Genomic DNA, 56,544 nt, shown 5'->3' with positions numbered 1-56,544 from the left:
AGGCCGTCAGATGCAGCTGGTGGAAACCGCTACCCAGCGCCGGGTGGAGCCAGTCATGGTGGATAAAGCGACCGGGGAAGAGATTATTCCGGGTAAATACGCCATGGTGCCGGGCCCCGCCGCCTCGCCGCTGATGAAATATCGTCATGAATATCTGCTGCGCAAACGCGAAGGCGATAGCGGGCAAAAATTCCAGCCTGAACCTTACAGAGATGCCGGCAATGAATCCGGCCAGTAAGAAAGCGTCCTCGTTCTGGCGGCCATCTGAATAACGCCAGGATGTTGCGCGGCAAACTTCGCCACGCGGGGATCTCGCCGGATGCCGCGCTGGCGCGGCGGGAGGCGCGAACCCAGGCATTTTCCGATGCGTTCTACCTCATCATGATTGGTTTTTTGCCTGCCGCGCAGCTGGTTCCCTTGATGAAAAAGCCGCCGGCACACTGATACTACAGGAGAGTTAACTATGGGCGTTTCCGTTAAACGCATTGTCGTCACCGGGATGGGGATTGTCAGCCCGCTGGGCTGCGGCGTACAGCATGTCTGGCAGTCGCTGCTGGCAGGAAAGTCAGGGATCACCCGACTCAGCGAGCAGCTGGTCGCGGATATTCCCTGCAAAGTGGCCGGCCAGGTGCCGTCCATTGAAAGCGATCCGCTGCACGGCTTCGACCCGCAGGCGACCATCCCGGCGAAAGAGCGCAAAAAGATGGATCGCTTTATCGAGTTTGCGCTGGTCGCCGCCCGTGAAGCGCTGACCCAGGCCGGCTGGTCGCCAGCATCTGCGGCCGAACAGGAACGTACCGCCACGGTGATCGCCACCGGGATCGGCGGCTTCAGCGAGATCGCCAATGCGGTACATACCACCGATGAACGCGGGCCGCGTCGCCTCTCGCCGTTCACTATCCCCTCTTTTCTGGCCAACCTGGCCGCCGGGCATGTGTCCATCGCCCACGGCTTCCGGGGCCCCATCGGCGCGCCGGTCACCGCCTGCGCGGCGGGCGCCCAGGCCATTGGCGATGCGGCGCGGATGATCCGCAGCGGCGAGGCGGATATTGCCCTCTGCGGCGGCACGGAAGCGGCAATTCATCGCGTTAGCCTGGCCGGGTTTGCCGCGGCAAGGGCGCTCTCCAGCGCCTCCAACGACCAGCCGGAAGCCGCTTCCCGCCCCTTTGACCGCGACCGCGATGGATTTGTGATGGGAGAAGGCGCCGGGCTTATCGTGATCGAGTCGCTGGAGCACGCGCTGGCGCGCGGCGCCACGCCGCTGGCCGAGCTGGTGGGCTACGGCACCAGCGCAGATGCTTATCACCTGACCGCGGGCCCGGAAGACGGTAACGGCGCGCGTCGGGCCATGGAAACCGCCCTTCGCCAGGCCGGAGTGACCGCTGAAGAGGTTGACCATATTAACGCCCACGCCACCTCGACCCAGGTCGGCGATAAAGGCGAGCTGGCGGCGATTAAAACGCTGTTTGGCGCCCATCCCGTCGCCATTACCTCGACGAAATCCGCCACCGGCCATCTGTTAGGCGCGGCAGGCGGGATTGAGGCCATCTTCACCATTCAGGCGCTGCGTGACCAGGTGGTGCCGCCGACGCTGAACCTGCATCACCCCGATGAAGAGGCGGCAGGTCTTAACCTGGTGGCGCTGGAGGCCCGCCCGCAGAAGATGCGCTATGCGCTGTCGAACGGTTTTGGCTTTGGCGGGGTTAACGCCAGCCTGCTGCTGAAACGCTGGGAATAATCGTCAACTCCCCCGCCGGCGCGGGCTGGCGGGGGAGCCATACGCTGTCGCTGGCATCACTTGTCCACCCTGCTCCTGTGTTCTCTGCTGAAGCTGAAAAATTCGCTACCACCGCTGAAGCCGGGTGAGCGGCCCCTTTCTCTTAAGGTCAAAAAATGGGAGCCACTGACGCGTTGCTGCGAAAACGGGTGCGTTAGGGTTTTGGCGTCCTGTAGACCAAAACCGATGTTAATGACGAAGACCTGAGCTTATGTGTTAGCGTTTTCCTGCTGCCTAGGGGGTGTCGCCGTTGCGGCTTTTGACCTGCTGCTGGCGTAAATGAAGAACAGCGCGATACCCAGGCAGACAATGGCGCCGATTCGGCTCAGCGAGAATGGAATCGACGCATTGCCCAGCCAGCCGAAGTTATCGATCAGCATGCTCATGGTTAACTGGCCAAAAATGACGGCGACCGTAGCCACTGCAGCGCCAATACGCTGGACGGCCAGTACCATAATGACGATATACGGTACGCCAAACATTGCGCCCAGCAGTTGCCATTTAGGCACATCCATCAGCGTCAGGGTGTGTTTGGGTTCGAAGAAGAAGATCAGCAATCCCGTCACCAGCGCGCCGACAGAAAATGTCAGGAACGCGCTTTTGAATACGCCGACCTTGCTGCCCAGCTGGCTATTGATAGCCGCCTGGATACTCAGCATGGCGCCACCGGCGACGGCGAGAAGAATCATGATAGTTGTCATAACGTTCCTTTACCCCTGGGCAACCATAACCAGCGCTGCAATGATAAAAATCAGCGCAATGATACGTTTACTGTCAATTTTCCTGTGCGACGTACCGAGCAGGCCGAAGTGATCAATCATCAGGCTCTTGAACACCTGGCCTGCCAGAATGCCGATCATCGTCATGGCGATGCCGATTGCCGGCGTTACCACGGTCAGGATGATGACGTAGATCGGCCCAAGCACGCCGCCAAGCAGCTGCCACGCTGGTTGCGCAAAGAATGACGGGCTGTTGCGCGGGCTGAAAAAAAGCATCAGCAAAAAGGTCAGTGCCGCACCGACGCCGAATATGCTAAAGGTAGCCCAGAGGTCACCGACCTCCCCACCCAGTGGCCCGAGCAATCCTGCCTCTATGGACAGTCCCATGCCTCCGGCAATGACGATAAAAATCAATATGAGTTGCATAGCAATCAGTCTCCCAAAGTCCAGGCGGAGAAGATTACGACTTAACATGGATGAGAAAAATGCCATAATGAGATAAACACTTGTGCAGGATATGCATTAATGAATGAGCTCGGGAACATCAGTATTCGCGCCCTGCTGATTTTTATAGAGGTTTATGAGACGCAGAATTTCTCTGTGGTAGCCCGGCGGGAAGGGATATCTGCCTCTCAGGTTTCGCGCGTCATCCATCAGATGGAGGATGTGCTCGGGCAGCAGCTTTTTTACCGCAATACCCGGGCGATAATCCCGACGGAAAGCGGCCATCTTTTTATCCGCTATGCGCGAGCGATGACTGGCAGCATGGAGGAGGCGCGGCGGGAACTCAACGAGAGAACGCTTGAGCCTTCCGGAATGGTGCGCATAAACGCACCGGTGTTCTTCGGACAGCGCCATGTCGCCCCCGCGTTACCCGGCCTGACGGCGCGATATCCGAAGCTCAGCATTGAGCTTACCCTGACTGATGATTACATCGATCCGCACCGCGAGCCGGCTGACGTAATTTTCCGCATTGGCGTGCTGACGGATTCCGCATTTCATGCGCGCGTGTTTGGCCAGCAGTTCTATCATCTTGCCGCGTCACCGGATTACATCCGCCGGCACGGCATGTTGGGATCACCCGAAGAGCTGGCGCGGCATAAATGCCTGGTCTATCGCGGTTCGTCAGGACCAAACCAATGGCTGCTGCGCAGGCACGGAGAGGAATGGGTGCACTACCCCGTCTCGCCCCTGATGTCATCGAATAATGCTGAAACTCTGCTGATTGCCGCACTCGGGGGGATGGGGATTGTGCTGTTTCCTGACTGGCTGATTGGAGACCGGCTGAAGCGCGGCGAGCTTGTCGAACTGCTGCCGGAGCTGGATACGTCCATAAAAACGGAGCCACAGCATATCGCAGCAATCTATCCGAATGCCCGCCACCCTCCTCTGAACGTTCGGGCGATTATCGATTACTACCTGGACGCGTTTGGTTCACCGCTTTACTGGCAGTCTGAATAAGACAGGCGATGTTATTGCCCGTCCTGAAGTTAATTTCCGTTTCTGGCACAGAGCCAACGAGTTAAATGCCCTTGAGGTCCGTTTTGAGCGAAGACCGGACGACGCTATCTAAAGAAGGGTATCGCTGATAATGTCAGGACCGCTCAGGTTAAAAAAGGTATAACTTTCTTTTCATTGACGATAACGAAGGAATTTTCATGGTTGAGGTTGAGGAAATAAAAAGGAAATATCCGGGCGCAGGGGCCTGGCAAATGGGTGACAGTCCGGAACTGGCAAGCGAGCTTGCGGAGCTGATTAAAAAAGGGATCAAAACGGCTTCTTGCGGATCTTTTGCCTCTTATCAGCAGGAAGAGTCTGCCCCGAGGATTGGGGATTATAACATTATTCTTGATGGCCAGAATGTTCCAGTTTGCGTGATCAGACTGGTTTCGATGCAGCTGGTGCGTTTTTGTGATGTGACTGAAGCGTTCGCCCGCAAAGAGGGTGAAGGCGATTTAAGCCTTGAATACTGGCAGCAAGAGCATCAGCGTTTTTTCATTCGTGAAGGTCATTTTTCTGAGGATATGGAGTTGATCGCAGAAGAGTTTGAAGTGGTTGAGGTGCTGTGAGACAAGGTTAACGGGCTGACGTTTTATCAATCGCCTTTGATAACAATATTCGATGCTGGCGCGAAGCGGAAAAGCTATCGAGCAAAAGGTCTGCAGTGCGCGAAATGCGAAGTTGGCAATCGCTCTCATTGCTGATGACAGTCGCATCCGTGGCAGGAAAGTAGGCATTGTCACTCAATCTATCCCCAGGCTACAGGTTCACCAATATAAGTGTGCGTGCAGCAACGGCAAGTCACCTTAACGTCATTTATCGTAATTGAAGGGTTTACCTGCTGCAGAATTCCCTTCTCATCAACATACAGGCCCGGGTAAAAACTGCTTTCGCCTATGCAGACTAGGTCAATACGCATAGCGCAATCTCGTGCATCCTTTCTTTTGTGGGTCAGTAGCCCTTTTCGGACCTGGATTCAATAATGTGTGGCTCTATAAAAAACGGCCATGCTTAAAGGCTGTCTCATTCTGCTCATATAATGGCAGCCTAGTTGAACCGCCCTCCCACAACCATCACTAAATACTGGGATAAATATCATTCTCTTCCCCAGGGATTTTACGGTGATTCTGTTCCTCGCAGATGGCTCCCCGTGCAACATATCCGAACGGCTGCGATGAGCAAAAAACGGATATGGTTTCCCGGTTTAAGGCACAAAATCGCGCGGCGTTGAATCAAGAATGGAACGAAAAGCAGCGGTAAATGCCGCCGGGCATGAGAAACCAAGCTGGTAAGCGACCTGTTTGATTGGAACGCCGTTCGCGAGAAGATCCAACGACGCATAAATTCTGGCTCTCTGCTTCCATGTTCGAAAACTAAAGCCTGTATCCTTCATAAACAATCGGGAAAAGGTCCGTTCCGACATGGCCGACATAAAAGCCAGCTCGCTCAACGATGCTTCCCAGCGCTGATTGACCAGTAGCGATCTGGCCGCGCTGAATAATCGCTCATCATTCGGCATGGGAAGCGCCATCGTTAACGGTGGCGCCTCGCTGAGAATTTCCAGAAGCAACAACGCTATCTTCCGTTGAATCGGTCTGGCGTAGTCCTCACTGAACAGCCCTGCGATAAGTTCTTTGACTAACGGCGTAGCCGTGATCACATGCACCTGTTGACTCTTCGTAAAGCTCATACATTCTGCGATAAGGCTACTGCTGAAATAGATCGCCCTGAGATCGGTTTGTGAAAGCAGATGGTAACTATGGATATGCAGAGGCGGTAGCCATAATGCCCGCTGAGGAGGGATCACCCAACGGTCACTCTCTGTTTGCACCAGCATCACCCCTCTGGTGGCGAAGAGTAGCTGCCCCTCAACATGATGATGGGGAGGATCTACCTCACCACGTTGATAGCTTATCGCAGTACTGGACCAGCCTGTGGCTTCATCATGTCTTGGCGCTTTATCTATACTACCTGGCATTTCAGATTTAGCCCCTGCATTTATCATATCGAAACTGGAACCACCCGGAGTAGAGCCTTAGGCAATGGGTGCGTGACTTATCATTCTGATCGTCAAAGATATTACAGGAGCTTAACCTCATGCGTGTACACTTTATCGTACATGAAAGTTTTGAAGCCCCGGGCGCATATGAAACCTGGGCAATAAACCAAGGTCATGATGTAACTTACTCACGCGTCTATGCAGGTGATCGGCTACCTGCTGACGCCGAAGGCATCGATTTTCTTATCGTGATGGGCGGTCCGCAAGATCCGGACACAACGCTTGAAGCGTGCCCGCACTTTAATGCTAAAGCGGAACAGGCGCTGATTGCTTCCGCGGTTAAAACCGGTAAGGCGGTGATCGGTATCTGCCTCGGTTCACAGCTCATTGGTGAAGCGCTGGGCGCGCCGTTCTCTCATAGCCCGGAAAAAGAGATTGGTAAATTCCCGATCACATTGACCGAAGACGGCAGAAAGGATGAGATGTTCTCTCACTTTGGGAAAACACTGGCAGTGGGTCACTGGCATAACGACATGCCAGGCTTGACGCCGGCGGCCAAAATTATCGCTTACAGCGAAGGCTGTCCCCGGCAGATCGTTGCCTATTCAGACTGCGTCTTTGGTTTCCAGTGCCATATGGAGCTCACATTGGACGTTGTAGAACGGCTGATCGCCCATTCTGAGAAAGACCTGAGCCGTGCAGCAGACTACCGTTTCGTTGACACGCCTGAAGCGCTCCGGGCCCACGATTACAGTGAAATGAATCAAGCGCTTTTTGGCTTTCTGGATAAGCTGGAAGCACGTTACAACGCCGCTGAAGCATAATGTCATGCCCGGTGAGCTTGCCATCGGGTTGAGATTGACATGTCCGCTCCTTGCACAGAGCGGACGAACCAACTGAGGTTACGTTTCAGTCTGAACGAGAAGCGGACAGCGGGTTTACCGGTTGTGTATACCTTAACGGGCGGATGTCGATACTATGCCGGCCCCGCTAAACATCATGCGGATGACAACGCCTGTACACCGCTCCTGCCATTGGATAACGCCCGGGTGTTTAGGACCGTTTACAAACATTCCTGATGCCATCGCGACTGAACCCAGGGAAACCATTCCAGCCCGCTTTTGAATACTCCCCAGAACAGGCAATTGCAACCAGACCGGACCCGCGACGGGAACGACAAACTGAGGAAGAACAGCAAACATGAATAGCAGGAATTTGGGGTAAGTCAGACTGTTCAATCCAGGTGACGTAAATGTGTCGCGATCCCCCATCTAAGGGCGGAACACCTTCCATTAACCAGCTCGAAAACGGAGTAACTCGCGTTGGGTTGCGCATACCTGTGAAAATCATCCACAGCTCCGCTTGTTAGCATCGCAAGCACGCCCTGAATGACCTGCCCGTGAGACACAAGACATATTGTTCGATGATGATGTTTTTTTTCCAGATTGGATAAAAAATGCATAATTCGCTGCGAAGCATGTGAGAGAGACTCCCCCCCTGGCGGACAATACTCTGCATCAAGGTTGAATAACGCTTCTGCGGCGTCTGGATTATTCTGCAGGAGCTCTACGCTTGTCATGCCCTCAAACTGACCAAAAGCCTGTTCTTTCAGAGCTGGTTCAGCTATCAGTGAACAATAAAAACTCTCCGCCAGGCGCTGTCCCATTTGCCAGGCCCGGCCAAGCGGAGAAGCGTAAACACATTCTACCCGGTAATCACTCGCTACAAACGCTGCCAGCAAGGCTGCTGTTTGACGCTCCCCACGAAGCGTCAAGGCGCTATCACTGTGTCCCTGAATAATACCTTTTACATTCCACTCTGTTTCCGCGTGTCGAACCAGTATTACTTGCATCATTGAAGGGTCACATATGCTGTTGTTTAAAATGTTACAAACTAAAAACACCCCGTTTATATGCTGGCAAGTTCTCAGCTCTCAACGAAAAACAGGAACACGTGTCGCTGACACGGATTATGTTCAGTCGCCCCTGCCGGCGGCCTCTATCTCAGTAAAACCTGAATCAGCTGTACGAAGATATACACTCCCGCTACCACTTGTATGATCCGAAAACCCCATCTGAAATAACGCCATTGATAACGTTCTCTGGCATCAGCCGCTTCAATGGCAGGATCATAACGTTTTCTTTTCCTGGTTCTGAATGTATCGAATACCCACAGGACGAGAATGAAGATGATGATGACTTTTTCAAAGATTAGATGGTTCACAAAGAGAGATTCCGGTCTTCTCATGGTTACAGGCAGAATAGATAAACCGCATCGAGGTAGCCACCACTAAATGTTGGGGTACCTGAAGACGCAAGCCAGGCATACCAGGATTGTCTATCTTATGACTGCGTTAACGCATAGCAACGCCATATAAAGTGACATTCATTTCCGACCCATGCTGCCGGGAGCCCCCTTCCCCGACGCATCAGGCTGGGTGATAAAACGATGGCGGCTGCCCGGTCACGCGGCGGAACATGGTGGCGAAAGAGGACGCATTGTCGTATCCAAGAGATAATGCCACTTCGTTCACCGGTTTCCCTGCTATCAACCATGCCATGGCACTCACCACACAGGCTCGCTGTCGCCAGGCGGAAAATGACAGGCCCAGCTGCTTCAGGAAATGGCGGCGAAAGGTACTAGGACTCATAAACAGCGCCCTGGCCCAGCGCGCCGCAGGATCATGGATAGAGGGGTTAAGCAAAAAAGCCTGACAAAGCGCCAGCAGCGCCGGATGCTGCGGCAACGGAATGTCAAATTCGCGGACCGGCATGGCAGCCAGTTCCAGCAACATCAACTGTATCAGCATACGATCGCGTGGGCTGTCGTACAACGGTGGCAAATCCACAGCCTCAAGCAGTAGCTGGCGCAACAGCGGCGAGACGCTGATCACTTCGCAACGACGGTGTTTAATGAAAGCGGTCACATAATCTGGCTCAATATATAAGCTACGCGTGGTCACCCCCACAAATCTGACGGCGTGCACAGTTTCAGGAGGGATCCAGACAGCATGTTGCGGAGGAACCACCCATTCTCCGTCCTGAGTGGTGACATACATCAGTCCGGTCGCGCCATACAGTAGCTGTGCGCGACGATGCTGGTGCGGTGGCAGGATAAACCCTTGCGCATAGTCATTACCTAACGCCACCACTTCGCGATCGAGCCGATCGACTTCGTCAATTTTTACGTTGCGCACACCTGCCTCCCTTTGACCGATTTACAAAGGTAATTGAGCGCTACGCAAATGGGAAGCCGTACGCGACCGGTATAAGCTGCTCGCTCATTTTCAGGTCGGGGATACTCTCTTGAATGAGATCGTTATTATTGCGCTGGCTGGCTTTACGACCGGCATTACCACAGTCCTGTTCGGCTTCGGGGGCGGCTTTGTGGTGGTGCCATTTGTCTATCAACTGATGCTTCGGCAGCCGGAACTCACGGGAAACGCCATGCATGTCGCGGTGGCTACCTCAACGGCGGTGATGATATTTAACGCCGGCTGGGTCAGCTATCGAAACTGGCGGGCTGGCAAGCTTGCCGCGCAGACGCTGTTCCCGTTGTTATGGTTTATTGCCATTGGGGCGGTGGTCGGCTCATGTCTGGCAGGGATATTGAGCGAGAAGATCGTTCGCGCGCTGTTTATTCTCTATATGCTGGCAACCATCAGCGATTGTTTGTTGCGCAAAGGTTTTTTCACGGGCAGCGCTCGGCGTCGCCTGTCCCTGCCAGTGGTCACTGGCGGCGGTATGGTTATCGGCATGATTGCCGCATTGCTGGGCGTGGGTGGCAGCGTCATGACGGTGCCCCTGCTACGGCGACACGGGTATGCGATGCAGGAGTGCGTTAGCGCATCCAACCCGCTTTCTTTGCCCGTGGCGCTATGCGGGGCTGTGACCTATGCCGTCATTGGCTGGCACAGCATTCCGCTGAACGGATTTCTTGGGTTTATCAGCCTGAAAATTTTGGTCCTGCTCGTCCTGACCGGCTGGGCCGGGATAATGTTTAGCCGCCGGGCTATCCCTGCAGTACCAGATGTATGGTATGCACGCATCTATGTGCTGCTGTTGTGCCTGGTACTCCTCGCCATGCTTATTCAATAATCAAAATACATCCTGGTGAACCGGTTCAACAGACGCGTTCGGGCGATGCCCTCTCCCTGGGGAGAGGGCCTGGTGAGTGGCAGCAAGCTACCCGCGATACGGATGGACCTCGCGCCAGTGGTCGGCGATCTGCTGCCGGGTGCAGACCCATACCTTGTCGTGCTGCTGGATATAGTCAAGGAAACGCTGCAGCGCGCGGAAACGGCCAGGACGTCCCAGCAACCGGCAGTGCATCCCCACGGACATCATCTTCGGCGCGGTTTCCCCCTCGGCGTACAGCACGTCAAAGCTGTCTTTCAGGTAGGTATAAAACTGCTCCGCGGTGTTGAACCCCTGGGCGGTGGCAAAGCGCATGTCGTTGGCGTCGAGGGTGTAAGGCACGATCAGGTGCGGTCGGCGGCTGCCGTCGCTGCAGGCCACTTCGCTCCAGAAAGGTAAATCATCGCCGTAATAATCGCTGTCGTAGTCAAAGCCGCCGTGCTCCACCACCAGCTGGCGGGTGTTGGGGCTATCGCGGCCGGTATACCAGCCGGTGGGCGGCTTGCCGAACAGATCGGTCAGCACCTGCACCGCTTTGTGCAGATGCTCGCGCTCCTCGGCGATATCCATGTGCTGATAGTGGATCCAGCGCCAGCCGTGGCTGACCACATCGTAATCCGCGGCCTTGATTGCCGCCACAATCTCCGGATGCCGCGCCAGCGCCATCGCCACGCCGAAGACCGTCAGCGGCAGCCCGCGCTGGCTAAACTCGCGATGGATGCGCCAGAACCCGGCCCGACTGCCGTATTCATAGAGCGAGTCCATCGACATATGGCGCGCCGGGTAGCTGGCGGCGCCGATAATATCGGACAGGAACTGTTCCGAACCCGCATCGCCATGCAGGACGTGGTTCTCAGCGCCTTCCTCATAGTTAAGGACGAACTGCACCGCGATCCGCGCCCCGCCCGGCCAGCGCGCGTGCGGCGGCTGCCCTGCATAACCTCGCAGATCGCGAGGATAGTGTTCCTGGTTCTCAACCATCACCTGCCCCTTTTAAAATGGATTTAACGACTGAAACTGTCCGCTTAACGCTTTTTTCTCCGGGAACGCTAAGTCCCCGTGCTTGCTGGTCGCCAGCCCCAGCGCGACCAGCGACTCGACCATCTTCACCGCCGCGCTGACGCCGTCGATCACCGGCACCCGCAGCTCGCGGGTCAGCTCCTGCGCCAGCGTCGCCATCCCGCCGCAGCCAAGGACAATCGCCCCGCTGCCGTCCTCGTTCAGCGCGCGGATGCAGCGCTCACGCACTTTCTCCTGCGCCAGGCCGCTGCCGTCTTCCAGCGCCAGCACCGGTAAATCAATGGCGTGCAGCGCCGCGCAATGTTGATGAAATCCGTACTGGTGCAGCAAATGGCGGGCGATGATCAGCGTGCGCGGCAGCGTGGTCACAATGGAGAACCGGGTGGCGACCATCGTCGCCATATGCATCGCCGCTTCCGCAATGCCGATCACCGGCCCCTGAGCCAGCTCGCGCGCCGCCAGCAGCCCCGGGTCGCCGAAGCAGGCGATCACATGCCCATCCACCCCCTGCTCGCGTCCGGCCCTGATCTGCTCCAGCACGCCGACCGCCGCGATGGCTTCGTCAAAGTGGCCCTCTATTGACGGCACGCCGGCGCGGGGACAGACCGCAAGGATCTCGGTGCCCGGCGCGGCGACCGCACGCGCGGCGGCGCCTATCGTTTCGGTCATCGCCAGGCTGGTGTTGGGGTTGATCACTTGTATACAAACGGAAGACATCACGACTCCTTGTGGCCGGCGAACAGCCGGGAAAAATCGGGCAGACTGACGCCATCGCGCTCGAAGCACAGGCTGGCGACAATATGATCAAAATGGTGCATCAACGCCTCGCTAAGCGGCTGCAGGGCTTTATCCCGCAGCAAACCGACCAGCTGCTGGTGATCGTCGCAACGGCAGCCCTGGCGCCAGGGTGCGCCCCAGGCGGCAATCACTAACGAGGAGCGCTGGCTGAGGCGGGTCACCATCTCGGTGAGTACCGGGTTGCCGGAGATAGCCTGCAGCTGAATATGAAAGTCAGCGGAGTGGCGGATCGCCGCCGGGCCGTCGTGCGCCTCATGGGCCTGCTGTTCACGCTGGATAATGTTCTCCAGCGCCGCCAGATGCGGCGGCTGACAGCGCGCGATCACATCGGGCAGATTAGCGACCTCAAGCAGCGCCCGGGTGCGAAAGATCGCCTGGGACTCTTCCACGCTCGGGCTGGTGACGTGTGCACCACGTTTGGGCGTTAACGTGACCAGTTGCACAGCGGCGAGTCGTTGCAGCACCTTTCTGATGCCGGTGCGGCTCACGGCGAACACTTCCGCCAGCGCCTCTTCCGGCAGTTTACTGCCCGGCGGCAGCTGATGTTCGACGATAGCCGTCATCAGCGCCTGGTAAATGCTTTCGTCCTTATCCTGCAGCGCTGGCGCGGCCTGGAGACGATGTTCATTATTCATTAACCCACTCCGGTTTCACTTATCGATAGCAGATCGTATACATAAAATTTATTTTTTGTATACAAGATTCATCATTCTGGCCTGGATCCTGCAATAGCCTCAGCAATCCATATCAAAAGGGTTTTCATTCAGAGGAGCAGGTTTCATGCCACATTCATCCCACACGCAGCAGACGAAGACTCACGAGGCGGCCGCCGGCTACAGTCCGCGGCTATGTAATGACGATCTGGCGCCCACCCGCGACCAGAACTGGAGCTGGTACAATATCTTTTCATTCTGGATGTCGGACGTGCACAGCATGGGCGGCTACGTGGTGGCGGCAAGCTTCTTTACGCTTGGGCTGGCCAGCTGGCAGGTTCTGCTCTGCCTGCTGGTGGGCATCTGTATTGTACAGCTGTGCGCTAACCTGGTGGCGAAGCCCAGCCAGATGGCCGGAGTGCCTTACGCGGTGATCTGTCGCCAGGCGTTCGGCGTCTTCGGCGCCAATATCCCGGCGGTGATCCGCGGGCTGATCGCCTTCGCCTGGTACGGTATTCAGACCTATCTGGCGGCAAACGCCCTGATGCTGGTCCTGCTCAAGTTCTGGCCCTCCCTTGCCTCGCTGACCGGCAGCAGTTTCCTCGGGCTGTCGACGCTCGGCTGGCTGTGCTTCGCCACCATGTGGCTGCTGCAGGCGATGGTTTTCTGGCACGGCATGAACGCCATCAAGCGTTTTATCGACATCGCCGGTCCGGCGGTCTATGTGGTGATGCTGGCCCTGGCGGGCTGGATTGTATACAAGACCGGTCTCGACGGGATCTCCTTTACCCTCGCCAGCAAATCCCTGAGCGCCGGAGAGCAGACCTGGCAGATGATCACCGCCACGGCCCTGGTCGTCTCCTACTTCTCCGGGCCGCTGCTTAACTTCGGCGACTTTTCCCGCTACGGCAAAAGCATGGGCGAGATCCGCCGCGGCAACCGCTGGGGTCTGCCGTTTAACTTCCTGCTGTTCTCGGTGGTCACCGTGGTGATTGTCTCCGGCACCCAGTCGCTGTTCGGCAAAATGATCACCGACCCGATTGAAACCGTCAGCCGCGTGGGCAACGATCTGGCGGTGGCCATCGGCCTGCTGACCATGATCACCGCCACCATCGGCATCAATATCGTGGCTAACTTTGTCTCGCCGGCCTTCGATTTTTCCAACTGCGCGCCGCAGAAAATCAGCTTCCGCGCCGGCGGGATGATCGCCGCGGTGGGGTCGATACTTCTGACGCCGTGGAACCTGTTTAACTCACCGGAACTGATCCACTATACCCTCGACGTGCTGGGCGCCTTTATTGGCCCGCTGTTTGGCATCCTGATCGCCGACTTCTATTTGATCAAACGCGGCCGGGTGTCGGTAGACGACCTGTTTGACGATACGCCGAAGGGTAAATACTGGTACCGCAACGGCTTTAACCCGAAAGCCATTGCCGCCCTGCTGCCGTCGGTGGGCCTGGGGCTGATTATCAGCTTTATTCCGGCCCTGCACGAAGTGGCGAACTTCAGCTGGTTTATCGGCGTCTTCCTCGGCGCGACCACCTACCGCTGGCTGGCTCGCGACGAGCGTGAAGTGGAGGCGAAAGCCGCCTTCCGCTCCGGCGCGGTGGCGCAAAAAGAGTAACCTTCCCCTTCTGCCGCGGCGACTGGCCGCGGCAGGCTGCAAACTGGCACCAATCTTGCTGTTTATCACTATTCCCTGAGCGTTAAAAGAAGGCAGGTTCGATGATGGATTACCAGACCGCGGTGCGCGGTGCATTTTTTGATATCGCCGGCGTGGCGGAGACGCCGGATGAGGTAGCCGCCCAGGCCCGCTATCTCAATGATGGCCTGTTGTTCTTGCAGGACGGGAAAATTGTTACGCTGCTGCCATGGCAGGAGGGTGAAGCCTTTCTGCATCCGCTGAAGGGCTATGTTGACCTGCGGGGTAAGCTGCTGTTGCCGGGGTTCGTCGATGCCCATGTCCACTATCCGCAGACCGAAATGATCGGCGCCTTTGGCGAACAGCTGCTGGAGTGGCTTACCACTTACACCTTCCCGGTGGAGAGCCAGTTTGCCGACGCGGAGTATGCCCAGGAGATAGCGCAGTTTTTTGTCAATCAGCTGATTAGCCATGGCACCACCACCGCGCTGGTGTTTTGTACCCTGCATCCGGCCTCGGTGGAGGCGTTGTTCAGCGAAGCGCTGCGCCTCAATATGCGCCTGATCGCCGGAAAAGTGATGATGGATCGCCATGTGCCCGACTATCTGTGCGAAACCGCCGGGGAAAGCTACGAGCAGACCCGGGCGCTGATCCGCCGCTGGCATCAGCGCGGCAGGCTGGGGTATGCCATCACCCCGCGCTTTGCCCCCACCTCGACGCCGGCGTTGCTGGAGGCGGTGCAGCGTCTGCGGGCCGAGTTTCCCGATACCTGGCTGCAGACGCATCTCAGTGAAAACCGGGAGGAGATCGCCTGGGTTAAACAGCTGTGGCCGGAGCATGCACGTTATCTGGATGTCTATCATCATTACCAGCTCACCGGCGAACGCAGCGTATTTGCGCACGGGATCCATCTTGATGATGCCGAGTGGCAGTGCCTGTATGACACCGGGTCCGCCGTTGCCTTCTGTCCGACCTCGAATCTGTTCCTCGGCAGCGGGCTGTTCCGCCTGCCCGCCTGCTGGCAGCACCGGGTGCGGATGGGCATCGGCAGCGACGTCGGGGCCGGGACCACCTTCAGCATGCTGCGAACGCTGGGTGAGGCCTACAAGGTAGGACAACTACAGAGCTATCGCCTGCGCGCCAGCGAGGCCTTCTATCACGCCACTCTCGGCGGGGCGCGCGCCCTGCGGCTGGAAGAGAAGATTGGCAATTTTCAGCCGGGCAAAGAGGCCGACTTTGTGGTCATTGACCCGGCGGTCACTCCGCTGCAGCGTCTGCGGATGGGCCGCTGCCATGATATTTATGAGCAGCTGTTCGTACTGATGACCCTGGGCGATGAGCGCAATATCAGCGAGACGTGGGTGAACGGCGAGCGGGTGTGGTGTCAGGATTGACCCTCGCCCTGGTCCTCTCCAAAAGGGAGAAGGCGCTGGCCGGCGGCGGCTGGGTTAATGGCATTCAAAAACTCATCGCCAGGCCGACGCCATAGCCCGTGGTGTTATTGCCGAACATATAGCGCGCCACCAGCCGGGTACGGGTGATAAAGACCGGGTATTTACTGCTGTCCAGTTCGAGACCAACCCCCAGGGAGGTCAAACCGGTAAAACCCAGCGCCCCTCGCTGGTCGCCGATAAATTCAGTATGCGCGCCCTCCAGCACGTAGCGCAACGGGTTGCCCAGCAGCGTCCAGTCAGCGATTGGCGCGCGGCGGCGCAGATACAGGCCGAGATTCTCCGCGCTGGCTTCGCCCTGCACCACCTCGCCGCTGCTGCCGAAACTTTGCAGACGCATATAGGAGTAACGCAGTTCGGCATCAATATCCTGGGTGGCGGAGAAGCGTTCATAATCCAGCATCAGCGCCCCGCCCAGCCCCCAGGCGTTGAAGCGTCCGCCGTCAAGAAACTGCAGATCGGCGTTGGTTTTTCGCTCTATGACCCAGCGGCCAAGGCGTACATCGCTGGCCAGGGTGCCGAGCATCACATTGACGATCGGCCGCAGCACCAGGTTACCTCCGAGGCTGTCCCGGTGCAGCGAAAAATCCCAGCCGACGCCGCCGGTGGTGGTCAGACTGTTCCATTTGGTCGGCACATTCCGCGTCTGTTGGCCATTGCTGACGACGAATCGCGGGTCGTAACGGCTGTAGCCCATTGTGCCTTCGAGGTAAAGAGGAAACGACTCGCTCAGGGTGGCCCCGCCGCCAAACTGGGTGATGGTCAGGTTGTGTTTATCGTTGCTCCCGGAACCGATGTTGAGATCGCTGGCGGTCACGTCGGGAACCACGGTATAACTCATCAAGGTCAATACCGCATCGGCACGTTGTTTAATCGCGTGCCCGTCCGCCGCCAGCGTCGTCGGCGCAGAAAGAGAGACTACCGACAGCAGAACGAGAAGACGCACCATACGTTGTTTGCCACCTCAAACACAGGCTAATCTTATTACCACCCGTTACAGCAGGCTGGCTCATCCTCAGTATAGTCGGCGAGCGCGAATCAGGCTGCGCCACCGCTATTGCGCAACAGTTCCGCACTGTCAAAAGGCATGCGCGTTACCCGGTTGCGCCCGTCATTTTTCGCCGCGTACAGCGCTTTATCGACGCGGTAAAACAGCTGATCAATCGCTTCGCCATCATGATGCTCGGCGACGCCAATGCTGACGGTGACCGACAGCGTCTGATATTCGCTGACCGCCTGGCGGATCGCCTCCGCCACCATCAGCGCGCGGGCGATCGGCGAATGGGGCAAAAAGAGCAGAAACTCCTCGCCTCCCCAGCGATATATCTTATCTTCACGGTCCACCGAGGTTTCCAGAATGCGGGAGATCACCAGCAGAACTTCATCGCCTTTTTGATGACCGTGAATATCATTAATACTCTTGAAATGATCGATATCGATTAACAACAGACAAAAACCATGGGCGATAAACGACGGCGCGTCGACGAGCCGGTAAAATTCGCGACGATTTAACAGTCCGGTTAAGGGATCGTGGGCGGCGGAAAATTCCAGCTCTTTTTTCAGATGCACTTCTTCAGTGATATCGTGAATGATGCATAACATCAGCCGGATATTATACAGCACCACCGGCCCGGCATAGGTTTGAACATGGCGCAGCGAACCGTCAGCCAGAATATGAGTAAAATTAAGCGGCTTATGCCCGCCGGGCATATTGGCAATATTATTCATAATGGGGATCACATCCCGGCCCAGGGTATTAATTTGCCAGGTATGTTTGGTGCGCATTTCCTCATCGGAATAATGATAAAAGCGCAGCGCGGCAATATTGGCATCGACAATCCGGCCCTCTTTCTGAGGATCGATCAACAGCATCGGTGCGGTATTGGTCATAAAAAAGCGGGCAAAAAAGCCATTGTTCCGCCGCTGGTAGCGGCGGGAGCCGGTATGAATCGACTGATTTTGCGCGAGCAGCTTCACCGCTTCGAATAACAGTAAGGTGCCGCTGTCCTCGGTCTCCACCAGGGTGGTTTTACAATATACCGACTGCAACCCTTTGGCGGTCTGCAGCGTCCAGACTTCAAATATCTCAGTCATGGCGTCGAGATAGCGCAAATAATGCTGCAGCTGCGTTTCCGGGCAGGTGGAATAGATACCGTTGCGCATCTCATTCAGCGACATATCGCCGCTCAGCGTCCGGGAAGCCTGATTGGCATAGACCACACACTCTGTAAAAGGATGGACTACCCAGATCGGGGTGCTTAATACATCAAAAACAGCCAGTTCTTTTAATAACATACAGGCCCCAAACCGACCCACTCCCGGCGCGGAACGGCACATCATTCAGTGCAGCCCTGACGCTGGCATAAAGTGATAGCAAAAATAATCGAGTAACCGTCATTACGCGCGTGCGCGGCAAGTATAGTCGGTTCCTGGCCCAGCGACGCCCACCCGGAGCGACTTTGCGCACGGTTTAACCGACAGAGGAGACACTGCCTTTATTATTAATTTTATTTCAATAGCATAGCAGCAATGCCAGAACGGGTAGTCGCTTTTGATCACAGACTGTGTATACCCGTCACACTTTACGCTGCAGGGGTGCAGGCTTGTGCCGTGGCACGCAGATGGCCGTTGTTCTGCTCAGCGTTACCATGATAGTTTCTATCATAACGCTCATTTTCAATGGTCATCACAGTGAAAAAATCCGCCAGCAAAATCACGCTTACCGACATTGCGCGCGAAGCCAACGTCGGCGTGGCCACCGTCGACCGGGTACTCAACAAACGCGCGGCGGTGAAAGAATCTACCGCGTACCGCGTGCTGGAGGCCGCCCGGCGGCTGGGGTTTACCCTCGAACAGCCGCACTATCGCCTGGCCGCCGGCAAAGCGCCGGTTACCGTCAGGATGGGCTTTATTCTGCTGCAGGAGACCCACTCCTTCTACCTGCCGCTGGCGAGGGCGCTCGCAAGAGAGGCCGCGCCGTGGCTGCCGGCGGGCGAGACGCCGACGATCCTGCATTTTGCCATTGATGCGGTGGAAGCGATGGCCCAGGCCATTCACCGGCTCAGCGATGAGGTGGAGGTGCTCGGCCTGGTGGCGCTGGATCACCCGCTGATTCGCCATGCGGTGGGCCGGGCCGCCGCCCGCGGTGTTCGCGTATTCACCCTGCTTTCGGATCTGTCGGTTCCCCAGCGCAGCGGCTATATCGGCCTCGATAACCAAAAAGCCGGGCGCACCGCCGCATGGTTTATCGACCGTTTATGCCGTGGCGAAGGCGAAATAGCCATTATCATTGGCGATAATCGTTTTACCTGTCAGGAAAGCTGTGAGATCAGCTTCCGCTCCTGTCTGCGCGAGCAGGGTAAAGGGCAGCAGATCCTTGAGCCGGTTCGCAGCCATGAACGGGCGGATGTCGCCAGAAGCGTAACGGAACAGCTGCTCAGCCAGTACCCGGCCCTGCAGGCGATCTATGCTCCCTGCGGCGGCATTGAAGGGATTGTCGGGGCGCTGCGCGACAGCGGCCGCCAGCAGGCCGTCACCCTGGTCTGCCATGGCCCGCTAAGCGACAGTGAACTGGCCCTGATCGATGGCACCATCGATGTCATTCTCAACCACCGGCTGGATGACTTTGCCGCCGCCACCCTTCGCGCCATGACGGAAGCCGTTTCGCGGCCGCCCAGCGAAGTGATTTCGCACCCTCAGCCTTTCGATATCATCACCAAAGAAAATATGTAAACGCCCGCCCCGTCGCCGACGGGGCGGCCTCACGCCTGGACCACGCCTGGACTCATTTTGATAAATAACTATCAAAAACAACCTCAATACAAATCATGATGGCCATCATAAAATTATCATTCCAATATTGTTGACCATGAAATTTTCATTCAATACTCAGCGGCATCCCCTGTGATAAAAGGAAGCCGACATGACCTATCCTATCGCCAACGCCCCCTGCAGCTGGGGCGTGGATGACCCGAAAAACCCTGACCTTCCCGCCTGGACTACCGTGCTGAAGGAGGCGGCGCAGGCCGGCTATCGCAGCATCGAGCTCGGCCCGTGGGGCTACCTGCCCACCGACCCGAGCAGCCTGCGCGCGGCGCTGGAACAGCATCAGCTGTCGCTGGTCGCCGGGACGATCTTTGACGATCTGGTGAGCGAAGACCATTATCCCACTCTGGAGGCGCTGACCCATCAAATCTGCCGCAATCTGTCGCAGGTTCCGACCGCCGCCCCCATCCCGGGGCACCCTTTCCAGCCGCCCTATCTGGTGATTATCGACTTCGGCAACCCCGAGCGGGCGCGCTTTGCCGGACGCAGCGCGCTGGCTCCGCGCCTCAATGACGCAGACTGGCAGCGGATGATGGCGCACATTACCGCCCTCAGCACCCTCGCCTGGCGGGAGTACGGCGTGCGGGCGGTTATCCATCCCCACGCCGGGGGCTGCATCGAATTTGCCGATGAAATCGAGCGGCTGGCCAACGCTATCCCGCACGACGTGGCAGGGTTGTGTCTGGATACCGGGCATCTCTACTACGCCGGAATGGATCCGCTCACCTGGCTGGATCGCTATTACGCGCGGCTCGACTACCTGCACTTCAAGGATGTGGATCCGCAGGTTTACCAGCGCGCCGTCGCCGAAGGCATCGACTTTTTCACCGCCTGCGCCGAAGGGGTGATGTGCCCGCTCGGCAGCGGCGCCATTGACTACCCGGCCATTAACGATTTTCTTGCCCGCCGCGGCTATCAGGGCTGGATAACCATTGAACAAGAGCGTGATCCGCGCCATGCCGCAGGCAGCCTGCAGGCGGTCACGGAGAGCCTGCGCTACCTGCGCGGCGTCGGATTCTGACAGGAGAACCCCATGATTAACGGTTTAAGACCGCTCGACCGCACCCTGCGCTGGGGCATGGTCGGCGGCGGCGGCAGCAGCCAGATCGGCTATATTCACCGCTCTGCCGCCCTGCGCGATAACACCTTTGCGCTGCTGGCCGGCGCCTTTGATATTGATGCCGATCGCGGGCGCCAGTTCGGTCAACAGCTGGGGGTCGATCCCGCACGCTGTTACGCCGATTACCAGAGTCTGTTTCGCGGCGAGGCTGCCCGCCCGGACGGTATTCAGGCCGTGTCGATTGCCACGCCGAATAACACTCACTATGCCATCTGTCGGGCGGCGCTGGAGGCCGGGCTGCACGTGGTGTGTGAAAAGCCGCTGTGCTTCAGCAGCGAAGAGGCGGACGAACTGGTGGCCCTCAGCCAGCGGCAGCGTAAGATCATCGACGTGACCTACGGTTATGCCGGCCATCAGATGATCCTGCAGGCCCGGCAGATGATCGCCGACGGACTGCTGGGCGACATTCGTATCGTCAATATGCAGTTTGCTCATGGCTTCCACGCCCAGCCGGTGGAGCAGGAAAACGCCAGTACCCGCTGGCGGGTCGATCCCCGCTTCGTCGGCCCCAGCTATGTGCTGGGGGATCTTGCCACTCACCCGCTGTTTCTGGTCGAAACCATGGCCCCGCAGTTGAAGATCGCCCGGCTGATGTGCGCCAGACAAAGCTTCGTCAAAAGCCGCGCCCCGCTGGAAGATAACGCGCATGTGCTGATGGAGTATGACAACGGCGCCGTCGGCTCGCTGTGGAGCTCCGCCGTTAACTGCGGCTCCATGCACGGGCAAAAGGTGCGCATCGTGGGGGAAAAAGCCAGTCTTGAATGGTGGGATGAACAGCCCAACCAGCTGCGCTACGAGGTGCAGGGCGAACCGGCGCGCGTTCTGGAGCGCGGCATGGGCTATCTTGATCCGCTGGCGCGCCAGGACGATCGCATCGGCGGTGGCCACCCGGAGGGGCTGTTCGACGCCTGGTCGAATCTCTATCGCCGCTTCGCCATCGCCATGGACGCCGCTGACCGGCGTGACGAGGCGCTGTTGGCGGACTTCTGGTATCCGGACGCCCGCGCCGGGGCGTTCGGCGTCCGCTGGGTGGAAAACTGCGTACGCTCTGCCGACAACGGCGCCTGTTGGGTCAACTTCCGCTAATTCGCCGGCTCAGGGCCTCGCCCTGAGCCTTTCTCGCTACTTCTCAATGCGCGCCAGCTGGGTTTTATCGGCCTCGCGGGCGCGATCGGCCAGCCCCTGAAACGCGGCAGCGCCATAGTATTGCTCAGGAACCGGCAGCGCCTGCATATCGTGCCCCGGATAGATCTGCAGCTCGCCGAGGTCGCGCAAGCGGAATCCCCCCACCTGCGCCGGCATGGTCAGGCGATATGGCGGCATGGTTTCGAAAGGGACCGGCGTCGGCAGCCGGTTTTCCTGTAGATCGTAATTACGCTTCAGCACCAGAAACTTATCCGGCACCCGGCGGCGACTGTTCCACCAGTCGCCATCGATCCGCTGGAACATCGCTTCCGTCTCCCCTCGCGTGGCCACCATCAGCCGGGTCAGCGCCTTTTTCAGCGCCGCCTCCATGGCCCGGTTATACGCTTCCACCGACCCGCCGTGGCCGCTAAGGATGACATTAATCGCCAGCCTGGCGCCCAGTAAGTTGGAGTAGAGATCCTCCGGCGAAAACGCGGAGATCTCCTCTGAAAACCCGGGCACTGACTGGAAGCCATACCACTGAGCGATCTCATGCCACTGGGCGATTTCGAAGGCCAGGTGCCCGGCGAGCCAGGCCGCCAGCTGATAGCGTTGCCTGACGCCCGGCGGCGGCGTAAAGGCATTGAGCTGAACGCGGCGCACCCCCAGCTCTTCGCTGTAGAATATGCGCCCCGCCTGGCCCAGCGTCGGCGAAATGCGATTGAACAGATAAAAGGTGTAATCCGCCGTGTCGCGCACATGGGCAATATCGATAAACCCGCCGCGACGGGTATAGATAAGCCCGTTTTGCTCCTCGCTCAGTCCCAGCAGATTTTTCACCGCCCCGAGCGCGCTGTCGTTGTAATGGTGCTTGCCCAGGGTATCCAGGGTCAGCACGTTACCAATCTGATACACCGGGATCGGAATGCCCACCGCCCGCACGTGCAGGTCGTAACCAAAGGCGCAGCATGGCCGCAGCGATTCCGGCGGCGACAGCTCGCCCAGGGTGGGCGCAGGATGGATCTCCGTCACCGCGGGCAACACCGGGTCCTGCGCCAGCGCCGGCAGCGCCAGCGCGAATAACAGCCATAAGGCTTTACGCATCAACAGCCTCTCCACAGCAACAAAAGAGCGCGCATCTTACCGGCAGACGGCGCCTGCAGTTTTAGTTAAAAACGGTATTCACCGGAGACAAAGAAGCTGTTGCGGTCGTTAAAACCGAATTCAGTCAGCACGTTAAAGTTTTTGGTGACCTCATACTGGGCGCCAATCAGCATATTCCACGGCGAGGTCAGCTTCTGCTTAACGTCGAATTTGCCCTCGCCGTCTTTATTCACCGCGGCAATAAGGGGCTGCAGCTCTGGCGGCATGTGCAGGTCGGCGAGATCGCCCTTAAACTCCTGCTGCACGTCCTGATACATGCTCCCGACCCACAGGCTGAGATGGGACGGCCCGTCGATCCCCTGAAAACTGAAACGGTAGCCGACGCGCGGCGAGACGGTGACCGCCGAAATGCTGCCGTCGAGGATATCGAAGTCGGTGCGGGTGTAGTTAGTATCCACTAACCCAAACCAGTTGCCGTAGCCGCCGGCGAGCGTAAAGCCGGCCCCCCAGGTGGTGCCTTTAAAATCAAGCTTAAAATCAATATCCTGCAACTTCCCGCTCTGATAAAGCTGGTGAACCGCGCCGGCGATGGCCCGATCCAGGCCGCGAAACTGCGATGGGTCTGAATCCACTGAAACCTGGGAGACGGACGACCCGCGGGTATGCCCCACCAGTCCGTATACGTTAAGGAACGGAAAGACCCACATATCCAGGCGCAGGTTTTCGGTTTTGCTCTTCTCGCGGGTGTGTCCGGCATCGATGGCGAACATATCGCTGGGAATGGGATGATTGCCGAGCTTAAGCCCGGAAAAGGTAATACTGTCGACCATGATATCCTGGCGGATATTCATATAGCTCAGGTTGACGCCGTAGGGTAACGGAATGGAATATCCTCTGGCGCGAGCCTCATCGCCCCAGATCGGAAAATAGCTGTCGTTCTCGTCCGGCTCCGCAGCCGACGTGCCCCAGGCCGCTAACAGCAGCGTTAACACCGCGCCGGATGTTCTCATTTTTGTTCTCATGTGTAGTTATAAACCCGAACCGACATTGAAATAGACCGCCTGCTCATGCTCGCTGAACGCCACGTCAATCCCGGTACGCAAACCGTACTGTCGCGCGATCAGGTAACGAAAACCGGCCCCCCATGCCACCTCTGACTGTTCCCATAGCGTTTCCGCCGCGTCCGCCGCGCTCCCGGCGCCAACGAATCCCTGCAGGATCCAGCGCGGAGTGACGGCCCAGGCCAGCTGGGTTTGCGCCGTGGCCACGTAGTCGCCCTGATAGCGGTAGCGCGAAATCCCACGCAGCGCGATGTAAGGACGCGCCATCGGCATCAGGTGCTTATCATGGTGGGTTAAGGACTGATAATTGCCCGCGATCGCCAGGGTCAGCGTCTGGCTGAGCGGAATAAACACCTTCCCGTCCAGCGAAAACGTGTTGTAGTGATAATCGCCCCCGAGCAGCGAACGGAAAAACCGATATTCGCCCTTCAGCGCTAACCCACTCTGAGGATAGAAAATATTATCGGTAGTGTCATATTCCGCCACCACCCCCAGCGCCGAAGAGGTGCTGTTTTGCCCGAGCACCTGCTGCCAGACCCGGTTGACCCGCGGATTATCGAAAGCGACATCCGCCCGGGCATACACCTGGGAGGCCCCGAGGAACACCGGCGTATCGCCCACGCGAAACAGCAGCTTTTGCAGCGCGGCGACCCCTTTGGTCTGCGTCTGCACCGGTTTAGCATGGCTGAAGCCGCCGATGTCGCCGGAATAGATATCCAGATTGACGTTAGCGTAGCCGGCTCCCGCCAGGTAACGAATGCGATCATGCCGCCAGGTGTGACGATGGCCGCCGCCAATAAACCAGGTGCCATTCTGCGTGGCGGCCCCGCCGAAAGCGGTGAGCGGCGGAGGAATAAACTGCCCGCCCTCCCGGCTGCCTTTACCGTGTAAAAACAGGCCAAACAGTCCGCCGCCATAGCCGATCGCCGGCTCGGTTATCGCCAGCGGCACCGGCAGAAAACCGTAACGGTTTTCCGCCAGATACTGACTCATGTCGAGCATGCTATCTTCCGCATCGAAGAGATCGGCGGCATCGCCAGGCGGGCACAACAGGAACAGAAGCGCCAGCGCGGACAGCGGGAATTTCATGCTCACTCCAGGGCGTTGGGGCGCGCACGACACGCGTGGCGAACAGGATTATTACAACGGAATAATGAAAATATAACGTAACCGGAGAACCCTCACCAACGCGCAGCGGCCTGTTTTTCGGGTATTTTTGTACAAAAAAGAGCTAGCCGTCACAGAAAAACACCTTCGCGCCGCCGGACGGCGCGATGATTGTATTCATAAGGTGAATGTCGTATAACATAGCGCTACCGAGGGGTGTCCCGTGAGGGCTGAGATGGCGCAAGCCGAACCCTTTGAACCTGATCTGGGTCATGCCAGCGAAGGGACGGGTCGGCAATTTTGCCAGCATTACCGCCATTGCCTGTTCACACCCCTGCACGCCCGGATCTCCCCTGCATAAATGGAGGTCCTGTGATTGTTCCCGCGTTTAGCCAAGGTCTTTATGGCCGTTTACGCCAGCTGGCCGCCGCTGACTGGCAGCACTATGTGGCGCACCCTTTCGTCCAGCAGCTTGCCGAAGGCACCCTGGCGAAAAGCGCGTTCCGTCGCTATCTGACCCAGGATTATCTGTTTCTGATCCATTTCGCCCGCAGCTACGCGCTGCTGGTGAGTAAACTGCGCACGCTGCCGGAGATGCGCGCCGCGGCCGCCTCCATGAACGCCATCCTTAACGAAGTGCCGCTGCACGTCGGCTACTGCGCCCAGTGGGGCATTAGCGAACCGGAGATGGCCGCCCAGCCCGAAGCGCCAGAAACCATCAATTACACCCGCTACGTGCTGGATATCGGTCATTCAGGCGACGCGCTGGATCTGCTGGTCGCCCTGATGCCCTGCGTGGCGGGTTACGCCGAAATCGGTCTGGGCCTGCTGCATCACCCCTCCACCCGACTGGAGGATAATCCTTACGCCTCGTGGATCCGTAACTATGGCGATGAAGGCTATCTGCAGGGCGTCAGCGCCGCGCTGGCGCTGCTGGAGACCGTGTGGCAACAGCGCGGAAGCGAGGCCCGCCTCGCCGGGCTGAGCGACATCTTCACCACCGCCACCCGCCTGGAGGCGCAGTTCTGGCAGATGGGGCTCAACGCCGCGGCGGAGTCCCGGGCGTGACGGCGCCAGGTATCGAGGTCCGTAAGCTGAGCCTCCATTTCGGCGACCGCCGCCTGTTCGATAACCTGTCGCTGACGGTCCCCGGCGGCCAGTGGGTGTCGCTGCTCGGCGCCAGCGGGGCCGGTAAAACCAGCCTGCTGCGGGTCATGGCCGGCCTGGCCCCCGCCACCCGCGGGGAAGTGGTCGCCAGCGACGGAAAGCCGATACCCGGCCGCCTGGCGTGGATGGGGCAGAAAGACCTGCTTTACCCCTGGCTGAGCGTTCGGGAGAACGTCGCCCTCGGCGCGCGGCTGCGCGGTGAGAAAGTGGATCACGCCCGGGTCGCCACCCTGCTTGAACAGGTGGGGCTCGCCTCCAGCGCCGACGCCCGGCCGGCGACGCTCTCCGGCGGGATGCGTCAGCGCGCCGCGCTGGCCCGCACCCTGTATGAGGACCGGCCCATCGTGCTGATGGATGAGCCCTTCTCAGCGCTGGACACCCTCACCCGCACGCGTATTCAGACCCTCGCGGCCACTCTGCTGGCGGGGCGCACGGTGGTGCTGATCACCCACGATCCGCTGGAAGCCTGCCGGCTGAGCCACCGTCTGCTGGTCCTCTCGGCCGCCGACGGGGAGATCGACGACAGCCATCACCTCACCGGCGCGCCTCCGCGCGCGCCGGATGCGCCCGAGCTGTTGAACGCCCAGGCGGCGCTGCTGCAGCAGCTGATGAGGGCCCACTCATGACTGGACGTCTCTGGCGCGGCGGCATGGTGTTCTGCGGACTGATGCTTCTCTGGGGGCTGGCCAGCCGCAGCGGCATTCCGCACTTTCTTTTACCCTCCCCGGCGGCGGTCGCCGAGGCGCTGTGGGTCAATCGCGCCTATCTCGGCTGGCACACGCTGATTACCCTGAGCGAGATCCTCAGCGGCCTGGCGCTAGGGGTGGCGCTCGGCGTCACGCTGGCGCTGGGCATGATCCTCTCCCCGCGCCTGCAGCGCTGGCTGATGCCGCTGGTGCTCACCAGCCAGGCGATCCCGGTCTTTGCCCTCGCCCCGCTGCTGGTGCTGTGGCTGGGGTTTGGCATGAGCGCCAAAGTGGCGATGGCGGTGCTGGTGATTTTCTTTCCCGTCACGTCCGCCTTCTTTGACGGCTTGCGACGGGTCAACCACGAGTATCTCGATCTGGCGCGCAGCATGAACGCCTCCTTCGGCGCTCAGCTGCGGCATGTCCGCCTGATGGCCGCCCTGCCGGCGCTGGGCTCGGGCCTGCGCATGGCGGCGGCGGTGGCCCCCATCGGCGCCATTATCGGCGAATGGGTCGGCTCCGCCGAGGGGCTGGGCTACGTCATGCTCAATGCCAACGCGCGGCTGCAAACCGATATCTGCTTCGCCGCGCTGTTTATTTTAGTGCTGCTGACCCTCTTCCTGTGGCTGGCGGTAGACACCCTGCTGCACCGGCTGATCGACTGGTCGCCGGAATAATCATGAAGTAATAAAGGAAAACAGATGAAAACGTCGCTTTTCGCCGGAGCAACCCTGACGGCGCTGCTCAGCGGTCATGCGCTGGCCAATGAACCGCTCACCCTGGTACTGGACTGGTATATTAACCCCGACCATGCGCCGATTATGGTGGCCGAGCAGATCGGCGCCTTTAAGGCCCAGGGTCTGGACGTCAAGATTGTCCCCCCGTCGGATCCGGCGCTGCCGCCCCGCATGGTGGCCGCCCGTCAGGCGGACCTGGCCATCACCTACCAGCCGCAGGTGCACTTCTTCGCTGACGAAGGGTTACCGCTGGTGCGCGTGGGCACCCTGATCGGCTCGCCGCTGAACACGGTGATCGCCCTGGATAAGCAGATCAAAACCCCGGCGGATCTGCAAGGCAAGAAGGTGGGTTACTCGGTCAGCGGCATTGAGCAGGCCACCCTGTCGACCATGGCGCAGCATGCGGGGATCGATCCGGCCAGTATCAAGCTGGTCAACGTCAATTTTCAGCTGACCAGCGCTCTGCTGACGGGCCAGGTGGACGCGGTCATCGGCGGCTATCGTAATATAGAAGCGCAGGAGCTGAAGCTGCAGGGCAAAGCCCCGGTGGTGATGAACGTTGAGGATTATGGCGTACCGGCCTATGACGAGCTGGTGATTGTCGCCCACCGCGACGCGATTCATGAGGCGAAAATCCGTAAATTCCTCACCGCCCTGCAGGCCGGGGTCAGCTACCTGCGCGCGCATCCGCAGGAGAGCTGGGAGGCGTTCGCCGCCGCGCATCCGGAGCTGAAGACCGAGCTTAACCATCAGGCGTGGCTGCAAACCGTGCCGCTGTTCGCCGCCGATCCGGCGGCGCTGGATAAAGCGCGCTACGACACTTACGAACAGTTTTTATATAACAATAAGTTGGTGAAAAAAGTTACACCTTTAACAAATTATGCGGTTGAGCTGCATTGACTCTTGCTATCGCTGACGGAAGGCTTTCCGTCAGCGCTTTAACGCAGCGGCAATAAAAATATAGAGACTTTCTCACTAATAATTACACTTTAAAGGGTTATCGTTACTCAGGGTTGTTTTATTATAATTCAGCAGGTTACGTTAATTTTTACCCCGGTAAGAATAACGTCAAAATAACGCAATCAATAAAACGTTGAATGCGGATTTAAAAAGCCATATATTGTGCGCGCTTTATGAATGCCAATTCAATTCCTTACACCAATTATTCAACCAGCGTTCAACCGCAATGCTGGTTGTGGGAGTGATATGATGACGGATAAAGTCCGTATTGATACTTTACGTGCCGATTTATTAGACGCAAACAACGAAACCTTTTTGGCCCGTCAGGCCGAATTCGAATCGAATGTCAGGAGTTACCCGCGTAAGTTACCGCTGGCTATCACTAAAGCTGAAGGCGTGTGGCTGACGGATGCGGATAACAAACAGTACCTGGACTGCCTCGCCGGCGCCGGTACTCTCGCTCTGGGCCACAACCACCCTGATGTATTGCAGAGCATCCAAAGTGTCATTACCAGCGGCTTGCCGTTACATACTCTCGATCTGACTACTCCGTTAAAAGATCGTTTCTCCGAATACCTGCTCTCTTGCCTGCCGGGCGAAGGGAAAGAGTATTGCCTGCAGTTCACCGGTCCTTCCGGCGCTGACGCCGTGGAAGCGGCGCTGAAGCTGGCGAAAAAATACACCGGTCGTACGTCGGTGATCAGCTTCTCCGGCGGCTATCACGGGATGACCCACGGCGCGCTGTCGGTCACCGGCAACCTGTCGCCGAAAGCGGCGGTCAACGGCATGATGCCGGAAGTGCAGTTTATGCCTTACCCGCACCTGTACCGCTGCCCGCTGGGCATCGGCGGCGAAGCCGGCGTCAAAGCGCTGACCTACTACTTCGAAAACCTGATCAACGACGTGGAGAGCGGCGTCCGTAAACCGGCGGCCGTGATCCTCGAAGCCGTTCAGGGCGAAGGCGGCGTGAACCCGGCGCCGGTCGAGTGGCTGCAGCGCATCCGCAAAGTGACCGAAGAGCACGGCATTCTGCTGATCGTTGATGAAGTGCAGGCCGGCTTTGCCCGTACCGGTAAATTCTTCGCCTTCGAACACGCCGGTATTCAGCCGGACATCATCGTGATGTCGAAAGCGGTTGGCGGCGGTCTGCCGCTGGCGGTGCTGGGCATTAAAAAGCAGTTCGACGCCTGGGAACCGGGTCACCACACCGGCACCTTCCGCGGCAACCAGCTGGCGATGGCTACCGGCCTGACCACCCTGCGCCACCTGCGCGACAACAACATTGCCGACAAAGTCGCCGCCCAGGGCGAGTGGCTGAAAGGCAAACTGGCGGAGCTGCAGAAGCGCTACCCGGTCATTGGCCACGTTCGCGGTCTCGGTCTGATGATCGGTATCGAAATCGTCAAGCCGAACGACGCGCAGGATCACATGGGCTGCTACCCGGCTGACGGCGAACTCTCTGCCCTGCTGCAGAAGAAATGCTTCGAAGCGGGCCTGATTCTGGAGCGCGGTGGCCGTCACGGTTGCGTGCTGCGCCTGCTGCCGTCCCTGCTGATCAGCGACGCGGAACTGAATGTGTTCCTCGACAAATTTGAACAGGCCCTGCTGGCCGCCGGTGTGAAACCGGTCTGAGTGGAGTCAGTGACCACCATGTCCACATTGAATCCGATTCTTGCTGGTTCGGCGCAGAGCGTTGAGGCCTATCAGCAGGTTATCGAGCAGACCAGTCAGGCCGTTGTGCAGTGGCTGAAGCAACCTGAGATGTATCAGGGGAAAAGCGTTGACGAACTGCGTGAGCGTATCTCCCTTGAATTTAACGAACAGGGGTTGGGTAACCAGGCGGCGATTGATCGTGCGATCGAGTACTTCCTGAAAGACAGCCTGTCGGTGCATCACCCACAGTGCGTGGCGCACCTGCACTGCCCGAGCCTGGTGATTAGCCAGGCGGCGGAAGTGCTGATCAACGCCACCAACCAGAGCATGGACTCCTGGGATCAGAGCCCGTCGGCGACCATCATTGAGATGAAGCTGATCGAGTGGCTGCGCGCGCGGGTCGGCTATCCGGCAGGCGACGCCGGCGTCTTCACCAGCGGCGGCACCCAGAGCAACCTGATGGGCCTGATGTTGGCGCGCGACGCCTTCTTCGCCCGTCAGGGACACTCCATCCAGCAGGATGGACTGCCGGGGGATATCCGCCAGTACAAAGTGCTGTGCTCGGAAAACGCCCACTTCTCGGTGCAGAAGAACATGGCGCTGATGGGTCTCGGCTACCGCTCGGTTACGCTGGTGAAAACCGACGAATTCGCGCGGATGGACGTGGCCGACCTGAAGGCGAAGATTGCGCAGGCGCAGGCTAACGGCGAACAGATCATGGCGATCGTCGCCACCGCCGGGACCACCGACGCGGGGGCTATCGACCCGCTGCGCGACATCGCTGGTATCGCCGCGGAGCATCAGATCTGGCTGCACGTTGACGCGGCCTGGGGCGGCGCGCTGCTGCTGTCTGAGCAGTATCGCGACTATCTTGACGGTCTGGAGCTGGTGGATTCCGTTACCCTGGACTTCCACAAGCAGTTCTTCCAGACCATCAGCTGCGGTGCCTTCCTGCTGAAGGATGCACGCCATTACGAGCTGATGCGTTATCAGGCGGCCTATCTGAACTCCGAGTTCGATGAAGAACACGGCGTGCCGAACCTGGTCTCCAAATCGCTGCAGACCACCCGCCGCTTCGATGCCCTGAAGCTGTGGATGGGCCTCGAAGCGCTGGGGCAGAAACAGTATGCGGCGATCATCGATCACGGCGTCACCATGGCGAAAAACGTCGCGGAGTACGTGAAGTCGCAGCCGACGCTGGAGCTGGTGATGCAGCCGCAGCTGGCGAGCGTGCTGTTCCGTTCTCGTCCGGCGCAGATGGCGCAGAGCGACGCGGCGGCTATCGCCCTGCTCAACCAGCGCGTCGGCGACGCCCTGCTGGCTTCCGGCCGCGCCAACGTTGGCGTGACCGAGCATAACGGCGTTACCTGCCTGAAGCTGACCCTGCTGAACCCGGTGGTGACGCTGGATGATGTGAAGGTCCTGCTGAGCCTGGTGGAGCGCACCGCTCAGGAGCTGCTGGCGCAATAATCTGCCTGAGCGAGGCGGCGCCTGTCGCCCCGCTCAGCGGCCAGCCCTGCCTGCACTAAGCCGATAAGTTCCCTTATCGGCTTTTTTTATGCCTGCCTGCACGACTGGCGCGCGCTTCTACGCTTCTCGCCGCAGGGTCCGTTGACGCCTGCCCGCCGCGATGCCACAGTAAGGTCCCGATAATGGCAACCGCCAGAATCCAACGTCCCGGTAATAAGGATGATAATGGAGAAACGCTTACCCGGCCTCGATCTCGACGCCCTGCGCAGCTTTGTGACCGGCATGGAGTTCGGCAGCTTCGCCCTGGCGGCGCAGCGTCTGGCGCGCTCCACCTCCGCCGTCAGCGCCCAGCTCAAAAAGCTGGAGAGTCAGTGCGGCGTCGCGCTGGTGGTTAAACAGGGGCGTCACCTGGCGCTGACCGCGGAGGGCGAAAAGCTAATGAGCTACGCCAGACGGCTGCTGGCGCTCAATGATGAAACCCTGCGCGCGCTGCAGGGCGAACGGCTCACTGGCGAAATTCACCTTGGCATGCAGGAAGATTTTGGCGAATCGCTAATGCCGGGGATCCTTGGGCAGTTTACCCGCCACCATCCGCAGGTGCGGATCGTCGCCAGGGTGGATCGCAATGGCCCGCTGCGCCAGGCGCTGGCGGAGCAGACGCTGGATCTGGCGCTGCTGTGGCAAACCGAAGATCAGGGCCCTGGGCTGGGTCGCTGCCCGCTGGCGTGGATTGCGCATCCTGACTTTGACGTTCGCGCGCGGCTGGCGTCCGGCGAGCCGCTGCCGCTGGTGATGTTCGACAGCCCGTGCCTGATGCGTTCCCGCGCTATTGCCTGTCTCGATGCCGCAGGGATCCCCTGGCAGGTGGTGTTCGTCAGCCACAGCCTGAGCGGCATCTGGGCGGCGGTGCAGGCCGGCCTGGGACTGACGGTACGCAGCCGCATCGGCATGCCAGGCAATCTGCGCCCCGCCGGCGGATCACTGCCATCCCCCGGCAACCTGGCCGTCAGTCTGCAACAAACCCCGCGTCAGGAACCCCATTCCGCCGCGGTCACGCTGCTCGGCGAACTGATGTCCGAGGCCCTGCAGGAGTGGGTTTTTCGGTGACAGTGTCACGCCAGTTTCCCTAACCCTCTCCCGGATGGAGAGGGAACCGTTCAGCAGCGTCTGTTACCCCGGCCAAGATTCTGTCTCCACCCGCTACGTAACCCGCCTTACCGGGCCTGCACGCGGCTTCGTAATCCCCCAGGCCGGGCAAGCGTAGCGCCGCCCGGCAATGAGCATTCTGCGCCGTTCCCGCTTCGATGCCCGGTGGCGGCTGCGCCTTACCGGGCCTACATTCTCCCTGCGCGCTCCTGTAGGCCGGGCAAGCGTAGCGCCGCCCGGCAACAGGCATCCAGCACCCTTCCCGCTTCGATGCCCGGTGGCGGCTGCGCCTTACCGGGCCTACATTCTCCCTGCGCGCTCCTGTAGGCCGGGCAAGCGCAGCGCCGCCCGGCATCAGGTATAAAGGCTGTAGGGATCCGTCCGCCAGACGCCTACGCCACGGGTCAGGCTTTGCTCTCCTGCAGCAGCTGCTGGATCACCTGCTCCTGGCGGGCATAATCCCCTTCGCCGAAGGCGGTATAGCGCAGTTGCCCACGTGCGTCGAAAATGTAATGCGCCGGCCAGTACTGATTGCCGAAGGCGTTCCAGATGGCGTACTCATTATCCGCCACCACCGGGTAGGTTATCCGCCAGTCCTTTACCGCCTCGCGCAGCAGCGGTAGCGAACGCTCCCAGGGATATTCCGGGGTATGAACGCCAATCACCACCAGCCCGGCCACGCGGTATTTGTTCGCCCAGTCGCGCACGTAAGGCAGGGTATGCTGACAGTTGATGCACTCCCGGGTCCAGAAGTCCACCAGCACCACTCTGCCTTTCAGACGCTCCGGGGTTAACGCCGGGCTATTGAGCCATGCGCTGCCCCCCGCCAGCGAAGGCATCGCGCTGCTGGGCTCGGGCGTCGCGATCGGTTGCAGAACCGTTTTCTGCGTTGGCTGTGGCAGACGGGCGGCCAGCCGCTGCTCCAGCGCCTGACTCCAACCTCCCGCGCTTTGCAAATAGCGGTCGCCGCCGCTGGCGATCAGCGCCACCGAGGCCAGCATCGCCACCCCCGCCAGCCGGCGCAGCCGTTCGCCGAACGCCAACCCGCGACGCAGACGGGCAATCAACGCCGCGCCGCACCACCCGAGCAGGAATAACATCAGCGCCCCGCCGCCGCCGTAGGCCAACAGCAACCCGCCGGTGGTCGCCTGGCCCGGATGCACAAAGCCCAGGCTCAGTATCGCCCCCAGTACCGGCCCGGCGCACGGCGCCCACAGCAGACCCACCGCCAGCCCGGCCAGCAGCGAACCGATCCAGCCGCGCTGGCGTGAGCTGGCGTCGTTAAGCTGATTCCCCAGCGCCACCAGGGGTGACGTCAGCCGCTGCGCGACGCGCGGTGAAAGCAGGCTCAGCCCGACAAGGGCGAAGAACGCCAGCGCCAGGCCGCGCCCAGCCAGCGTCAGATTCACGACCCAACCGCTGGCGACCGTCACCAGCCACGACACAGCGCCAAACATCAGCGCCATGCCCGCCAGCATGATCGCCAGTTGCCCCCGGCGGCCCCGGACGCTGGCGAACAGCAGCGGGATCACCGGCAGCGTGCAGGGGCTTAGCAGGGTTAACATCCCGCCCAAAAATGCAATGAATATCGACATCGCCTTCTCCTCATTATGCCATCGCTGCCGAAGGTGGCAGCCACAACATTACAGCAAGGGGATGTAGGGCGGATGTGTCGGGAAAGCGGGAGAATTGTCGGTTTAGTTTTCTATCTGCGCCGGAGATACAGCAGGATACAATCCCTGCGCGGCGAGACGCACGCTGGCATCCAGACCGCCCTGCGGGCGATTGGCCAGGCGCAGCGTGCCGTTCATCTGGCTGACCAGCTGCGCGGCGATCGCCAGCCCCAGGCCGGTGCCGCCGGTATCGCGATTGCGCGAGTCCTCCAGGCGATAAAACGGCTGCAGCACCGCCTGCAGCGACGCCTCAGGGATCCCCGGCCCCTCATCCAGCACATGAATGATGATATCCCCGGCGGCGTCGCGGTTGAGGGCGACCGTTACCGTGGCGCCGAATTTCAGCCCGTTATCGATAAGGTTGGTCATCACCCGGCGCAGGGCCTGCGGTGGGATCCACACCACTCCGGCGCGCGCCTCGGGGCAAAACCGCACCGGCCGGCCGACATCGGCATAATCGCAGGCGATGCTGTCGAGAAAGGCGTCAAGGTTCAGCCGCTGGCGCGCCTCCTCCAGCGGCTGCGAAGTGCGAGCGAAGGCGATACCTTCGCGCACCAGGCGGGTCATATTGTCGAGATCCTGCAGCAGTTTGTCGCGCAGTTCAGGCTGGTCGGCCATCTCCACCCGCAGCTTCATCCGGGTGATCGGGGTTTGCAGATCGTGGGAGATGGCGGCGAGGATCCGCGCCCGCTCCTGCAGATGATCGTGGATGCGGGTCTGCATCGCGTTAAACGCGCGGGCGGCACGGCGCACCTCCTCCGGCCCCTGCTCGGCCATGGTTCCCGCCGTGTCGCTGGCCGGCTCAAGCGCATTCACCGCATGGGTAAAGCGAGTGATGGGCTGCAGTACCTGGCGAACCGCGTACCAGGCGCAGGCCAGCAGGAGGACAAACTGAGCGATCAGCACCACCGGCAGCCAGCGGGCGATGGGCGGTAGTGTCGGCCACAGGTCGAGGGTTAAGGGAGCGCCATCGTGGAGGGTAATATGGGCCTGGATATGCTGCCGCGGACCGGGGATCGCCACAATACTCACCGGATACTGCGCGCTCAACGCCTCCTGCAGGGAGCGCGCCGCGTCCCGGGCGCGCCAGCTGTCCGGATAGTCGCCGCGCTCGCCGGCGTCCAGCTGATAGCGGTAGTTGCCGCGCGCCAGCTTCGGCAGCCACTGCGGGCGTTCAGCGGGCGGCAGACGGTCGAGGATCGCCACGCTGGTGGCGACATCCGACGCCAGATTGCCCAGCATCACGCTGCGGGCGCTGCTCATACGCTCATAAAACAGCAGCGACAGGGTTAAGGTATTCGCCAGCAGCAGCGCCAGAAACAGCAGCGCCATCAGCCTCGACTGCAGCGAGGCGGGCCAGAACCTCATTCATGCCTCTCGCGGATGGAGACCGGGACCGACAGCACATAGCCTTCGCTGCGCACCGTCTTAATGTAGGCCGGCTCGCGGGCATCCTCCCGCAGGCGCTGACGCAGTCGGCTCACCAGCAGGTCGATTGACCGTTCAAACAGTTCGGCGTCGCGTCCCTGGGTCAGATTGAGCAGCTGATCGCGGTTCAGCACCCGCTGGGGGTGGTCGAGAAACACCCGCAGCAGTCGATACTCCGCCCCGCTGAGGGCGACAATCGCCCCGCTGTCGTCCAGCAGATGGCGGGCGGCGGTATCGAGCAGCCAGTCGCCAAACGCGATCAGCCTGCCCGCCTCGGTGATCTGCAGGTTGGGCGGCAGCGCCCGGGTGCGGCGTAAAATGGCTTTGATGCGCGCCAGCAGTTCGCGGGCCACAAAGGGCTTCACCAGATAGTCGTCAGCCCCCATCTCAAGGCCGAGGATCCGGTCGCTGTCGTCGGTGCGGGCGGTGAGCATCAGCACCGGGATATCCTGTTGCGGGTTTGCGCGCAGCTGGCGACAGAGCGTTAAGCCATCCTCCCCCGGCATCATGATATCCAGCACAATCAGGTCGATTTGATGGTTTTTGAGCACCGACCACATGGCTTTGCCGTTCGCCGCGCCGCTGGCGCGGTATCCCGATTTTTCCAGATAGTCGACAATCAGTTCCCGGATGTCGCGGTCGTCATCGACAACCAGGATGTGGTCAATACGCTCCAAAGGCTGCTCCTGCGGCAAAATAGACTCTTCACAAGCATAAGCCGTGTTGCCGGAAGCGCAACGTCGCGCCGCCGGCAAGGCGCGGGTTACAAACGATCGGCGTCCACCACCGCCTGCACAAACGCCGTCGGGTCCTCCTGCGGCGGGTTATGGCCCACCGGCCCCTGCAGATCCCGGTGCTCATATTTACCGGTAAATTTGGTCCGGTAGCTGGCGGGAGCCGGATGCGGCGCGCCGTTATTCGCCCCTTCCAGAGTGATGGTGGGCACCGTAATCGGCGGCAGCGCCGCCAGCCGTTGTTCATAGCTGGCATACTTCGCTTCCCCCTTCTCCAGTCCCAGGCGCCAGCGGTAGTTGCTGATGGTGATCACCACGTGGTCCGGGTTATCCAGCGCCCGGGCGGTTTTGGCAAAGGTTGCGTCGCTGAATGGCCACTGCGGCGACGCCTGATGCCAGATAAATTTCGCAAAGTCATGGGTGTTCTGCCGGTAACCGGCTTCCCCGCGCGGAGTGGCAAAATAGAACTGATACCACCACGACAGCTCCGCCTGCGGCGGCAGCGGTTTTTCGCCAATCTGCTGACTGCTGATCAGATACCCGCTCACCGAGACCAGGGATTTCACCCGCTGCGGCCACAGCGCGGCGACGATATCCGCCGTGCGCGCCCCCCAGTCAAAGCCGGCCAGATCCGCCTGCCTGATGTTCAGGGCATCCATCAGATGGACAATATCGGCCGCCATCGCCGACGGCTGACCGTTACGCGGCGTGCTGGCGGAGAGGAAACGGGTGGTGCCGTAGCCGCGCAGATACGGCACAATCACCCGGTAGCCCTTCTGCGCTAAAGCCGGCGCCACCTGGGCATAGCTCTGAATATCGTAGGGCCAGCCGTGCAGCAGAATCACCGGCTGGCCGTCGCGCGGGCCGATATCCACGTAGCCAATATTCAGATCGCCGGCGTGGATCTGGTGGATCTTGTCGAACGCCCCCGCGTCTTCAGCGGCGCAAACGGCAGCGGACCACAGGGTGGATAACCCCAGCGCCGCAGCGCTGGTATACCGGATCAAGGATAATCTGTTCATCGCTTTGTCACCTTTTATCGTCATCAAGAGAGTACGTAACCAGTTAAGCGGAAATTTGTATCCGCCGTGTGCCCGACAGGGGCCGTTTTTATCTCTTCATGTCAGCGATCCGCCGCGGGATACAGTGTGATACATAATCAATGTTGGCAATTGTTGCTGGCTTGTGAATTTCTGCTTGCCCACGGGCATAAATCCGCTACCGTGACAGCCATTTTTACCACCTGATAACCCAGGAGCCCGCTGTGGCGATTTTTGATGGTCACAATGACCTGCTGCTGAATCTCTGGCTTCACCATCGCGAGGATCCGGTGACCGCCTTCTTTGCCGGGATAGAGAACGGCCACCTCGATTATCCGCGTATTCGCCAGGGCGGTCTGGCCGGCGGCCTGTTCGCCCTCTTTGTACCGCCGCAGGAGTATATCGCCCGCGTGGCGCCCCAGTACGCCAGTCAGGCGTGGGACCCATTAACGATCCTCTGGCAGCAGCTGACTATCCTCAAGGCGATTTGCGCCCATGACGCCAGCCGCGCGCGGCTGTGCCTGAGCGCGGCGGATATCGAACGCTGCCGTCAGGATAATGCGCTGGCGATGGTGGCGCACATCGAAGGCGCCGGCGGGTTCGACGCCCAGGGCGACGATCTGCAGGCCTTTTATCGCGCCGGGGTGCGCAGCATAGGTCCGTTCTGGAACATCGCCAATCGCTTCGGCTGCGGGGTCACCGGCGCCTTTCCCGGCAGTCCGGACAGCGGGCCGGGTCTTACCGGCGAGGGTATCGCGCTCATTGCCCAGGCCAACACCCTGAAGATGCAGATCGATGTTTCACATATGAATGAACAGGCCTTTTGGGATACCGCCCGTCACTCCACCGCCCCGCTGGTGGCCACCCACTCCAATGCCCACGCCCTGTGCCCACAGCCGCGCAACCTGACCGATCGGCAACTGCGGGCGATCCGCGACAGCGGCGGCGTGGTGGGCGTTAATTTCGGCAACGCCTTCCTGCGCGCCGACGGACGGCGCGATAGCGACACGCCCTTCGCCACCATCATCCGGCATATCGACTATCTTATTAACATAATGGGTGAGGATCATGTGGCCCTTGGTTCGGATTTTGACGGCGTCACCCTGCCGGACGCGCTGGGGGATGTGGCCGGCTTACCGCGGCTTATCAATGCCTTGCGTGACAGCGGCTATGATCAATTGGTGCTGGATAAGCTGCTGTGGCGTAACTGGCTGCGGGTATTAAAAAATGTTTGGCAACAATAGGTTATATTGTAAACATAAAGTTAAATCCTTACAGATTCCGGGTTGATCTCTCTCCCGGTGAAGCGCAATATGCGGCGGCCGTCACAGATCCTGCATTATCCGTGAGGCCTGTCGTCATTTTTAAGAGGAACAAAACATGTGGAAGAAACCTGCTTTTATCGATTTACGTCTCGGTCTGGAAGTGACGCTGTACATTTCTAACCGCTAATCGCCCCGCCCGCCGTTCGCGCGGGCCTCTTTTTTCATTACCCGGTCCGTCTTCATGTTCATTAAAGTCCTCGGTTCCGCCGCCGGCGGCGGTTTCCCGCAATGGAACTGCAACTGCGCCAACTGTCAGGGTCTGCGCGACGGCACGATCCAGGCCAGCGCCCGCACCCAGTCGTCGATCATCGTCAGCGATAACGGTCAAGAATGGGTGCTGTGCAACGCCTCGCCGGATATCAGCCAGCAGATTGCCCACACGCCCGAGTTAAATAAAGTCGGCGTGCTGCGCGGAACGCATATCGGCGGCATTATTCTCACCGACAGCCAGATCGACCACACTACCGGGTTACTCAGCCTGCGCGAAGGCTGCCCGCACCAGGTGTGGTGCACCCCGGAGGTCCATGAGGATCTCTCCACCGGCTTCCCGGTGTTTACCATGCTGCGCCACTGGAACGGCGGCCTGGTGCATCACCCCATCGCCCCGCAGCAGCCTTTTACCGTTGACGCCTGTCCTGATTTGCGGTTTACCGCGGTGCCTATCGCCAGCAACGCGCCGCCCTATTCGCCGTATCGCGACCGGCCGCTGCCGGGCCATAACGTGGCGCTGTTTATCGAAAACCGCCGCAACGGGCAGACGCTGTTCTACGCTCCGGGGCTCGGTGAGCCGGATGAGACCATTCTGCCCTGGCTGCAAAAAGCGGACTGTCTGCTGATCGATGGCACCGTCTGGCAGGATGACGAACTGCAGGCCGCCGGCGTCGGGCGCAATACCGGCCGCGATATGGGCCACCTGGCGCTCGGCGATGAGCACGGGATGATGGCCCTGCTGGCCTCCCTGCCGGCAAAACGCAAAATTCTTATTCATATCAATAACACCAACCCGATCCTTAACGAGCACTCTCCCCAGCGTCAGGCGCTGACGCAGCAGGGGATTGAAGTGAGCTGGGACGGGATGGCTATCACCCATCAGGATATCGCATGCTGATCACCGACACGCTGTCGCCGCAGGCCTTTGAAGCGGCCCTGCGGGCCAAAGGCGCCTTCTACCATATTCACCACCCTTACCACATCGCCATGCATAACGGCGACGCGACCCGCGAGCAAATTCAGGGCTGGGTGGCGAACCGGTTTTATTACCAGACCACTATCCCGCTGAAAGACGCGGCGATCATGGCCAACTGCCCGGACGCGCAGACCCGGCGCAAATGGGTGCAGCGGATCCTCGACCACGATGGCAGCCACGGCGAGGACGGCGGGATTGAAGCCTGGCTGCGGCTGGGGGAAGCGGTCGGTCTGAGTCGCGACGATCTGCTCAGCGAGCGCCACGTGCTGCCCGGCGTGCGCTTCGCGGTGGATGCCTATCTTAACTTCGCCCGTCGCGCCTGCTGGCAGGAGGCGGCCTGCAGCTCCCTGACCGAGCTGTTCGCCCCGCAGATCCATCAGTCGCGCCTCGACAGCTGGCCGCAGCACTATCCGTGGATCAAAGAGGAAGGCTATTTTTACTTCCGCAGCCGTCTGAGCCAGGCCAACCGCGACGTGGAGCATGGCCTGGCGCTGGCGAAGGCCTACTGCGACAGCGCTGAAAAACAGAACCGGATGCTGGAGATCCTGCAGTTTAAGCTCGACATTTTATGGTCGATGCTCGACGCCATGACCATGGCCTATGCCCTGCAGCGCCCGCCCTATCATACGGTCACCGACAAGGCGGCCTGGCACACGACCCGACTGGTGTAACCATGCAAAAAACCTCCATCGTCGCCTTTCGTCGCGGCTACCGCCTGCAGTGGGAAGCCGCCCAGGAGAGCCATGTGATCCTCTATCCGGAGGGAATGGCCAAACTCAATGAGACCGCCGCGGCGATCCTCGAGCTGGTGGACGGCCGGCGCGACGTCGCGGCGATTATCGCCATGCTCAACGACCGCTTCCCGGAAGCCGGGGGCGTTGATAACGACGTCATCGAGTTCCTGCAGATAGCCTGTCAACAGAAGTGGATCACCTGCCGTGAGCCAGCATAAACCCGCCGTCAATCCGCCGCTGTGGCTGCTGGCGGAGCTAACCTATCGCTGCCCGCTGCAGTGCCCCTACTGTTCGAATCCGCTGGACTTCGCCCAACAGGAAAAAGAGCTGACCACCGAACAATGGATCGAGGTCTTTCGCCAGGCGCGGGCGATGGGCAGCGTACAGCTGGGCTTTTCCGGCGGCGAACCGCTGACCCGTAAGGATCTGCCGGAGCTGATCCGCGCCGCGCGCGACCTCGGGTTTTATACCAACCTGATCACCTCCGGGATAGGGCTGACGGAGAGCAAACTCGACGCCTTCAGCGAGGCCGGGCTGGACCATATCCAGATTAGCTTCCAGGCCAGCGATGAAGTGCTCAACGCCGCGCTGGCCGGTAACAAAAAAGCCTTCCAGCAGAAGCTGGCGATGGCCAGAGCGGTGAAAGCGCGCGACTATCCGATGGTGCTCAACTTCGTTCTGCACCGGCACAACATCGATCAGCTGGATAAAATTATCGCGCTGTGCATTGAGCTGGAAGCGGATGACGTTGAGCTAGCCACCTGCCAGTTCTACGGTTGGGCGTTCCTCAATCGCGAGGGGCTACTGCCGACCCGGGAGCAGATCGCCCGCGCCGAGCAGGTGGTCGCCGACTACCGGCAGAAAATGGCCGCCAGCGGCAACCTCACCAACCTGCTGTTTGTCACCCCGGACTATTACGAAGAGCGGCCGAAAGGCTGCATGGGCGGCTGGGGATCGATTTTCCTCAGCGTCACCCCGGAAGGCACCGCCCTGCCTTGCCACAGCGCGCGCCAGCTGCCGGTGGCGTTTCCGTCGGTGCTGGAGCAGAGTCTGGAGTCGATCTGGTATGACTCGTTCGGCTTCAATCGTTACCGCGGGTATGACTGGATGCCGGAGCCGTGCCGCTCCTGTGATGAAAAAGAGAATGACTTCGGCGGCTGCCGCTGCCAGGCCTTTATGCTGACCGGCAGCGCCGATAACGCCGACCCGGTGTGCAGTAAATCCCCGCATCATCACAAAATCCTCGACGCCCGTCGCGAAGCGGCCTGCAGCGAGATAAAAGTCAGCCAGCTGCAGTTCCGCAACCGGGCCAGCTCGCAGCTGATCTACAAAACCCGGGACCTGTAATGACGCTGGCGACCCGCACCGTCACGCTGCCGGGCGGCCTGCAGGCCACCCTGGTCCATCAGCCGCAGGCCGAACGCGCGGCGGCCCTGGCGCGGGTCGCCGCCGGCAGCCACCACGAACCCTCGCGCTTCCCCGGGCTGGCGCACCTGCTGGAACACCTGTTGTTTTACGGCGGTGAGCGCTACCGGGATGATGACCGGCTGATGGGCTGGGTGCAGCGCCAGGGCGGAAGCGTGAATGCCACCACCCTGGCCCGCCATAGCGCGTTTTTTTTCGAGGTCGCCGCCGATGGTCTGGCTGACGGTGTCGCGCGTCTACAGGAGATGCTGCAGGCGCCGCGGCTGCTCAGGGAATATATTCAGCGCGAAGTGGCGGTGATTGACGCCGAGTACCGCCTTATCCAGCAGCATGAGCCGTCGCGCCGGGAAGCCGCCGTGCGTCACGCCGCCAACGCGCCCGCGGCGTTTCGCCGCTTTCAGGTAGGCAGCGCCGACGCGCTGGCGGGCGATCTCCCTGCACTGCAGACGGCCTTACGCGATTTTCACCACACCCATTACGTCGCCCGGCGGATGCAGCTCTGGCTGCAGGGGCCGCAGTCGCTGGAGGCGCTCGGCGAGCTGGCGGTCCGTTTCGCCGCCGTGCTTGCCGCAGGCGAGGCTCCGCCGCCGGCGCCGCCGCTGCGCCTGGACGAGACCACTGAACTGCAGCTGGCGGTCGACGCCCAGCCCGCCCTGTGGCGCTGTCCGCTGATCGCCTTAAGTGACAACGTCACCTTACTGCGCGAGTTTTTGCTCGATGAAGCCCCCGGCAGCCTGATGGCCGGGCTGCGCCAGCGTGGTCAGGCGCAAGAGGTAGCGCTGAACTGGCTGTATCAGGATCGGCACCTCGGCTGGCTGGCGCTGGTCTTCGCCAGCGACCAGCCGGAACAGGTCGACCGGCAGATAACCCACTGGCTGCAGGCGCTACAGCGGACGACGCCAGACCAGCAGCAACACTACTATCAGCTCTCCCGGCGCCGTTTTCAGGCGCTGTCGCCCCTCGATCAGCTGCGCCAACGGGCATTCGGCTTTGCCCCCGGCGCGCCGCCCGTCGGGTTCGCCGATTTTTGCGCCGCCCTGCAGGCCGCCCCTACGGTCAGCCTGGCCTGCGAGACCCTTTCCCCAGGGGAGCCTGTTGCCACCCAGGGCTTTAGCCTGCCGCTCAGCCGCTGGCGCCGCCGCCCGGTCACTGCCCCGGCGCTGAAATTCGCTTTTTATCCGCAAGCCGCTGGCGGCCTCGTGGCCGAAAGTCCGGCGCAAGCCGCGCCGCTGCTCCACCTCCCGTTACCGGGAGAGCCGCCGAGGCTCCTGCTCCGACCGCCCTTCTCTTGCTCGCCCACTCAGGCCGAGGGGCTGGCGCGCGGGGAACAGCTGCGCCCGCTGCTCGCCGCGCTGCGCCACGCCGGGGGCCACGGCGAGTGGCATCGCTTCGACGGCAGCTGGCAGCTGCTCCTGCAGTTGCCAGCTGCCGGCCGGCGGCCGGAGGCTATTCTGCAGGCCATCGTGCGGCAGCTCGCGCTCCCGGCCGACCCGCTGACCCCGCCGCCGGAGAGTATTGCTATCCGTCATCTCATGGCCCAGCTCCCCGAACGGTTGGCCACATCAGAGCATCAGGCTGGTTGGCTGGCGGCCCTGGCCGGCGGCAGCGCGGAGGATGCGCGGTGGGTCGCGCGCCAGCTGAGCCTGCTTACCGTCCCGGTCAACCCGCCGGGCAGCCTCCCCGGCCCCTGCCGGCGCGGCGTCAAACGGCTGGCTTTCCCCGGGGGCGATACGGCGCTGCTGGTCTTTATTCCGCTGCCGGATGGCGCCTCGCTGGCGGCTCTGCGGGTGCTGGCGCAGCGCTGCGAACCGCTCTTCTTCCAGCGCCTGCGGGTAGAGCAGCAGATTGGCTATGTGGTGAGCTGCCGCTATCAGCGCGTCGCCGATCGCGACGGGCTGCTGATGGCGCTCCAGTCCCCGGATCGCCGCGCCGTGGAACTGCTGCGCTGTTGCAAAACCTTTCTGCGCCAGCTGCCGCCGCTGGATGAGGCGGCCTTCAGGCCGCTACAGCAGCGCCTGGCCGCACAGGTCCGCGCCCGGACGCCGCCCGAGGCGCAGGCGCTGGTCGCCCTGCGTCAGAAGTATGCTTTACCGGAGCTGACGGCGCAGGCGGCTGACGCGCTGCGCGTCGAAGCGGTCGTCGACCTCGCCCACGAGATGTCCCGCCGGCGTCGCCGCTGGCGGGTGCTATTCACTGCAGGGGATTAATGGCCGGGTGCATCAGGGGGCAGAAAGGCGCTGACGAAGCGCGTGAGAATTGCCGCGGCCTGCGGGCTCTCCTGCACCTCATCGTATAACCGCTGCGGGTCGATGCCCTCTGCCTGCAGCACCGCCTCCCGGTAGCGGATCAGCGCGCGGGCAATCGGCGCGGTGAACTCCGGGTGAAACTGCGTGGAGACCGCGTGCGGCCCGTAGCGCACGATCTGGTGGGGGTCGTGAGCGGACGCGGCCAGCACCGTGGCCCCCTCCGGCAGGCGGGTAATGGTTTGCATATGGCTCAAATGCGCGGGAAAGGCGGCCGGCAGGTCCTGGAGCAGCGGGTCATCGACACCCCACGGCGATAGCGAAACGGTTTGGCTGCCGCTTTCCCGTCCGGCTGGATGATACGCCACCTCGCCACCCAGGGCATGAGCCATCAGCTGATGGCCATAGCAAACGCCGAACAGCGGCATGCCGATAGCCACCGCCTGACGGATCCAGTCGGCGGTCCGTTCGCTCCACGCCAGGCGGTCGGAAACCATCGCCCAGGAGCCGGTCAGCACCGCCACCGTCTGGCGATCCGGCGCCGGCAGCGGCTCGTCCTCAAACACCCGTACCGCGGTGAGCTGCGCCTGCCATGGCGCCAGCAGCGTGCGGAACCAGCGCGGCAGATCGCCATGCTCCTCGCGAATGGCTGCCGGGGGCGTCCCGGTCTGAACCAGCAATAATCGCTTACGTGTCACCCTTCCTCCTCACTCGTCATGTTCCTTAAAAATACTATGCCGCCGGGAAGATAAGGGGACAAATAACCAATTTCTATGAACGATGCGCCTGCGGAATAAGTCCTGCCGCTTACTGGGCGTCCGCGCTCTCCCGCTGCGGCACGTCGGCGGCCGCCGCCGGCGCCTGCTGCGGGACAAAAATATGGTCCAGGATGGCGCGCGCCGTCGGTCCGGCCACCACCCCGTCCCCGCCGCCGTTCTCCAGGATCAGCGCCATCGCCACCTTCGGATGCTGATAAGGGGCAAAGAGGGTATAGAAAATGTGGTCGCGCAGACGCACCGGGATCATTTTGGCGTTATAGGTCTGGTTTTGCTTCAGACTGAACACCTGCGAGGTCCCGGACTTTGCCGCGATCTGATACGGCGCGGTATGGAACAGTTTATAGCCGGTGCCGTTGGGCAGATTCGCCATCCCATACATGCCGTTGCGCACAATGCCCCAGTACGGGGATTTCGGATCGCCGACCTGCGGCAGGTTCGCCGGCTGCTGATAACGTTCCACATGATTGCCCTGCTTCATCGAATAGAGCAGATGCGGATCCTGCACCTTGCCGTTGTTCAGCAGCGTGGTGAGCGCTTTCACCATCTGGATGGGAGTGGCGATCCAGTATCCCTGGCCGATGCCGACGGAGATGGTATCCCCCTGATACCAGTGCTTTTTATGCACCCGCTGCTTCCACGCCCGGCTCGGCAGCACCCCGGCATACTCCTCATTGAGATCGATGCCGGTAGACTGGCCGTAGCCGAACTTGCTCAGCCACTCATGGATCCGGTCGATACCCATCTCGAAGGCAACCTGGTAGAAAAAGGTGTCTGCGGACTCTTCAATGGCTTTGGTGACGTTGAGCATGCCGTGGCCGGTTTTCAGCCAGTCGCGATAGCGGCGTTGCGTGCCCGGCAGCGTCCACGTCGGCGCCCCGAAGAAGGTGGTATTCGGCGTGATCACGCCCGCGGAGAGCGCCGAGAGCGCCATATAGGGCTTCACCGTCGAGGCCGGGGGATACAGCCCCTGGGTGACACGGTTGATTAAGGGTCGGTCGGGGTTATCCAGCAGCGATTTATAGGCCTGATAGCCGATGCCTTTGACGAACGGGTTAGGATCGTAGCTGGGGCTGGAGACCATCGCCAGTACCCCGCCATCACGAGGATCGACCACCACCACCGCCGCGCGCTGCCCCTTCAGCACCGACTCAATATACTGCTGCAGGTGCAGGTCAAGGGTCAGGTAGAGGTTTTTCCCGGCCACCGGCGGTACCTCTTTCAGCAGACGTACCACCCGACCGTGGTTATCCACCTCCACCTCCTGGTAGCCGGTGGTGCCGTGGAGCGCTTTTTCGTAATAGCCTTCGATCCCCTGCTTGCCGATATTGTGGTCGGCAGCATAGTTCTCCTCTTCACCGTCTTTCGCCAGCCGCTGCAGGTCGCTGTCGTTGATTTTCGACACATAGCCCACCACGTGCGCCAGCTCTGCGCCGTAGGGGTATTCACGCTGCTGGTAGCTCTCCACCGTCACCCCGGGGAAACGGAATTCGTTGACCGCGAAGCGGGCCACCTCCACGTCGCTGAGGTCGGACTTGAGGGTAACCGCTTTATAGCGGCTGCTGTGGTGCATATCGTCGCGGAAACTGGCGATGTCATCCGGCGTCAGGTCGACAATCGGCGTCAGGCTTTGCAGCAGCGCGGCCATATCGGGAATTTTGCTCGGGATCACCTGCAGGCGATACAGGGTAATATTCTGTACCAGCGGAATGCCGTTGCGATCGAATATCAGCCCGCGGCTGGGGGCGATGGGCAGCATTTTGATATCGTTTTGGTTGGAGCGGGTCTGGTAGAAATCGTGCTGCTCCACCTGCAGATGGTAGAGGTTGAAAATCAGCACGCCAAAGCAGACCACCACCAGCAGAAAGGCGATTGCGGCCCGGCGGATAAACAGCATCTCTTCCGTGGAGTGGTCGCGAATTTCATCTCTCAAAAGGGGCATTAGCGGTACATCACCTGGATCACGGGAAAAACCAACGGCGTAACGGCCGGGAAGCATAGCCTTATCGCGGCGTTAGCCCTACTGAAAGGTTGCTAATGATCTGGCAGAAATGTTTCAGCATGTTAGAGCGTGGAGAGCCTTGCGCAGTGGGAGAAAGGCATCAGGGCGCGAGGTTGGCCAGCGACAGGTCTCGCTGGCTCCCCTTTCCCCGGTAAACCCGGTTATTTTCTGGCCTCAAAAGCGATCTTAACCGCCATACCGGCCAGTACCGTCGCCATCAGCCAGCGTTGAAATTGTTGCCAGCCCGGCCGCCGACCAAGAAAAAGCGCCACCTGCCCGGCCAGCAAGATAATCAGGCCGTTCACCGCCACGCTGATTAATACCTGGGTACAGCCTAATATCAACGACTGGCTGAGCACGCTGCCGAGTCCGGGGGTGATAAATTGCGGCAGCAGGGACAAATACAGGATGGCAACTTTGGGGTTCGCCAGGCTGGTGATAAATCCCATCAGAAACAGCTTACGTCCACTGTCCGCGGGTAAATCGCGCACCGCGAATATCGGCCGCCCTCCCGGTTTAATCGCCTGCCACGCCAGATAGAGCAAATAAGCGACCCCGCACAAACGCAATGCATCGTAGGCGTAAGGGACCGCGAAAACCAACGCGGTAATGCCGAAAGCGGCACACAACATATAGAAGAAAAAACCCACGGCCACCCCGGCAAGGGAGATAAAGCCAGCGCGTTTTCCCTGGCAAATCGAACGCGAAGTGAGATACATCATATTGGGGCCAGGGGTTAACACTAACCCCAGCGCCACCGCGGCAAAGGCCATTAAAGAAGCTAATTCAGGCATAACTTATCTCCAGATAGCGGTAATGCCCAGGCGCGCGGCGACGTTGACCATGCTCCCCAACAGTATTCTGTCTTTAGCGCCAGTCACATGGTGTCTAAGTATTAGCTTATTCTGCGTTTGCCAACAACCCCTGCGTCGGGCATTCGTTACGCTCGCGCAGCGGAAAACCCTCATCCTTTTCTCATAGTAAAATTGTCATATCTCAAACAATTAGCATTCCTTCTACCCGTTTGACACAGATCGTTTCCTTTGCCGTCTCGTTACGACTATGGTTAATGATGAGGTTTATTTTTTACCCCTGGATCCGCCAGGGCATATAAGAGGGTGTTTCGCCCTTCGTTGAACGGAATTAGCTATTAAATCCGTAGACTCATTCAAATATCGCTTATTGGTAGCAGTGTATATCGTAACGGCATTCACAAAAGCAAACGGAGCCTGATATGAGCACGTCTAACGACCCATCCAACAACGCATCCGCCGGAAAGTGCCCTTTCCACGCCGAGACGCCCAAGCAGAGCGCCGGCAGCGGCACCGGCAACCGCGACTGGTGGCCTAACCAGCTGCGTGTCGATCTGCTGAACCAGCACTCCAGTCGTTCCAACCCGTTGGGTGAGGATTTTAACTACAGGGAAGAGTTTAAAAAGCTCGATTACTCCGCGCTGAAGGCTGACCTCAGAGCACTGCTGACCGATTCGCAAGAGTGGTGGCCGGCAGACTGGGGCAGCTATATCGGTCTGTTTATTCGTATGGCCTGGCACGGCGCCGGCACCTACCGCACCGTTGACGGTCGCGGCGGCGCGGGTCGTGGACAGCAGCGCTTTGCGCCGCTGAACTCCTGGCCTGACAACGTCAGCCTCGATAAAGCCCGCCGTCTGCTGTGGCCGGTGAAACAGAAATATGGCCAGAAAATCTCCTGGGCCGATCTTTACATGCTGGCGGGTAACGTTGCGCTGGAAAACGCCGGCTTCCGCACCTTTGGCTTTGGCGCCGGTCGTGAAGATGTCTGGGAACCGGATCTGGACGTCGACTGGGGCGATGAGAAAGAGTGGCTGGCCCACCGTCACCCGGAAAGCCTGGCGAAACAGGCCATCGGCGCCACCGAAATGGGGCTGATCTACGTTAACCCGGAAGGCCCTAACGCCAGCGGCGAGCCGCTGTCCGCCGCGGCGGCCATTCGCGCCACCTTCGGCAATATGGCGATGGACGATGAAGAGATTGTCGCGCTGATCGCCGGAGGCCACACCCTGGGTAAAACCCACGGCGCAGCCGAGACCAGCCACGTCGGCGCCGAGCCGGAAGCCGCCCCGCTGGAAGCCCAGGGTCTGGGCTGGCACTCCAGCTACGGCAGCGGCGCAGGCGCGGATGCCATCACCTCCGGTCTGGAAGTGGTCTGGACGCAGACGCCTACCCAGTGGAGCAACTACTTTTTCGAGAACCTGTTCAAATACGAATGGGTGCAGACCCGCAGCCCGGCGGGCGCTATCCAGTTCGAAGCCAAAGACGCGCCGGAAATTATCCCGGATCCGTTTAACCCGGGTAAAAAGCGCAAACCGACCATGCTGGTCACCGACCTGACCCTGCGCTTCGACCCGGAGTTTGAGAAGATCTCCCGTCGCTTCCTCAACGATCCGCAGGCCTTTAACGAGGCGTTCGCCCGGGCGTGGTTCAAGCTGACCCACCGCGATATGGGGCCGAAATCCCGTTACCTCGGACCGGAAGTGCCGAAAGAAGATCTCATTTGGCAGGATCCGCTGCCGGCGGCGACCCATCAGCCGAGCGCGGACGACATCGCCAGCCTGAAAACCGCCATCGCTGGCGCCGGCCTGTCGGTGAGTGAGCTGGTGTCGGTCGCCTGGGCCTCCGCCTCCACCTTCCGCGGCGGTGATAAGCGCGGCGGCGCCAACGGCGCGCGTCTGGCGCTGGCCCCGCAGAAAGACTGGCCGGTCAATGCTATCGCCAGTCGGGTGCTGCCGACCCTGCAGGCGATCCAACGCGCCTCCGGCAAAGCGTCGCTGGCCGATATCATCGTGCTGGCTGGCGTGGTCGGCGTGGAGCAGGCTGCGGCGGCGGCCGGCGTCAGCGTCAACGTGCCGTTTACTCCAGGCCGCGTCGACGCCCTGCCTGAGCAGACCGACGTCGAGTCGTTTGACCTGCTGCAGCCGCTGGCGGATGGCTTCCGCAACTACCGTCGCATCGAGGGCGGTGTGTCGACGGAAACGCTGCTGATCGATAAAGCGCAGCAGCTGACCTTAACCGCTCCGGAGATGACGGTTCTGGTGGGTGGACTGCGCGTGCTGGGCGCCAACTACGACGGCAGCAAACACGGGGTGTTTACCGACCGCGTCGGCGTGCTCAGCAATGACTTCTTCGTCAACCTGCTGGATATGGCCACCGTCTGGAAAGCGGCCGATGATCGGGCGGAGCTGTTTACCGGCAGCGACCGTAAAACCGGCGAAGCGAAGTACAGCGCCACCCGCGTGGATCTGGTGTTTGGCTCCAACTCGGTCCTGCGCGCGCTGGCGGAAGTCTACGCCTGCGCCGACGGGCAGCAGAAGCTGGTGCATGACTTTGTCGCCGCCTGGACCAAGGTCATGAACCTCGACCGTTTCGACCTGTGATCCCCTCGCCCTGGCACCCGCCGGGGCGTTTTTTTATACCGCCCGCGGCAGCTGTTGCAGGCGGCTCCGCGTTCGCTGAATATCCTCCAGTTCCACCCCGGCCACCAGCGTCTCCAGGTCGCAGCGGGTCACCAGCAGCAGGCGGATCTGCTTTTCATACAGCACATCAATCACGTTGATAAAGCGCTGCTGGGCCGCCGGCCCTACCGTGGCCAGCGGCGGCACCTCGTCCAGCAACCAGACGGCATAACGTTCGCTGAGCGACAGATAGTCCATCACCGCCGTGGCGGCCTGGCAGAGCTGGGCAAAAGAGAAATGGAGCAAGTCGGGTGACGCCGCGGCCGCCTGCAGCGTGCGATAGCCTACCGCCAGCGGAACCGGTTCGGCAGGCAGCGAGGGCAGATCGTACAGCTGACGCTGTTGTTCGCTCGGGTTAACCCATAGCCGCCCGCTGCAGAAGGCGTTATCCTGGCTCAGGTGCCGTTCGCGATAATCCTCCTCGCCGTTAAGCGCGACGACCGCCAGATGGGCGCGGATCAGCGCGATCGACGGTAAAAAGCGATCGTGATACAGCGGATTAGGCAGCAGCATCTCCGGCGGGTAGTTAGAGGTTGCCAGCAGCACGATGCCCCGTTGAAAAAGGTGTTCCAGCAGCGCCTTCATCAGCATGGCGTCGCCGGGGTCGTGAAGATGAAATTCGTCAAAGCACAGCAGGCGGCAGCCGGAGGTCATCTGCATCATCACCGCCTGCAGGCCGGGCGCGCCGGGGGCATTCAGCCGCTGATGCAGTTCGCGGAAGAAGTGATGAAAATGGACCCGACGCCTGGCGGCGAGCGGCAGGCTGGCAAAAAAGTGGTCGAGAATAAAGCTTTTCCCTCGCCCGGTGCGTCCCCAAACGTACAGTCCCTGCGGCGTGCCGGGCGCGGACAACAGCTGCTGGCCCAGGGCGTCGAGGCGGGCGATGAGCGACAGCTGATCGTCGTCCAGCGTCAGACGGGCACGCGCCGCCTGCTCGGCCATCACGCGGGTAAAGCGAAAATCAGCCATCGTCATAGTCTGGCCAGATCCCGACGACACACATCCATTATTTAACATTCTTATAACCTCCGGCAGGAGGCCATTCTAGCCGCTTTCCCGCGGCTTGGCGAATCGCGCGGCGAGCGGCCATGTCTGCTGCCCCGCCGCCTGTCTCTACGCTTCTCCGACGCGCCAGTGTACCGAGGTGACGTTCTGCTGGCCGGCCACCTGCGCCATAATCTGCGCCAGCGTTTTGTGATGCTGCTTATGGCTAATCAGCTCCGCGCAAATCTCCAGCTGATCCTCCGTATCTGCCGCCGCCGACTGCAGCCCCTGCAGGGTGAACCTCTGCTGCTGAGCAATATTCAGCAGCAGCTGACGCACGGCCTTTTCATGCTCGCGCAAACAGGTGACGCGTAAGATATAGCGTTTTTCTTCGTCACCGGCGCCCGGCAAGGCATGAATACGCTGCGCCGCTTCGCGGAGCAGGATATTGGCGCACAGAATAATCAGCGTCGCCGCCGTCGCGTTCCAGAACTGCCCCAGGCCGCAAAGGACACCGATACCGGCCGAGCACCACAGGGTGGCGGCGGTATTGAGGCCGCGAACGTTCATGCCATCGCGCATAATCACTCCCGCCCCCAGGAAGCCGATACCGGAGACGATCTGCGCCGCAATGCGCCCCGGGCTGTCCGGCGAGGCCGACATCGCGCTAAGAATAAACACCGCCGCGCCGGTGGCCACCAGCGCATTGGTCCGCAAACCGGCCATACGTTGCCGCCATTGTCTTTCCGCGCCGATCAGCGCTCCCAGCAGCATTGCCGCGAGTAAATGTGTCATATAAGGAAATACCATCGCGCCTTCCTCCAGATAACAGAAAGCAATAAAAATGTATTGATGTCGCGCTCAGCCGCGCCGGGCAATTAGCGGGCGGGTGATGGTGGAGGAAATAAGCTGGTGGGAAACAGAAACATAACGATGCCTCTCGCATTCGGTCGCGAATCACTACATTCAGGGAGGCAATCCGGTAATCAAAGATTGCTGCCCGCCGGTTCGGCAAGCAGCGAAAATAGTCGCGTTAACTTGCCGGAGAATAACAATAAGGATGACTGTCCAACGCATGACTCCTGTATGAAAGTGGGCACATTATAGCCCGGCGCAATAGCGGGTAAAGCGGGAAAACGCCGCCAGTGAGGATTCGTTTACTCTGTCTGGCCCTGGGCCTGGCCCTGCGCAGCGCGACATCGCCTGGCGGAGAACATTGCCCCCCACGGTGATTTACTTCAATTCTTCCCTCAGCGTGCGGCGAAAACCAGCATGAATATCATCTTTTACCCTGCATGGCGCGATCTTGCGCTAAAGATTGCCGTTAACGCTAAAGATTAAAAATTTAAAACTATTAACAATCACTTAACATTAGCAAGCAAACCATTCTTCCTGAGGAACACAACACCATGTCTACCACCCAGGTTCTCGGCGAATCGCCCTATGCTTCGCCAGGACAACCGCACGCCAGCTTAACCGGACGCATTGACGCGCTGCCCGCCTCCTTCGGGTTATGGTCGTTTATCACCCTACTCTCCCTCGGCGGCTTCTTTGAGCTCTACGATTTGTTCCAGACCGGGTACATCAGCGCGGGCCTGCTGGCGGAGGGTATTTTCCACACCGGCGCGGCGGGGATCTTTGGCATCGCCGATCAGGCGGCCTTTGCTTCCGCCACCTTTATGGGGCTGTTTATCGGCGCGAGCCTGCTGGCGCCGCTGGCGGACAAGCTGGGGCGCCGCCTGACCTTTATGGTGGCGCTCGCCTGGTACGGCTTTTTCTCGCTGCTGATGGCGACCCAGAGCAGTGCGGAAGGAGTGATCTTCTTCCGCTTTCTGGTGGGAATCGGCCTCGGCATTGAGCTGGTGACCATTGACACCTACCTCAGCGAATGGGTACCTACCCACCTGCGCAATAAAGCCTTCGCCTTTGCCTTCTTTATTCAGTTCTTGTCGGTTCCGGCGGTAGCGCTGATGTCCTGGATATTGGTGCCAACCACCCTCTTCGGCCTCAGCGGCTGGCGCTGGGTGATCATCTTCGGTGCGCTGTTCTCGCTGGCGATCTGGTTTATCCGCAAAAAGCTGCCGGAGTCAGCCCGCTGGCTGGAAAGCAAAGGGCGGCATGATGAGGCGCATGCGGTGATGTGCGCGATGGAAGCCCGCTGCGGCCTGACGCCGTCGCCGAAGCATGTGCAGGCGGCACAGAGCGTCGTCAAACGCGGCACCTTCGGCGAAATCTGGGCGCCGCAGTACCGGCAGCGAACCCTGATGCTGATGGTGATGAATTTCTTCCAGGCGATCGGTTTCTTCGGCTTTGGCAACTGGCTGCCAGCGCTGCTTTCCGGTCAGGGGGCCAGTATCACCCACAGTCTGCTGTACGCCTTCTTTATCACCCTCGCCTATCCGCTGGGCTGCCTGTTCTGCACCCGCTTCGTGCATCGCTTTGAGAACAAGTGGCAGATCGTACTCTCCGCGCTGATGACCGTCATCTTCGGCACCCTGTTTGCCCTGCAGAACAGTCCTATCCTGCTGGTGATCTGCGGGTTTATGATCACCTGGTCCAACGCCTGGCTGACCATCAGCTACCACGCCTACCAGGCCGAGGTCTTCCCGACCCATATTCGCGCCCGCGCCGTCGGCTTCTGCTACTCGTTCAGCCGGCTCTCGACCGCGGTGACCAGCATCCTGATCGGCATTATTCTGCAATATGCCGGCACGCCGGGGGTGATTAGCTTTATCGTCGTCAGTATGCTGATGGTGATGCTGTCGGTGGGGATCTTCGGCCCGAGAACCCGGGGCATTCGACTGGAGAATATCTGAGGCTGTCGCCGCCGCACCTCCGGCGGCGACATATCTTACCTGGCGCGATGCTGCAGCTGACGCTGAACCTCAATCAGTTCCGCGATCAACTCCCGTGCGAGCATGGCGGTCATAATATGATCCTGAGCATGTACAAGAATAAGATTAACCGGCACCTTGCCGCAGCCCTCATCCATACCGATAAGCATGGTTTGTACATCATGCGCGCGTTTTGCGGCATCAGCAGCGCCCTCCATCAGGTTATCAACGTCATGCCATGCCCCTTTTCTGGCGGCCTGCAGCGCCTGCATTGCCAGACTGCGGGATTCACCGGCGTTGATGATAAGTTCCATGACGGTTGCTTCCATATCCATACGGTTTCCCTACTTGTTGAGTGAACGTTCATCAAGCAGCGCCAGCGCCGCATCAAGAATTTTATCGCCACGCATCATGCCGTAATCCATGCTATCGATAATGGCGACTTTCTTGCCCACCGCAGTGGCTTTTTTATTAAATTCTTCGAATTTATATTTAATTTGCGGTCCTAAAAGACAGCAATCGTAATTTGGCAACGTGCGGTCAAAATCATCCATTGAAACAGCAATAATATCGACGGCAATCCCTTTCGCCGCGGCCGCTTGCTTCATTTTATTCATTACCATGCTGGTTGACATGCCGGCAGCGCAGCATAAAAATATTTTTTTCATCTTATTGACCTGATCCTATAACGTATTATTGATGCTTACCTTTGAGATTTTTATCTAAAAAATTAATGATAATTTTCGATACTTCAGGCTGATACCACATTAAACCTGCGTGGTCCGCCCCTTGCACCACATAATGAGTTGACGGTATTTTTTTAGCCACCAGCGCCTCGTGTAAAAGCGTTGACTGGCTGGGTGAGACCACATTGTCGGCATCGCCGTTCATTAGCAGAAAAGGCGGCGTTTTATCCGAAATCCAGGTAATGGGATTAGCCCGTTTGGCCTTTTCGGGATAGGCGGAGATAGCGCCACCACCTTGCCAGGGAATACCATTAACCAGCATCGCCTCAGGAATGGCCGGTGACTGATGCGCTTTTTGAATATCCGCGGAAAAGTCAGCGCCGACTTTCGTCAGATCAGACAGGCCATAGAGATCAACCACCGCCTGCACATCGCTACTTTGATTTGAATATTCTCCCTGATCAAATTCCTTATGGCCACTGGTGGTGCCCACCATGGCGGCTAAATACCCTCCCGCCGACTCGCCCATCACAGCGATATGGTTAGGATCAATGCCTAATTTTTCGGCATTGGCGCGTAGAAATCTGACCGCCGTTTTCGCATCCTCAACCATTCCCGGGAAAGTCACATTGGGTACGACTCGATAGGTAATGCTGGCGACGACGTAACCGGCCCGGGCAATATCCACCCGCTGACCGATAAATTTTGATTTGGGCGTATCGAGAAAGCCGCCGCCGGTAATAAATACTACGGCAGGTAATGGTTTATCAGCATAAGGCTTGAGCAAATCCATCGATAACTGGAGCGGTCGCCCCATGATATTTTGCGTAAATGAATAGGCAATATCAGGCACCATCTCAACGGCCAGAGCGCTGGATTTAATAATAATCGTTTTGCTGTCTGCTAATGGTGTTTGCGCAAAAGCAGGCGGAATAATAAGCATCATCAGCATAGCAGCGACGTGTTTGTTCATAGAGTAATATCCTGTAGTGATGTAGTAATGTTTTAGAACCAGACTGGCTTTGTTGAATAAATCGAACTTTTGCTAAGTTGAAGGATCAGATCACGCATCTTCCCGACAACGCAGACCGTTCCGTGGCAAAGCAAAAGTTCAAAATCACCAACTGG

The 56,544-nt window shown here is 59.8% G+C and carries 54 protein-coding genes, 2 pseudogenes and 2 riboswitches (1 of these 58 only partly in view); of the genes and pseudogenes, 29 read left to right on the top strand and 27 right to left on the bottom strand.

Going from position 1 to position 56,544, the window contains the following annotated elements:
- The 3 genes and pseudogenes from AC6CWS_RS21130 to fabF form a co-directional block, all read left to right on the top strand.
- Window positions 1-238: the end of a winged helix-turn-helix transcriptional regulator gene (locus AC6CWS_RS21130; RefSeq protein ID WP_080901592.1), read on the top strand. The gene continues 320 nt to the left of window position 1, outside the view; 238 of the gene's 558 nt are visible here — the last part of the coding sequence; its start codon lies off the left edge, out of view; it ends in the stop codon at window positions 236-238.
- An 11-nt stretch (window positions 239-249) separates the two neighbouring features.
- A pseudogene (locus tag AC6CWS_RS21125) lies at window positions 250-444 on the top strand (DHA2 family efflux MFS transporter permease subunit); the annotation flags it as partial.
- 19 nt (window positions 445-463) lie between these two features.
- Window positions 464-1,738, top strand: coding sequence for a beta-ketoacyl-ACP synthase II (gene fabF, locus AC6CWS_RS21120; protein WP_065883680.1), 1,275 nt, complete (start codon window positions 464-466; stop codon window positions 1,736-1,738).
- A 248-nt stretch (window positions 1,739-1,986) separates the two neighbouring features.
- Here fabF and AC6CWS_RS21115 read toward each other — a convergent pair whose 3' ends face one another.
- Both AC6CWS_RS21115 and AC6CWS_RS21110 read right to left on the bottom strand, forming a co-directional pair.
- A complete protein-coding gene (locus tag AC6CWS_RS21115; RefSeq protein WP_065883678.1) occupies window positions 1,987-2,478 on the bottom strand; it encodes a DMT family transporter in 492 nt (163 codons plus the stop codon).
- Between the two features lie 9 nt (window positions 2,479-2,487).
- Window positions 2,488-2,922 (bottom strand): DMT family transporter, encoded by a 435-nt coding sequence (locus AC6CWS_RS21110; protein ID WP_065883727.1) that lies wholly within the window; start codon window positions 2,920-2,922, stop codon window positions 2,488-2,490.
- 99 nt (window positions 2,923-3,021) lie between these two features.
- On the opposite strand from AC6CWS_RS21110, the gene AC6CWS_RS21105 reads away from it, so the two are divergent.
- Window positions 3,022-3,957 (top strand): LysR family transcriptional regulator, encoded by a 936-nt coding sequence (locus AC6CWS_RS21105; protein WP_065883676.1) that lies wholly within the window; start codon window positions 3,022-3,024, stop codon window positions 3,955-3,957.
- A 251-nt stretch (window positions 3,958-4,208) separates the two neighbouring features.
- Complete coding sequence (locus tag AC6CWS_RS21100) at window positions 4,209-4,565, top strand: ASCH domain-containing protein (protein WP_074442678.1); 357 nt, start codon at window positions 4,209-4,211, stop codon at window positions 4,563-4,565.
- A gap of 635 nt (window positions 4,566-5,200) precedes the next feature.
- Here AC6CWS_RS21100 and AC6CWS_RS21095 read toward each other — a convergent pair.
- Window positions 5,201-6,001 carry an AraC family transcriptional regulator gene (locus AC6CWS_RS21095; protein ID WP_175393105.1) on the bottom strand — a complete coding sequence of 267 codons (801 nt, stop codon included), beginning with the start codon at window positions 5,999-6,001 and terminating at the stop codon, window positions 5,201-5,203.
- A 92-nt stretch (window positions 6,002-6,093) separates the two neighbouring features.
- On the opposite strand from AC6CWS_RS21095, the gene AC6CWS_RS21090 reads away from it, so the two are divergent.
- A complete protein-coding gene (locus AC6CWS_RS21090) occupies window positions 6,094-6,819 on the top strand; it encodes a type 1 glutamine amidotransferase (RefSeq protein ID WP_065883671.1) in 726 nt (241 codons plus the stop codon).
- 132 nt (window positions 6,820-6,951) lie between these two features.
- Here AC6CWS_RS21090 and AC6CWS_RS21085 read toward each other — a convergent pair.
- The 4 genes and pseudogenes from AC6CWS_RS21085 to AC6CWS_RS21070 all read right to left on the bottom strand — a co-directional run.
- A pseudogene (locus AC6CWS_RS21085) lies at window positions 6,952-7,236 on the bottom strand (LysE family translocator); the annotation flags it as partial.
- The gene (locus AC6CWS_RS21080; protein ID WP_074442677.1) at window positions 7,230-7,850 is read right to left on the bottom strand and encodes a histidine phosphatase family protein; all 621 of its coding nucleotides are present in this window, start codon (window positions 7,848-7,850) and stop codon (window positions 7,230-7,232) included. The pseudogene AC6CWS_RS21085 and the gene AC6CWS_RS21080, both read right to left, overlap by 7 nt.
- Before the next feature lie 143 nt (window positions 7,851-7,993).
- Window positions 7,994-8,218: a hypothetical protein gene (locus AC6CWS_RS21075; RefSeq protein WP_065883669.1), complete on the bottom strand. Its 225-nt coding sequence runs from the start codon at window positions 8,216-8,218 to the stop codon at window positions 7,994-7,996.
- 205 nt (window positions 8,219-8,423) lie between these two features.
- Window positions 8,424-9,191: an AraC family transcriptional regulator gene (locus AC6CWS_RS21070; RefSeq protein ID WP_065883665.1), complete on the bottom strand. Its 768-nt coding sequence runs from the start codon at window positions 9,189-9,191 to the stop codon at window positions 8,424-8,426.
- Window positions 9,192-9,300: 109 nt separating this feature from the next.
- Between AC6CWS_RS21070 and AC6CWS_RS21065 the strand changes: the two genes are divergently transcribed.
- Window positions 9,301-10,092: a sulfite exporter TauE/SafE family protein gene (locus AC6CWS_RS21065; RefSeq protein ID WP_032452938.1), complete on the top strand. Its 792-nt coding sequence runs from the start codon at window positions 9,301-9,303 to the stop codon at window positions 10,090-10,092.
- A gap of 87 nt (window positions 10,093-10,179) precedes the next feature.
- Here AC6CWS_RS21065 and puuE read toward each other — a convergent pair whose 3' ends face one another.
- Genes puuE through AC6CWS_RS21050 form a run of 3 tightly spaced genes read right to left on the bottom strand, consistent with a single transcriptional unit; the run spans window position 10,180 to window position 12,584 of the window.
- Entirely contained in the window at window positions 10,180-11,112 is a 933-nt protein-coding gene (gene puuE, locus AC6CWS_RS21060) for an allantoinase PuuE (protein ID WP_004202535.1), read from the bottom strand.
- 12 nt (window positions 11,113-11,124) lie between these two features.
- The gene (gene hpxA / locus AC6CWS_RS21055; protein WP_044523385.1) at window positions 11,125-11,868 is read right to left on the bottom strand and encodes an allantoin racemase; all 744 of its coding nucleotides are present in this window, start codon (window positions 11,866-11,868) and stop codon (window positions 11,125-11,127) included.
- Window positions 11,868-12,584: a GntR family transcriptional regulator gene (locus AC6CWS_RS21050; RefSeq protein WP_002905523.1), complete on the bottom strand. Its 717-nt coding sequence runs from the start codon at window positions 12,582-12,584 to the stop codon at window positions 11,868-11,870. The genes hpxA and AC6CWS_RS21050 overlap by 1 nt, the downstream gene beginning before the upstream one ends.
- Window positions 12,585-12,729: 145 nt before the next feature.
- Between AC6CWS_RS21050 and AC6CWS_RS21045 the strand changes: the two genes are divergently transcribed.
- The gene (locus AC6CWS_RS21045; protein ID WP_050534083.1) at window positions 12,730-14,226 is read left to right on the top strand and encodes an NCS1 family nucleobase:cation symporter-1; all 1,497 of its coding nucleotides are present in this window, start codon (window positions 12,730-12,732) and stop codon (window positions 14,224-14,226) included.
- A 101-nt stretch (window positions 14,227-14,327) separates the two neighbouring features.
- Entirely contained in the window at window positions 14,328-15,638 is a 1,311-nt protein-coding gene (gene guaD, locus AC6CWS_RS21040) for a guanine deaminase (protein ID WP_065883663.1), read from the top strand.
- Between the two features lie 64 nt (window positions 15,639-15,702).
- On the opposite strand, the gene AC6CWS_RS21035 is transcribed toward guaD, so the two are convergent.
- Window positions 15,703-16,644: a hypothetical protein gene (locus AC6CWS_RS21035; RefSeq protein WP_065883661.1), complete on the bottom strand. Its 942-nt coding sequence runs from the start codon at window positions 16,642-16,644 to the stop codon at window positions 15,703-15,705.
- An 89-nt stretch (window positions 16,645-16,733) separates the two neighbouring features.
- Window positions 16,734-17,990 carry a sensor domain-containing diguanylate cyclase gene (locus tag AC6CWS_RS21030; protein WP_032452941.1) on the bottom strand — a complete coding sequence of 419 codons (1,257 nt, stop codon included), beginning with the start codon at window positions 17,988-17,990 and terminating at the stop codon, window positions 16,734-16,736.
- Window positions 17,991-18,386: 396 nt separating this feature from the next.
- Between AC6CWS_RS21030 and AC6CWS_RS21025 the strand changes: the two genes are divergently transcribed.
- From AC6CWS_RS21025 to AC6CWS_RS21015, 3 genes are all read left to right on the top strand, one after another.
- On the top strand, window positions 18,387-19,427 hold the full coding sequence (locus tag AC6CWS_RS21025; protein WP_032429163.1) for a LacI family DNA-binding transcriptional regulator: 1,041 nt from the start codon (window positions 18,387-18,389) through the stop codon (window positions 19,425-19,427).
- 190 nt (window positions 19,428-19,617) lie between these two features.
- On the top strand, window positions 19,618-20,541 hold the full coding sequence (locus AC6CWS_RS21020; RefSeq protein ID WP_065883659.1) for a TIM barrel protein: 924 nt from the start codon (window positions 19,618-19,620) through the stop codon (window positions 20,539-20,541).
- Between the two features lie 12 nt (window positions 20,542-20,553).
- Entirely contained in the window at window positions 20,554-21,726 is a 1,173-nt protein-coding gene (locus tag AC6CWS_RS21015) for a Gfo/Idh/MocA family protein (RefSeq protein ID WP_498256437.1), read from the top strand.
- Between the two features lie 36 nt (window positions 21,727-21,762).
- Here AC6CWS_RS21015 and AC6CWS_RS21010 read toward each other — a convergent pair whose 3' ends face one another.
- The 3 genes from AC6CWS_RS21010 to AC6CWS_RS21000 form a co-directional block, all read right to left on the bottom strand.
- On the bottom strand, window positions 21,763-22,869 hold the full coding sequence (locus AC6CWS_RS21010) for a DUF4056 domain-containing protein (RefSeq protein ID WP_065883657.1): 1,107 nt from the start codon (window positions 22,867-22,869) through the stop codon (window positions 21,763-21,765).
- Between the two features lie 65 nt (window positions 22,870-22,934).
- Window positions 22,935-23,879, bottom strand: a complete 945-nt coding sequence (locus AC6CWS_RS21005) for a hypothetical protein (RefSeq protein ID WP_065883655.1) — start codon at window positions 23,877-23,879, stop codon at window positions 22,935-22,937.
- 18 nt (window positions 23,880-23,897) lie between these two features.
- Entirely contained in the window at window positions 23,898-25,019 is a 1,122-nt protein-coding gene (locus AC6CWS_RS21000) for a BamA/TamA family outer membrane protein (protein ID WP_064154579.1), read from the bottom strand.
- 220 nt (window positions 25,020-25,239) lie between these two features.
- Window positions 25,240-25,341: riboswitch (TPP riboswitch) on the top strand.
- 68 nt (window positions 25,342-25,409) lie between these two features.
- On the opposite strand from AC6CWS_RS21000, the gene tenA reads away from it, so the two are divergent.
- From tenA to AC6CWS_RS20965, 7 genes are all read left to right on the top strand, one after another.
- Window positions 25,410-26,105 carry a thiaminase II gene (gene tenA, locus AC6CWS_RS20995; protein WP_065883654.1) on the top strand — a complete coding sequence of 232 codons (696 nt, stop codon included), beginning with the start codon at window positions 25,410-25,412 and terminating at the stop codon, window positions 26,103-26,105.
- Complete coding sequence (locus AC6CWS_RS20990; protein WP_048335802.1) at window positions 26,102-26,830, top strand: ABC transporter ATP-binding protein; 729 nt, start codon at window positions 26,102-26,104, stop codon at window positions 26,828-26,830. Before tenA ends, AC6CWS_RS20990 begins: the two co-directional genes overlap by 4 nt.
- Window positions 26,827-27,567, top strand: a complete 741-nt coding sequence (locus AC6CWS_RS20985) for an ABC transporter permease (RefSeq protein ID WP_032452953.1) — start codon at window positions 26,827-26,829, stop codon at window positions 27,565-27,567. The genes AC6CWS_RS20990 and AC6CWS_RS20985 overlap by 4 nt, the downstream gene beginning before the upstream one ends.
- Before the next feature lie 24 nt (window positions 27,568-27,591).
- A complete protein-coding gene (locus tag AC6CWS_RS20980; RefSeq protein ID WP_065883653.1) occupies window positions 27,592-28,527 on the top strand; it encodes an ABC transporter substrate-binding protein in 936 nt (311 codons plus the stop codon).
- 306 nt (window positions 28,528-28,833) lie between these two features.
- Window positions 28,834-30,219, top strand: a complete 1,386-nt coding sequence (locus tag AC6CWS_RS20975) for a diaminobutyrate--2-oxoglutarate transaminase (RefSeq protein WP_072096675.1) — start codon at window positions 28,834-28,836, stop codon at window positions 30,217-30,219.
- A 9-nt stretch (window positions 30,220-30,228) separates the two neighbouring features.
- Window positions 30,229-31,710, top strand: coding sequence for a pyridoxal phosphate-dependent decarboxylase family protein (locus tag AC6CWS_RS20970; RefSeq protein WP_072413243.1), 1,482 nt, complete (start codon window positions 30,229-30,231; stop codon window positions 31,708-31,710).
- A gap of 213 nt (window positions 31,711-31,923) precedes the next feature.
- Entirely contained in the window at window positions 31,924-32,817 is an 894-nt protein-coding gene (locus AC6CWS_RS20965; RefSeq protein WP_065883651.1) for a LysR substrate-binding domain-containing protein, read from the top strand.
- Window positions 32,818-33,260: 443 nt separating this feature from the next.
- Here AC6CWS_RS20965 and AC6CWS_RS20960 read toward each other — a convergent pair whose 3' ends face one another.
- The 4 genes from AC6CWS_RS20960 to AC6CWS_RS20945 form a co-directional block, all read right to left on the bottom strand.
- Window positions 33,261-34,451 carry a cytochrome c biogenesis protein/redoxin gene (locus AC6CWS_RS20960; RefSeq protein WP_065883649.1) on the bottom strand — a complete coding sequence of 397 codons (1,191 nt, stop codon included), beginning with the start codon at window positions 34,449-34,451 and terminating at the stop codon, window positions 33,261-33,263.
- Window positions 34,452-34,553: 102 nt separating this feature from the next.
- Window positions 34,554-35,897 carry a sensor histidine kinase gene (locus tag AC6CWS_RS20955; RefSeq protein WP_065883648.1) on the bottom strand — a complete coding sequence of 448 codons (1,344 nt, stop codon included), beginning with the start codon at window positions 35,895-35,897 and terminating at the stop codon, window positions 34,554-34,556.
- The gene (locus AC6CWS_RS20950; RefSeq protein WP_017900551.1) at window positions 35,894-36,634 is read right to left on the bottom strand and encodes a response regulator; all 741 of its coding nucleotides are present in this window, start codon (window positions 36,632-36,634) and stop codon (window positions 35,894-35,896) included. Before AC6CWS_RS20950 ends, AC6CWS_RS20955 begins: the two co-directional genes overlap by 4 nt.
- 86 nt (window positions 36,635-36,720) lie before the next feature.
- Window positions 36,721-37,713, bottom strand: coding sequence for an alpha/beta fold hydrolase (locus AC6CWS_RS20945; RefSeq protein ID WP_065883646.1), 993 nt, complete (start codon window positions 37,711-37,713; stop codon window positions 36,721-36,723).
- Between the two features lie 242 nt (window positions 37,714-37,955).
- On the opposite strand from AC6CWS_RS20945, the gene AC6CWS_RS20940 reads away from it, so the two are divergent.
- From AC6CWS_RS20940 to pqqF, 7 genes are all read left to right on the top strand, one after another.
- The gene (locus tag AC6CWS_RS20940; RefSeq protein WP_065883644.1) at window positions 37,956-38,975 is read left to right on the top strand and encodes a dipeptidase; all 1,020 of its coding nucleotides are present in this window, start codon (window positions 37,956-37,958) and stop codon (window positions 38,973-38,975) included.
- 136 nt (window positions 38,976-39,111) lie between these two features.
- Window positions 39,112-39,183 (top strand): pyrroloquinoline quinone precursor peptide PqqA, encoded by a 72-nt coding sequence (gene pqqA, locus AC6CWS_RS20935; protein WP_002905689.1) that lies wholly within the window; start codon window positions 39,112-39,114, stop codon window positions 39,181-39,183.
- A 54-nt stretch (window positions 39,184-39,237) separates the two neighbouring features.
- Window positions 39,238-40,164 (top strand): pyrroloquinoline quinone biosynthesis protein PqqB, encoded by a 927-nt coding sequence (gene pqqB, locus AC6CWS_RS20930; RefSeq protein WP_065883642.1) that lies wholly within the window; start codon window positions 39,238-39,240, stop codon window positions 40,162-40,164.
- The gene (gene pqqC / locus AC6CWS_RS20925) at window positions 40,158-40,913 is read left to right on the top strand and encodes a pyrroloquinoline-quinone synthase PqqC (protein ID WP_023289796.1); all 756 of its coding nucleotides are present in this window, start codon (window positions 40,158-40,160) and stop codon (window positions 40,911-40,913) included. Before pqqB ends, pqqC begins: the two co-directional genes overlap by 7 nt.
- A gap of 2 nt (window positions 40,914-40,915) precedes the next feature.
- Window positions 40,916-41,194 carry a pyrroloquinoline quinone biosynthesis peptide chaperone PqqD gene (gene pqqD / locus AC6CWS_RS20920; protein WP_065883639.1) on the top strand — a complete coding sequence of 93 codons (279 nt, stop codon included), beginning with the start codon at window positions 40,916-40,918 and terminating at the stop codon, window positions 41,192-41,194.
- Window positions 41,181-42,323, top strand: a complete 1,143-nt coding sequence (gene pqqE / locus AC6CWS_RS20915; protein ID WP_065883637.1) for a pyrroloquinoline quinone biosynthesis protein PqqE — start codon at window positions 41,181-41,183, stop codon at window positions 42,321-42,323. The genes pqqD and pqqE overlap by 14 nt, the downstream gene beginning before the upstream one ends.
- Window positions 42,323-44,608: a pyrroloquinoline quinone biosynthesis protein PqqF gene (gene pqqF, locus AC6CWS_RS20910; RefSeq protein ID WP_065883635.1), complete on the top strand. Its 2,286-nt coding sequence runs from the start codon at window positions 42,323-42,325 to the stop codon at window positions 44,606-44,608. Before pqqE ends, pqqF begins: the two co-directional genes overlap by 1 nt.
- Here pqqF and AC6CWS_RS20905 read toward each other — a convergent pair.
- The 3 genes from AC6CWS_RS20905 to AC6CWS_RS20895 form a co-directional block, all read right to left on the bottom strand.
- Window positions 44,605-45,342, bottom strand: coding sequence for a glutamine amidotransferase (locus AC6CWS_RS20905; RefSeq protein ID WP_065883634.1), 738 nt, complete (start codon window positions 45,340-45,342; stop codon window positions 44,605-44,607). The two genes, pqqF and AC6CWS_RS20905, sit on opposite strands and share 4 nt — an antisense overlap.
- Window positions 45,343-45,451: 109 nt before the next feature.
- Complete coding sequence (gene mrdA / locus AC6CWS_RS20900) at window positions 45,452-47,362, bottom strand: penicillin-binding protein 2 (protein WP_498256436.1); 1,911 nt, start codon at window positions 47,360-47,362, stop codon at window positions 45,452-45,454.
- Between the two features lie 221 nt (window positions 47,363-47,583).
- Window positions 47,584-48,216 (bottom strand): LysE family translocator, encoded by a 633-nt coding sequence (locus tag AC6CWS_RS20895; RefSeq protein ID WP_023289802.1) that lies wholly within the window; start codon window positions 48,214-48,216, stop codon window positions 47,584-47,586.
- A gap of 17 nt (window positions 48,217-48,233) precedes the next feature.
- Window positions 48,234-48,313: riboswitch (ZMP/ZTP riboswitch) on the bottom strand.
- Between the two features lie 343 nt (window positions 48,314-48,656).
- Between AC6CWS_RS20895 and katG the strand changes: the two genes are divergently transcribed.
- The gene (katG, locus tag AC6CWS_RS20890) at window positions 48,657-50,834 is read left to right on the top strand and encodes a catalase/peroxidase HPI (protein WP_044523422.1); all 2,178 of its coding nucleotides are present in this window, start codon (window positions 48,657-48,659) and stop codon (window positions 50,832-50,834) included.
- A 33-nt stretch (window positions 50,835-50,867) separates the two neighbouring features.
- Here katG and zapE read toward each other — a convergent pair whose 3' ends face one another.
- Window positions 50,868-51,929 (bottom strand): cell division protein ZapE, encoded by a 1,062-nt coding sequence (zapE, locus tag AC6CWS_RS20885; protein ID WP_065881687.1) that lies wholly within the window; start codon window positions 51,927-51,929, stop codon window positions 50,868-50,870.
- A 96-nt stretch (window positions 51,930-52,025) separates the two neighbouring features.
- Window positions 52,026-52,706: an MgtC family protein gene (locus AC6CWS_RS20880; protein WP_065881685.1), complete on the bottom strand. Its 681-nt coding sequence runs from the start codon at window positions 52,704-52,706 to the stop codon at window positions 52,026-52,028.
- A 599-nt stretch (window positions 52,707-53,305) separates the two neighbouring features.
- On the opposite strand from AC6CWS_RS20880, the gene AC6CWS_RS20875 reads away from it, so the two are divergent.
- Window positions 53,306-54,712 (top strand): MFS transporter, encoded by a 1,407-nt coding sequence (locus tag AC6CWS_RS20875; RefSeq protein WP_065881682.1) that lies wholly within the window; start codon window positions 53,306-53,308, stop codon window positions 54,710-54,712.
- A gap of 35 nt (window positions 54,713-54,747) precedes the next feature.
- Here the strand turns inward: AC6CWS_RS20875 and AC6CWS_RS20870 are convergent, their stop codons facing one another.
- The 3 genes from AC6CWS_RS20870 to AC6CWS_RS20860 are packed head-to-tail and all read right to left on the bottom strand — an operon-like array spanning window position 54,748 to window position 56,389.
- Window positions 54,748-55,065, bottom strand: a complete 318-nt coding sequence (locus tag AC6CWS_RS20870; protein WP_049013680.1) for a PTS lactose/cellobiose transporter subunit IIA — start codon at window positions 55,063-55,065, stop codon at window positions 54,748-54,750.
- 9 nt (window positions 55,066-55,074) lie between these two features.
- A complete protein-coding gene (locus AC6CWS_RS20865) occupies window positions 55,075-55,398 on the bottom strand; it encodes a PTS sugar transporter subunit IIB (protein ID WP_023289808.1) in 324 nt (107 codons plus the stop codon).
- Between the two features lie 25 nt (window positions 55,399-55,423).
- Entirely contained in the window at window positions 55,424-56,389 is a 966-nt protein-coding gene (locus AC6CWS_RS20860; RefSeq protein ID WP_102006875.1) for an alpha/beta hydrolase, read from the bottom strand.
- Between the two features lie 77 nt (window positions 56,390-56,466).
- On the opposite strand from AC6CWS_RS20860, the gene AC6CWS_RS20855 reads away from it, so the two are divergent.
- A partial coding sequence (locus AC6CWS_RS20855) for a hypothetical protein (protein ID WP_223602338.1) occupies window positions 56,467-56,544 on the top strand: 78 nt, incomplete at its 3' end.

Source organism: Klebsiella sp. M041 (assembly GCF_059759695.1).
Note: the sequence above shows the minus strand (reverse complement) of the source record. Positions and strands in the feature narration are given on the sequence as shown.

Coding starts and splice junctions, on each gene's coding strand:
- fabF (WP_065883680.1), top strand. CDS start 464: ATGGGCGTTTCCGTTAAACGCATTGTCGTCACCGGGATGGGGATTGTC.
- AC6CWS_RS21115 (WP_065883678.1), bottom strand. CDS start 2,478: ATGACAACTATCATGATTCTTCTCGCCGTCGCCGGTGGCGCCATGCTG.
- AC6CWS_RS21110 (WP_065883727.1), bottom strand. CDS start 2,922: ATGCAACTCATATTGATTTTTATCGTCATTGCCGGAGGCATGGGACTG.
- AC6CWS_RS21105 (WP_065883676.1), top strand. CDS start 3,022: ATGAATGAGCTCGGGAACATCAGTATTCGCGCCCTGCTGATTTTTATA.
- AC6CWS_RS21100 (WP_074442678.1), top strand. CDS start 4,209: ATGGGTGACAGTCCGGAACTGGCAAGCGAGCTTGCGGAGCTGATTAAA.
- AC6CWS_RS21095 (WP_175393105.1), bottom strand. CDS start 6,001: ATGATAAATGCAGGGGCTAAATCTGAAATGCCAGGTAGTATAGATAAA.
- AC6CWS_RS21090 (WP_065883671.1), top strand. CDS start 6,094: ATGCGTGTACACTTTATCGTACATGAAAGTTTTGAAGCCCCGGGCGCA.
- AC6CWS_RS21080 (WP_074442677.1), bottom strand. CDS start 7,850: ATGATGCAAGTAATACTGGTTCGACACGCGGAAACAGAGTGGAATGTA.
- puuE (WP_004202535.1), bottom strand. CDS start 11,112: ATGGTTGAGAACCAGGAACACTATCCTCGCGATCTGCGAGGTTATGCA.
- hpxA (WP_044523385.1), bottom strand. CDS start 11,868: ATGTCTTCCGTTTGTATACAAGTGATCAACCCCAACACCAGCCTGGCG.
- AC6CWS_RS21050 (WP_002905523.1), bottom strand. CDS start 12,584: ATGAATAATGAACATCGTCTCCAGGCCGCGCCAGCGCTGCAGGATAAG.
- AC6CWS_RS21045 (WP_050534083.1), top strand. CDS start 12,730: ATGCCACATTCATCCCACACGCAGCAGACGAAGACTCACGAGGCGGCC.
- guaD (WP_065883663.1), top strand. CDS start 14,328: ATGATGGATTACCAGACCGCGGTGCGCGGTGCATTTTTTGATATCGCC.
- AC6CWS_RS21035 (WP_065883661.1), bottom strand. CDS start 16,644: ATGGTGCGTCTTCTCGTTCTGCTGTCGGTAGTCTCTCTTTCTGCGCCG.
- AC6CWS_RS21030 (WP_032452941.1), bottom strand. CDS start 17,990: ATGTTATTAAAAGAACTGGCTGTTTTTGATGTATTAAGCACCCCGATC.
- AC6CWS_RS21020 (WP_065883659.1), top strand. CDS start 19,618: ATGACCTATCCTATCGCCAACGCCCCCTGCAGCTGGGGCGTGGATGAC.
- AC6CWS_RS21015 (WP_498256437.1), top strand. CDS start 20,554: ATGATTAACGGTTTAAGACCGCTCGACCGCACCCTGCGCTGGGGCATG.
- AC6CWS_RS21010 (WP_065883657.1), bottom strand. CDS start 22,869: ATGCGTAAAGCCTTATGGCTGTTATTCGCGCTGGCGCTGCCGGCGCTG.
- AC6CWS_RS21005 (WP_065883655.1), bottom strand. CDS start 23,879: ATGAGAACATCCGGCGCGGTGTTAACGCTGCTGTTAGCGGCCTGGGGC.
- AC6CWS_RS21000 (WP_064154579.1), bottom strand. CDS start 25,019: ATGAAATTCCCGCTGTCCGCGCTGGCGCTTCTGTTCCTGTTGTGCCCG.
- AC6CWS_RS20985 (WP_032452953.1), top strand. CDS start 26,827: ATGACTGGACGTCTCTGGCGCGGCGGCATGGTGTTCTGCGGACTGATG.
- AC6CWS_RS20980 (WP_065883653.1), top strand. CDS start 27,592: ATGAAAACGTCGCTTTTCGCCGGAGCAACCCTGACGGCGCTGCTCAGC.
- AC6CWS_RS20975 (WP_072096675.1), top strand. CDS start 28,834: ATGATGACGGATAAAGTCCGTATTGATACTTTACGTGCCGATTTATTA.
- AC6CWS_RS20960 (WP_065883649.1), bottom strand. CDS start 34,451: ATGTCGATATTCATTGCATTTTTGGGCGGGATGTTAACCCTGCTAAGC.
- AC6CWS_RS20955 (WP_065883648.1), bottom strand. CDS start 35,897: ATGAGGTTCTGGCCCGCCTCGCTGCAGTCGAGGCTGATGGCGCTGCTG.
- AC6CWS_RS20945 (WP_065883646.1), bottom strand. CDS start 37,713: ATGAACAGATTATCCTTGATCCGGTATACCAGCGCTGCGGCGCTGGGG.
- pqqB (WP_065883642.1), top strand. CDS start 39,238: ATGTTCATTAAAGTCCTCGGTTCCGCCGCCGGCGGCGGTTTCCCGCAA.
- pqqC (WP_023289796.1), top strand. CDS start 40,158: ATGCTGATCACCGACACGCTGTCGCCGCAGGCCTTTGAAGCGGCCCTG.
- pqqD (WP_065883639.1), top strand. CDS start 40,916: ATGCAAAAAACCTCCATCGTCGCCTTTCGTCGCGGCTACCGCCTGCAG.
- pqqF (WP_065883635.1), top strand. CDS start 42,323: ATGACGCTGGCGACCCGCACCGTCACGCTGCCGGGCGGCCTGCAGGCC.
- mrdA (WP_498256436.1), bottom strand. CDS start 47,362: ATGCCCCTTTTGAGAGATGAAATTCGCGACCACTCCACGGAAGAGATG.
- AC6CWS_RS20895 (WP_023289802.1), bottom strand. CDS start 48,216: ATGCCTGAATTAGCTTCTTTAATGGCCTTTGCCGCGGTGGCGCTGGGG.
- katG (WP_044523422.1), top strand. CDS start 48,657: ATGAGCACGTCTAACGACCCATCCAACAACGCATCCGCCGGAAAGTGC.
- zapE (WP_065881687.1), bottom strand. CDS start 51,929: ATGTTAAATAATGGATGTGTGTCGTCGGGATCTGGCCAGACTATGACG.
- AC6CWS_RS20880 (WP_065881685.1), bottom strand. CDS start 52,706: ATGGTATTTCCTTATATGACACATTTACTCGCGGCAATGCTGCTGGGA.
- AC6CWS_RS20875 (WP_065881682.1), top strand. CDS start 53,306: ATGTCTACCACCCAGGTTCTCGGCGAATCGCCCTATGCTTCGCCAGGA.
- AC6CWS_RS20870 (WP_049013680.1), bottom strand. CDS start 55,065: ATGGATATGGAAGCAACCGTCATGGAACTTATCATCAACGCCGGTGAA.
- AC6CWS_RS20865 (WP_023289808.1), bottom strand. CDS start 55,398: ATGAAAAAAATATTTTTATGCTGCGCTGCCGGCATGTCAACCAGCATG.
- AC6CWS_RS20860 (WP_102006875.1), bottom strand. CDS start 56,389: ATGAACAAACACGTCGCTGCTATGCTGATGATGCTTATTATTCCGCCT.